Below are 54,939 nucleotides of genomic sequence, written 5' to 3'. Positions count from 1 at the left end.
AATCGCTCAGGGCTCCCTGCCGCCGCCGACGTGCTCGCGCGTCGACTCCCGACGCCACGAAACGTCACACCGACACTCCCGGCGGGGACGGCGCGCGTCGCAAGCCGCGGGCTTGCCGTCGTCGTCTGTCTCCTCCTCGTCGCGATGTGCGCCTGGAACGCCGCGTCGCTCGGCTACGTCGATGTCGGCGGGAATGAGGGAAGCGTCGATCCGCAGGCCTACGGCTGGAACATGTTCGCACCCAACCCCGTCACGACCGAAGTCTGGTACGTCGCGCCCGCTCGAACGACGGCGGGCGAGCGCATCGACGCGATCACGGGCGAGGCGGTAACGTGGGCCCCACCGCCGTCGTTCGAGCGCCAGTATCCGACGGCACGCTGGCGCAAACTCCTCCGGAACGCGCACAAACGCGATCTCGTGGGGATCCAGCGGGCATACGCCGGCTCCCTCTGTACGCGCTGGAACGCCACGCACGCGGACGGGCTCGAACGGATCTCGATCGCCCTCGCCATCCAAGAGGCGCGACTCGACGGTCCCGAACCCGTGCGACACGATGTCCGGTGGAACGGCACATGCGCGAGCATGACGTGATACCTATGACATCCCCCAGCTCACGCCGAGGTTTCCTCGCGTGGAGGATATCGCTTACCGGCCCACGGAGGCACTCGCGGGTTCGTACGCTCCTCGTTGGCACAAGACGTGGTGACTCTGAACGAGAATGGTCGTTGTATCCCGCGCTGTCGGCGGCCTCGTCGACGATGGCGGCACAGCGGTTCCCACCCATGCCGGTGTGCGGGCGGCGCGTCACGCGTCGAGGACGTGGACGTTCCCCATCATGCCCGCCGGGAGGTGGGGGATGCAGTAGTAGTGGTACCAGCCGGCCGTCTCGAAGGCGTGCTCGTAGCGCTCGCCCGGTGGGATGACGCCACCGCCGTTGCGTTCGTCGATGAATGATCGAGTGGCGGCGACCTCGCCGTCGAACGACCCCGAGGAGAAGAAGCCCGCGCCGGCCGGGAGGCGGGGGTCGTGGGAGTGCGCGGCGTCGCCGGACACGCCGAGGAGCGCCTCGACGCGCTCGTGGTCGTACGTCGCGGCCGTCACAGTGTGGTTGCGCGCGCCCGTGTTCTCCCAGACGAGGGTGTCGCCGGCGACGACCTCAACCGTCGGGACGTCGCGGGGCACCCAGTTCGGGGCGTCGTCGGGGACGGTCGCGGTCGAGCGCGGGACGTAGGCGTCGGAAGTCATCGCCACGTCGTAGTCGGCCCCGGTACCGCCGAGACAGCCGGCCGTCGTCGCGCCGAGCGCGACCGCCGCGCCGCTTGCGAGAAACGCGCGCCGATCCATAGTCGACCGTTGGGCCCACGACGGACTAATACTCCCCGGTCCACCGGCCCGTAGCGTCCGTGGTCCGGCCGACTGCGATCCCGACAAGACGTGCGCGACGACGACGGAGAACTCACGGGCAGCGTGTGTCAGCGTGCTGCTGGCAGCGTACGACGGCGGGCCCCGACAGCGTGCGACGGCGAATCCTGCAGGCATATATACGCGCGTGTCCCTACGGCCGAGCATGGAAACGTCGACGTCGGGACGCTCGCTCGCCACGCTCCCGCGGCGCGTCGGCGGTTTTTTCGTCCGCCACGTCCGCGGGTTCACCGCGCTCACGCTCGTCGTCACGGCCTTCCTCGTCCTCCTCGGCGAGTACACCGCCGCGGCCGGTGCCGGCGCGACCTGCAACAACACCTATCCAGGATGCGCCGGGCAATTCTCGCCGGTCGGCCTCTCGATTCCGCAGTTCATCGAGTGGTTCCACCGGCTCGTCGCGATGAGCGTCGGCTACGTCATCGTCGGGAACGCGGTCCTCCTCTGGTGGGCGCACCGCGGGACGCGCGCCTCCCGAAGCGCGTGGCTCGCCGCGTTCCTCCTCCCGATCCAGGTGGCTTTCGGCGCGCTCACCGTCACCGTCGCCGGCCTCGTCCCCGGCGGCTACGCGCCTCCGACTCAGCTCGTCCACCTGACGACCGCACTTGCCATCTTCGTCGCACTCGTCGCGTCGCTCGTCTGGGTCGACGCCGAGCGCGGCCGTGGCGCGACCGCGACGCGCTTCCAGTACGCCGCGTTCGGCGGCCTCGCACTCCCGGTGTTACAGGCCGTCTTCGCGCGCGGCTTCCTCCTCACCTTCTGGCCGAGCGTCCAGACCGCCTACCACCTCTTCGGCCTGCTCGGGCTCGCCGTCCTCATCGCTCTCATCCTCTGGGCGTTCGACGCCGGCGAGACGGGGATCGCCGTCTACGGGACGATCGGCGCGGTCGCGACGCTCGCGAACACGTATCTCGTCGCCGGCCTCTTCCTCGTCACCGCACGCGTCGAGGCCGTCACGCACGTCCTCCTCGCCGTGCAGTTCGGCTGTTTCGCGCTGCTCGCGCTCGCCGCGAGAAACGTCGAGGTGCGTCCGCGTCGTCGACGCGCTTAGGCCGACTCGTCCGTCTCGACCGGTTCGGCGAACGCCACCGTCTCCTTGACGTCCGTGATCTCGACGTTGAGCTGATCGCCCGGCTTCGTCCCCGGCACGATGACGATGAAGCCGCGTTCGACCTTCGCGATCCCGTCGCCCTGATCGCCGAGCGTGTCGATCGTCACCGTCCGGATGTCCCCCTCGCTGACCGGGGGCTCCTGTGTCTGGCGCTCGCTCGCCCGGTTCCCGGTTCGCGAGCGCGACGACGATGACGGCATCTCGCTCGTGGCGTCAGTCGACGGCGTCTTGTCGGTCGATGGCGCTGCGTTCCCGGCCGTCTCGTCGGACGCAGCGAGCAGCGCGACGCGATACGGGTCGTCGAGCGACAGCGAGCCGTTCTCGACGAGCGACTTCGGAATCGAAACCACGTAGCGGTCGTCGTCGGCCTCGATCTCCGTCTCGAACAGCAGTCGAATCGAATCAGATATCTCTGCCATTACCTCGCGTACGAGGTCAAGAAGTAAAATCCCGCGGATCGACGCGGCTGTGCTGGGGCGTCGCACACGGCGGTCGGTCGGAGGCATCGTCCGACGGGGGATAGCCGGGGTATTCAAGCGTCCGGCCCCTCAATTCCCGTCATGGATGTGTCGCCGGGTTCGTCCCCCCGTGGGCTGGCGTGGGTGCCGATCTCGCTACTCGGTCTCCTCCTCCTGTCGGTCCCGCTCTACGATATGTGGGAGGACACCACGGCGCTCTCGTGGGCTGTCGCGACGACGGCGATCGAGAACGCCCCGTTGATCCTCCTCTCGATCGCGCTCGTCTACGGCGGTATCTGGCTCGGCCGAACGGGCTGGGAGCCCGAATACGTGTGGACGGTCACGAAGTGGAACGTCGGTATCGCGGCCGGGATCGCGGCGCTCTACGTGCTCGTCATCGCCCTCCAGCTGTGGGCGATGCACGACCTCAAACCGGTGATACTCGCGCTCGACGGCGTCCTTTTCGGCTCCGTCGCCGCGTTCGGTGTCGGCGTCTACAACGCCCGACAGCGGCGGACCGAGGCCGACCTCGAACGGAGCCGCGAGGAGTATCGGACGCTCACGAACGACGCCCTCGACACCTCCGAAGTCGCGACCCTCGTCCTCGACGACGACCGTCGCGTCGTCTGGATCAACGAGGCGACGGCGGAGTACTTCGGTCTCGAACGTTCGGCCGTCGTCGGCCGCGAGATGCACGACCTCATCACGGAGCGGATCGCGGACGCGTTCGAGGACCCCGAACGCGTCCGCGATCGGCTCTTCGAGGCGTACGAGCACGACGACGAGACCGTCGAGTTCGAGTGTCACGTCACCGCCGGCCCCGAGCGCGAGGAGCGCTGGCTGAAACACTGGAGTAAGCCCATCGAGAGCGGGCGCTACGAGGGTGGGCGCATCGAGCACTACACGGACATCACGGCGACCAAACGCCGCGAGCAGGAGCTCGACGCCCGCGAGCGGACGCTCCGCGAGATGTACGAGATCATCTCAGACCCCGAGCGCGACTTCGACGCGAAGGTCGAGGCGCTCATCGACATCGGCCGCGACCTCTTCGACGCAGAGTACGGGTCGTTCGCACGGATCGACCCCGACGAGGGCGAGTACCACATCGAGGCCGTCCGGTGCGAGGACGCCGATCGCACAGCGGGCGACATCATCCCGCTCACCCAGACGCACTGCCAGCGCCTCGTGGAAGAAGAGCGCACCGTGCAGTTCGAGGCCCGGCCGTTCGACGTCCCCAAGCAGGCCTACGGAACGGACGCGGGCTTCGAGACGTACGTCGGGACGCCGGTCTACGTGGACGGCACGCTCTACGGGTCGCTGTGCTTCCTCGATCGCGACGAGGCCGACCCGTTCGACGACTGGCAGCTGACGATGGTCGAGTTGATGGGCAACTGGATCGGCTACGAGCTCGACCGGAAACGCCTCATGGAGGAGCGCCGCCGTCGCCTCCGCGAGGAGGAGTCGAAGTTCGAGGAGGTCGTCGAGGGCGTCGACAACTACGCGATCTTCGCCCTCGACACGGAGGGGCACGTCACCTCGTGGAACCAGGGGGCGGCGCGGATCAAGGGGTACGAAGAGGACGAGATCGTCGGCGAACACTTCTCCGTCTTCTACCCCGCGGAGGACGTCGAGAACGGCCTCCCCGAGACGCTCCTCGAGGAGGCACGCGAGAACGACCGTACCCACCACGAGGGGTGGCGCGTCCGAAAGGACGGCACGCGTTTCTGGGCGGACGTGACGATCGCCGCCCGCCGCGACGCCGACGGCGACCTCCGCGGATACACGAAGGTCGTCGAGGACATGACCGAGCAGCGCGAGCGCGAACGCGCTCTCGAGCACGAGCGCGAGCGCCTGGAGTTCATGAACCGGATCATCCGGCACAACATCCTGAACGGGCTGAACCTCGTCGACGCGCGGGCCGACCTGCTCGCGGACGAGTACGTCGAGGACGACGCGGCGCGTGCGCACCTCGAAACGATCCGCGAGCGCGTCGACGATCTCGCGTCGGTCATCGACACGATGCGGACGTTCATGGACGCCGTCGTCCGCGAGAGCGAGCACGAGACCTATCCGGTGTCGCTCCGCGACGCCCTGGACGAGAAGGTCGCACTCGCTCGCGACTCCTACCCCGAGGCCACGTTCACGACGCACGACCTCCCCGATCCCGAGACGACCGTCGTTGGCGACGACCTCGTCGGCGAGGTCTTCGAGAACGTCCTCTCGAACGCCGTCGTTCACAACGACAAGGAGACGCCCGAAGTCGAGGTGTGGACGACCCGGACGACCCGCTCGGTGGCGATCGACACCGAGACCGGCGAGATCCTCCCCGACTTCGACGCCGGCCGGCCGGACGTCGAGGCAGTCGAGCGAGAGCGCCCCGCGATCGTCGTCCACGTCGCCGACAACGGGCCGGGCATCCCCGACGACGAGAAGGACGACGTCGTCCGCAAGGGCGTCTCGGAGCTCAACGAGCCCGGCAACGGCTTCGGACTCTACCTCGTGAAGGAGATGATGGACGCGTACGGCGGGTCGATCAGCGTCCGCGACAACGACGCTATCGACGACGCGCGCGGCACCGTCTTCGATCTCGTGTTCCCGATCGCCGACGAGGAGTGACGCGACCGCCTCGCGTGGCGTGCCCGGCGCTCGTGCATTCGCGGGCGCTCACTCCGTCCGCGGCGACTCGCCGTCGTCCGTCGCCGCGCGTACGTCGGTGGCGCGCTCCCGGATCGCCGCGAGGTCGCCCGCGTCGCGTTTGTCGTCGAGGTGGCCGTAGACGAGCCCCATCCGGTGGTTCGAGCGGAGCGCGTCCTCGTTCGCGGCGGGGAAGTCCCAGTAGAGCGCGTTGAACGGGCAGGCGTCCGCGCCGACCGTCGCGTCCGGGTCGTACGGACACCCGTCGCAGTAGTCGCCCATCCGGTCGAGGTAGTTCGCCGACGCCGCGTAGGGTTTCGTCGCGAACAGATCGGCCGCGTATTGTCCCATCTCGACCGTGTTCGGCGTCGACACCCAGTGGTAGCCATCGACGAACGCGACGTGGAACCAGCGGTTGAGTTCGTGAGGGTCGACGCCGTAGAGCAACGCGAAGTTCGAGAGCACCATCAGGCGCTGGATGTGGTGGGCGTAACCACGTTGTCGGACGCCAGCCACGGCGGCGTCGAGACACGCCATGTCGGTGTCGCCGCTCCAGTACAGATCGGGCAGGTCGCGCGTCGCGTCGAGGCGGTTCGCGTCCGCGAGGTCGGGCATCCCCACGCGGTAGGCGTGACGGACGAACTCGCGCCACCCCAACACCTGCCGGACGAACCCCTCGACGCTCTCGATCGGGACGTCGTCGCGTTCGTCGTAGGCCTCAACGGCGGCGTCGACGACCTCGCGCGGCCCGAGGAGCCCGAGGTTCAGCGGCGCTGAGAGGAGCGCGTGATCGAGCATCGGCTCGCCTTCGACCATCGCGTCCTCGTACGGGCCGAAGTCGGGGAGGCGGTGCGTCACGAAGTCGTCTAGCGCCGCGAGCGCGTCGGCACGCGTGACCGGCCACCCGAAGGGCTCCGGGTCCGCCCACGTCCCCGCGTTCACGTCCGCGTAGTCGTCCTGTACCGACCGTGTCGTCGCGTCCGGATCGAACGTCGGCACGTCGGGTGCCTCGTAGTCGTCCGGCGGCGTCTCTCGGTTCGCCTCGTCGTAGTTCCACTCGCCGCCGACGGGTTCATCGCCCTCCATCAGCACGCCGGTCTCGCGGCGCATATACCTGTAAAAGTCCTCGTGGCGGAGCGCGCCGCCGTCGTACCAGTCGTCGAAATCGGCGGGCGAACAACAGAACAGTTCGTTCTCGACGACGCGCAACGTGCCGCCACGCGTCTCAACGAGGTCGCGCAAGCGATCCGCCGCGCCGTAACTCGCCGGGCGCATGACGACGAGGTCGTCGCCCGGATGAGCGTCGAAGTGCGCATCGAGACCGTCGCCGAACGTCGCCGTCTCGTGGTAGTCGACGGGCCGGCCGTCCTCGCGGAGCGCGTCGCGAAAGTGGCGCATCGCGCTCGCGACGAGCGTGCGTTTGTGCGGGTGGTAGGCGTGGCGGGCCGCGAACGCGCGCGCCTCGATCATGAGGACGCGCTCGTCGGGGCGGGCGGCGAGTGGGCCGGCGCGGCGGGTGAGTTGATCGCCGAGAACGAGGACAGTCATGAATGCTCCGTCGGGAACTACCGGGATGGCCGGTACGGCCCGGCCGGACTATGCCTCGAGCGGGGCTTCGAGACGAGCGACGTCGAGTTCGATCGTCGTCCTATCGTCCGAGACGGACGTGATCTGCCCGGCGACGACGAGCCCCGTGTGTGGCGTCGGGCCGATCGCGATCGGATCGCCGACCTCGACGTCGACGGGGTCGGTGAAGGTGATCTCCGCGTTGCACTCGTCCGGGTGGTTCACTTCGAGGAAATCGATCACTTCGACCGTGACGTCGACGCGGTCGTAGTCGCGGGCGACCGTAAGGTCCTCCGCGTCCGCCTCGTCGAGGTCCTGCTGGTCGAGCGCCTCGTACGCGTTCGTCGTCGGCTTATACCCCCCGCGCGGGCCGGGGATTCCCTCGACGAGGTCGAGGGCCTTCAGCGTCTGCATCTGGTTGCGTATCGTTCCGGGGTGGCGATCGACCGCCTCCGCGATCTCCTCTCCCGTCATCGGGGATTCCGTAGACTGATAGCCGTCGATAAGCGCGTTGAGAATCGCTTGCTGCGAGTCAGTCAGATCCATCGATTCTTACCCGACGTAGGGCATATACGGGCATATACGTTTGGATCCACCCCCATCTATCGCTGTGACGGTCAGCCCATGAGGACAATTTTTCGACAGCCTAGCTCGACGTCCTTCACATCTAAATTATATATACATTCTAAATCAGAGTGTTTCGGCGCTTATTGATGATGTACTCGGTGAGTCGAGAGCGGAAGCGATCACCGAGAACCTGATCAGGGACCGAAAGATCCGCGGGCTCGTCCTCGCTCGTGTTCTCGAATGTGTCCCGGTCGATGGACATTGTGGAAAGGAGGTACGTCATCCGCTGTAAAGAGTGTTAGATATGAAAGCTACGAAATTTCTGAAGGTGAATCACTGTCCATCGCGAAGGCGTTCAAGAACCGTATGCATTGAGACAGCCAGTCTCAACTACTGGGCAACTCATTTGTATATAGCGATATAGAATATATATGGTGCTGGCGCGACGCGGCCCGCTATGAAAATGCTTATCCAATATTGAATTAATATTCATCTATGTCTGATCTCGCAGCGTTCCTCGATTCGTTCGACGAACGGGACTGGCAGGAAGCCGACGCCGCGGACGGCCCCGTGCGGTTCGCGATGGTCGGCGTCGGCTGGTGGGTGACCGATCAGGCCGCCCCCGCCGTCGCGGCGAGCGAGCTCTGTGAGACGACCGTTCTCGTCTCCCGCGGCAAGGAGAAGGCCGCACAGGCTGCCGCGGATCTCGGCGTCGCACACGGGCTCTCCTCGGCGGAGTTCGCCGACGGCGTCGCCGCCGACGATTACGATGCCGTCTACGTCTGCACGCCGAACGCCGCCCACCTCGAAACCGTCGAGACGGCCGCGGCACTCGGCAAACCGGTTCTCTGCGAGAAGCCGATGGAGGCTTCAGCGGAGCGCGCTGAGGCGATGATCGAGGCCTGCGAGGCCGCTGACGTCCCGCTGATGATCGCCTATCGGATGCAGACCGATCCCGTCGTCCGCCGGGCGCGCGAACTCGTCGCCGCGGGCACGATCGGCGATATCGCGCACGTCCACGGTCACATGAGCCAATCGCTGTTGCGCGACATGTTCTCCGATCCCGACCAGTGGCGCTTGAACCCGGAGCTCGCCGGGCCGGGCGCGTCCGTCACCGACCTCGGCGTGTACCCGCTCAACACGACGCGCTTCGTCCTCGACGCCGACCCGCTCGCCGTCCAGTCCATGCTCTACAGCGAGCACGAAGGATTCGAGGACGTCCCGGACGAGCGCGCGGCGTTCACCGTCCGCTTCCCCGACGGCGTCTTCGCGTCCTTCTCCGCGAGTCAGCAGGCCCACGAGACCGGCTTCCTCCGGATCGTCGGCACCGAGGGTGAGATCGCCCTCGATCCCGCCTTCTTCAACCGGAACGACGCCGGCCTTACCGTCGCGCGCGGCGAGCAGGCGGCCGAGATCGACTTCGATCCCGTCGATCAGATGGAAGAGGAGTTCGACTACTTCGCCGATCGCCTCCTCACCGGCCGCGAGATCTACCCGGACGGCGAGCACGGCCTCACCGACATTCGTGCCGTCGAGGCGATCCTCGCCGGCGAGACCGAGATGCGCACGCTCTGAGCTAGCCGAGCGAATACACGTTTTCGAGGTAGACGTCCCGCACTCGATCCCCCCAGTTGTGCGTGTAGGTGTCGATGACGTCCGCAGCGACGTCGCCACGGAGGTATTTCACGATGCCGCGATCGCCCGTCCGGTCACGGAGATGCGTCGTGAAGAAGTGTCGGAAGTAGTGGGGCGTGACGTTCTCGCTCGCACCGCCACCGGTCCGGTACCAGCCGGCGTCGCGGGCGTATTTCGTCACTGTCTCGCGAACCATCTCCGGGGTGAGGCGTGCGCCCCACGCGTCCCGTGTCGAGCAAAAGAGCGGCTCCGCGTCCGAACGCGCGTCCGGGCGGACGGCCAGCCATGCCGCGAGCGCGGCGCGGAGTTCCCGATCGACCGGGAGGAGCGTCACGCGTTTGCGCTTATTCGACGCGCTCCGTACCTCTCCGTTCGTTGCCTCACCCGTCGAAATATCGGGATCGACGAAGAGTGTGTCCGGCCGGCCGTCGAGTCGCCCGCGCGTCCCGAGGTCGGGATAGGCATCACGAACACCGCCATGTGAGAGACGGAGATCCCGTAGATCGAGGTTGCAGAGTTCGCCGACACGGAGGCCGGTTTTGAGGAGCGTGAGGAGCACCGCGCGATCGCCCGGGTGCGTGATCCCCGCGACGAACTCGCGCATGCGCGAGACCGTGATCTCCCGGCGCGTCGGGTCGGCGTCGATGGACTCGTCCATCTCCTCGACGACGAGCGTCATCGGGTTCGCGTCGAACGCACCGACCTGCGTCATGTACGAGTAAAACCGGTTGCAGTACGAGGCGTAGGTCGCGACGGTCGATTCGGCGTACTCCCCGCGCAGCGAGGCGACCCACGCGAGGCAGGCGCGCCGGTCCGCGTTCGCAGGGCCCGTAATACCGCGGTCGGCGAGAAACGCCTCGAACCCCCGGAGAACGCGCTCATAGGCCGCACGCGTCCGCTCGTGCTTCCCGTGGTAGCCCATGTCTTCGAGGAAGTATGTGATAGGGTCCTCGACGTCGGCCGGCTCTGCATCGCTCACGCGATCGACCCCCGTCGAACGCACCGACCAGTCGAACCGAGCGGGTCAACACTACTCATGTGCACTGCCCCGCTCGTCGTCCTCTCGGAGGACGTAGCCGCCGTCCCGTGGGCTGTACTTTACGACGCCGCGCTCCGTGAGGTCGTCCAGCGTCTCCTCCAGACGCTCTTCGAAGTCGCCGGCGAGCGCGTCGACGAGCGTCTCCCAGCCCGCGACGTCGCGCTCGCGGAGCTCGTCCAGGACACGCCGGTCGAGCGACGACGTCGAGTCCTCGAGCTCCTCGCTCCCCCCGGGATCGCTCGTGCTCTCGTCGGCGAGGCCGAGGTCGCGAACGCCCGCCTGCACCATCATCCGGACGAACTCGCTCTGTGAAACCCCCATCTCGTCCGCGCGCTCCACCCACGTTTCCTTCTGGTAGCGCGGGACGTACGTCTTCACCGAGACGCGGTCGTCGTCGCTCACGCGTTCCACCCCGGAACCGTTAGTAGCTTCGTGGACAGTTCGCGTTGAAGTGGTCTTAGAGGGCTCTTGAGCACCGAGAACCGGCTATTCCTTCGTGTCGAACCTCGGTGGATGCCGTCGATGGGTGTTTCGGGGCCGTTTACCCTACCCTCGGAGTTCCGGGTTGGGTGTTGTCGTGTACAGGGAATCATCGTCGGTCGTACGTAGCGCGTCGTGCGCCACCGCCAAGAAGGTACCCTACTACTATGGATAAAAGTACTTATCCATACTCTCAGGGCTAAATACACTCCTCTGTTTGGAACCATATTGGCAGATAAGTCTATGCTTGAACCTACATAGACGGATATCTCTCTGTCTACATGGTCCCACAACCACGCATCTATCTGTCCTCGTTCGATGCCCCAGTGGAGTCGTTCTCTCGCTTCGGCAGCAGCCGCTATCGTCGCCCACGGTTCTCCAGCGATCGCTGGGCGACCTGCCCGGCCTCGCGAACGGCGCGACGGCGACCGGAGGAGCCGAAGGATCGGTAGAGGAGGCCGAGCGTTCCGAGGGTCGCGACGCCGACCGCGAGCGTCGCGTCTGTCAGCGCGGCGGTGTAGCACAGCGTCGTGACGACGATGCCGGCGCTCGCGGCGACGCCGAGGACGAGCCGGCGCGCGAGGCGATGCAGGACGTCGTTCTCGTCCGCGACGTCCGTACGGACGGTGAGGTCGTCCCGGTCAGCACGATCGAGCGCCCGATCGAGTTTCTGCGGGACGCCGAGCGCGGCGCGTGCGGACGCGCCGACATCGTCGCCGACGTCCCGGAGTGCCGCCTCGATATGCTCGCGCGTGTCGTCGGGTTCGGGCTCGACTGCGTCCTCGACGACCGCCGCGAAGTCAAAGTCTGGGTCGAGCGTGAGACAAACACCTTCAAGGACGGTGGCGACGCGGACGACAAGCGCGAGGTCGCGCGGCATCCGGAACGGGAGGTCGTGGAGTGTCCCCTCGAAGCCCTCGACGAGATCGCGGACCTGCGCGCGCTCGACGCGCTCGCCGTGAAGGTGCTCGATAGCGAGTTCCAGAACGTCCGTGACGAACGCGCGATCCGCGGCGGGATCGAGCGCACCCATCGCGACGAACGCGTCGACGACGGCCTCGACGTCGTCGGTCGCGACCCCGAGATAGCATTCGCGGAGGTGCTCGCGACGCTCAGCGTCGAGCGTGCCGCTCATCCCGAAGTCGTAGAAGACGACGGTGCCGTCTTCCTGCACCGCGAGGTTCCCCGGGTGCGGGTCGGCGTGGAAGACACCGTCCTCGACCAACATCCCGATGTAGCAACGTTCGAGTCGTTCGGCGAGCGCCGACCGGTCGATCCCCATCGCGTCGAGTTCGTCCACGCGGTCGACCTTTGTCCCCTCGACGTACTGCATCGTCAACACGCGCTCGGTCGAGTGTGACTCGATGGACGCCGGTACGACGACGTCCGGGTCGTCGGCGAGGTTCGTGCGGACGGTTTCGAGGACTTCGCGCTCGTGGGTGTAATCCATTTCCTCGCGGACGGTGGCGGCGAACTCCTCGGTAACGTTCGATAGGGTGAAGCGCTGGGCGGGAGGTGCGCTCCACAGGAGCACGGGAAAGAGCGCCTCAACGACACGGAGGTCGGCCTCGACGAGCGCCGCGACGCCGGGGCGACGGACCTTGACGGCGACGCGCTCGCCGTCGAGCATCGCGATGTAGGCCTGTCCGAGGCTCGCGCCGCTGATCGCTTCGGTGTCGAACGCGTCGAACGCCTGCTCGACGGGGCCAATCTCGTCCTCCAGCACCTTGCGGGCGTCGGCCCAGTCGGCCGGCGGGACGCGATCCTGGAGCTGCGTGAGTTCGTCGACGTAGGCGGGTGGGAGGACATCCGGACGCGTCGAGAGCAGCTGTCCAAGCTTGATGAACGCTGGACCCAACTCGACGAAGGTCTTGCGGAGCGCGCCGGCGCGTCGTTCGTGGTCTGTTTCGGTCACGTCGCGTGTCCCCCCGAAGAAGAGGAAGCGCTGCCGGTCGCGCCAGTAGGCGAGAGCGAGCGGCGCGAACGCGACGGCGACGGCGACGAAACGTCGAGCGGCGAGGAGCGCCCGCCGAACCGGCCCGAGTTCGGGTGGCATCGTCTCACGTTCGCTTGCGCTGAATAAAGTAGTGGCGGAGAGGGCCGTGACGCCCGCCGAGCGGTCGATGGGTGGGTTCCGGGCGTGTCCGGCCCGTTGCCGGGGATATATGTGCCGTCGCACAGCGACCGTATAAACTGTAGCACGCTATATCAATAAATGCGGTCTAGTTCTGCATCTCTTCGATTGGTGTCCTTCCATTGAGAGGGTAGTTCGGGCGCTGACGGTTGACGTAATGTATGAGCTGTTCAACCGTGTGGCGTAAACGCACGGTTCGACCACTACCAAACGCCCTCACAGATATTGTCGAGCAGGCGTCTCGGCAGGCGGTCGAGTACACCCGGCAGCTCGAGAATCCAGTTATCGTCCTCGAAGACCTATCGTACATCCACGAACGGTTGGACTACGGCACGTTCGTGACACTCCCCGTGGTAAACGGCGGGGTTTTTGCGCCTGTTCTGCAGATGAACCGGCAGCTTCATGCATGGGCGTTCCCGGATACAGGGTCGAAGTGACACGACTGAGGCGGGTATCCGCGCGTATGTCAACTTGTGGATAGCTGTCAGTCATACCGAGCGTGTACGGAGTGGCCGTCTCACACGACTCGCATCGTCACGTTCGTCCGCGAGACGACGACTGACTCGTCCTTGAGCGTACACCGTGCCGTTGCCGTTTCGTTCGTCGGCGGTGAGGCGTTCGCACACGCCTCCACGTCCGCGAACGCTTGGGACCACGCCTCGGCGCGCGGCGTCGTGACCGTGACGTTGACGGGCCCGTCGAGCATCGTGACGTCGCGCATGCTGGGATCACGGGACGCGAACGACACGCGTGCGCGTGTCCGCCCACCGACCGTGCCACCCCTGGCGATCGTGTTGATCACGGGAACGAGCGTGCGATTCGCGCCAGGCGCGATGCGGATGCCGGGGTCGTCAAGCAATACCGCGTTCTCCCCGTCCGAGCGGATCACTACGCCGCCGACGTAGACGAACCGGCTATCGTCGTATCGGTAGATGAGGGGCGTGACGGTCGTGTTCACGCGCCCGTTGGACCCGTTGACCGTAATTCGGACGTCGTCGCCGGGGCCGAGCGTCGCGCCGGCGAGTCCGATGCCGATGGTCCGTGAGGGCGCGCCGCGATACACGACGTCGTTTGCCGTCGTGTCGATGGCGTCGAACGCCGTTTCGGCGTTCGAGAGCCGCTGGGCATCACGGGCGTCCTGCAGGCTGGTGAGCCCAGCAGTGTAGACGAGACCGACGGACGTGATGATGAGCGCGAAGATGAGAACGAAGCCGACGACGTCGCTCACGCCGCGCTCAGTCATCGCTGACCACCCGTAGTGCATCGCTGGCGGCCCCTTCGGTCGTAATCACGATGTCGCCGCCGGTGATGGTCGTGTTTTTGACGTCGCGATCGGTGTGTACAGTCCGCGTCACGACGACGTTCGTGCGTTCCGCGACGAGTCGAACGTGCGTCACGCCGCTCACGGTCGAGACGTGGATCGTGTACGGCCGCCCGATGACGCGTGCCGGCGCATCGCTACGGACGACGACGGTACCGTTGTCGGCGACACCGGCGAGCCGGTCGGCGGTCGCGAGGTCCGCGACGAGTCGGTCGCCGACGACGACGAGTTCTCCGCGAACGGCGTCCTGTCGCTGTCCGCCGACGTAGTCCGTGACGGCGATGAGCAACCCGGTGACGAGTAGCAGCGCGACGGCGATGTTGAGAGTGTAGCCGAGTGCCGTCGATACACCGCGATCCGTCCCCATCAGACGCGCCATACGACCACCTCGACGGTGACGACGGCGTAGATTGCGCTGTTCGGGGCGGTGTCCGACACGAAGTACGATGAATCGGCTTTGTTGAGCTGTCGACCGGTGCCGTTCGGCGTGACGACCCGATCGTGGTCGTAGAGCGTTATCGGCCGGCGGACGGAGACGGCGGCCTCGCCCGGTTCGCCGTTATGGATGAACCGAACCGTGTTGCGCTTGCCGTCCTCGTAGTAGACGAACCGGACGTTGTACGTCGCATGGTGGCCCGCGAACGTCTCGTTCAAGCGCTTCAGAAAGCCAAGTTCGCCGGTCGGTCCTGCACCGCTGTACGACCGATGCAACGCTTCGTCGGACACGTTCTGATAACGCACCGCCTTGCGGAGTTCGCCGTCGTCGCTGGCCGCGAACACGCCCTGGACGGCGGCGCGCTCCTGATTGCTGGTGTGCTGACTCGCCGTCGACGAGAGGAGCGGCGGCGTTGCGGTCATCTGGACGGCGATGATGACTGCGGAGACGACGAGAAGCGCCGCCATGACGCTCTCCAGGGTGTGCGCCTGCCCACGCTGTCGACCCTGTGTGTCGTCGGTTCCAGCGCTCACCAGACGATCACCCGAAGTTCGTAGCTGGTGCCGTTGGGCGCGGTAACGACGCGCCACGCGACGGCCGTCGCGGTGTTCTCGCCGGGTGTCGACCCGTTGCTGGGGACGGGCGGACCGGTGTCCATGTCCGCGTTCCGGAGCGTGAGGTTCACGAACGTCCCCGGTGGCACCGAGATGTTCCCGCGCGCGTTTTCGAGACGCTGGTCCTGGTCATCTATCGGTCCATCGAGGGTGTACGGGTGTCCCTCGACGGCGAGTTCCTCCTGCGCAAGATCGGTCGCGATTCGGTCCGCAACGACCGTATTGCTGGGCTGGCCGCTCGAGACGGGCGCGAGCAGCGAGGGAACAAACGCGAAAACGAATATCACGGTGACGAGGAAGACGCTCACACCGGCCGCGAAGTCGAGCGTCGTCTGCCCACGGTCGCGCGTGTTTCCCACCATCGTCAGATGAACGCGAAGACGAGCAATGCCACGGTCGGCAGGATGATCGCGAACTTCACGCCCGAGAGGAGGTCGGCGTCGCGGATGTAGCCGGCGATGAACCCGGAGAGGACACCCTGGATGGTGACCGCGTGGAAGAACAGCATGTTCATCAGCTGGATGTCGATGTTCGCCCCGAAGCTCATCTGTCCGCCGCCCGCGCTGCTCGCCGCGCCGCCACCGCTGCTGGCCTGCGTGGCGAGTCCGGCCATCACGTCGAGGAACTTCAGCTTCAGGATGGCCATGACGGCGAGGAGCGTGAAGTAGGTCATCATGATGATGACGATCTGCATCCGCGTGCGTGACTTGCGCTCGCGTTCGAGGTCGTCCTGGGTCTCGGATGACTGTGCGGCCGTCGTGAGAACCGCCGAAATCTGACTGGACGCCTCCTGGGCCTTGCTGACGAGTTTGATGGTGCGCGCGAGGCGCGGGATGTGGTACTTGTTGTTGAACTCGACGAGCGCGTCGCGCAGGCTCGTCCCGTAGTTCACCTTCGCGTGAATGACCCGGAACTCCTCGGCGAGCTTCCCCGAGGAGGTATCCGAGACGGTCTTGATGGACTCGAGGAGGGTGAGTCCGGTGTCGTTCGCCGAGGAGAGCTTTCGGAGGTCGTCCGAGAGGTTGTTGACGATGCGACGGCGCGACCGGAGGTTCCACACCCGGAAGGCCGCCAGCGGGACGAAGATGATGTACAGGGGGAGGTAGACCCACACGAACGTCCCGGCGATCGGGTTCGCCTGCATGGCGCTCAGGCTCGTCGGCGCGGTCCCCTGCGTGACGGCGACCGCGAGGATGACGAGCGAGACTGGGATCGTGATCCCGAGCGTGTAGAGTGGGTGTCGCTTGAAGAACAGATGCGGGTGGGTGAACAGCCAGAGTGCCTCGTGTGTCCCCTCGCGGCTGTAGATGCGATCGAAGAGCGCGCCCTCGCCGCGGAAGCGCTCGATGAGGCCGAGGTTGAACAAGCCGGGTTCGCGGCTCGTCGAGGAGGTGTTGCCCTCGTCGAGGCGAAGGTAGCCGTCACCGGGTTCGTCCTCCTTCACCGTCGAGACGAGGACGAGGAAGCCGACGCCGACGAGCGGGATGAGCGCATACACCGTCCCGTAGAGCAGCGTCGTCTTCGAATTCCCCATCATGCTCATGATGACGAGGATGATGATGAGGAGGAGGGGGAACAGCGAGAGCGTCATGTACATCTCGCCGAAGAGCTCGAGCGTGTCGAGGGTGAGCTCCTGCTCCTGTTTCGCCGTTCGCATGTGCTTGTCCTTCTTATCGGAGAGGAAATCCGTCATGTCGCCGCCGCTGTTGACGATGGAGAGCATGTCCGTGAGGAACTGCCCGAGCTCGTCCGAGGGTGTCTCCATCGAGCGATTACGCACCGCCGTCCGGGTAGTCCGTGTCGAAGTATTCGGTCTCCTGGACGATACTGCGGAACTCGAGGGCGACCTCGCCGTACGTGTCGTCGGCCTTCGCCATCGCGGAGAGGATTTCGAGCTGGTTCATCCCGCCCATCGAGAGGGCGTACATGAACGCGATGGCGTCCGGCAGCAGCATGTTGATCTCGCGTTTGCGCTCGCCGGCCTGCATGTAGGGGGCACCGACGAGCCCGCCGAACCCCGCAGCGAACCCGATCGACCCGAAGAAGAGGCCGGTAAGGAGGACCAACGCCGGGACCTTGATCGCGTTGATGAACGCGAGCAGCGTGTCGTTGGCGATGTAGAGGCCGATGATCGACTCGGTGTTGATCACCGTCACGAACAGCACCCAGCCGACGAGCGTCCCGACGATCCAGAGGAGGATGCCGACGATCGCGCCGACGCCGAGCGCGCGCGAGAGGAACAACTCGACGGTCTCCTCGCGGCGCGCCTCCGCGAGTTTCGTCTCGACGCTCGCGACGAAGTCGCTCGAATCGTCGAACAGCCACTCGTAGAGGGGGAAGAAGGCGTCCCCGAGTGCGTCCGACGAGGTGTACCCCGCGTCGCCGAGGCTCATTCGTCCGACGCCCCTGTGTTGTCCGATTCGCCGGTCCGTTCGGGCTCGTCCGTCTCGGGTTCGCTCGCGTCAGCGTCGCGTGCCGCGGCGCTCGCGTCCCCCGTCGGCTCGCCGCCGTCGGCTTCCGCGTCGCGCGACGCGTCCGACTCGTCGCTGACGGACTCGATCGTCGGGGTGTCGCCGCTGTCGTCGACGACGACGTCCTCGTCCGCGGCGCTCGCGGCGGCCTCGGAGAGCGCGAAGCTGATGTCGGGAGCCTCCTCGCCGCGGTACTCCTCGAAGAGGGTGTCCTCGGCACGCTCCAGGAGCTCGCCGGCCTCCTCGTAGACGTCCTCGGTTGGGTCGGGGCGCGGGACCATCTCCTCCTTCTCGGGGTCGACGTCGATGAGGACGGACTCCATCCCGCGCAGGTCGGCGAGGCTCTCGGTGAGCGCGTCGTTCGCCAGCAGGGTCAGAATAGTGTCCGGGTCCGCGATGTACGCCTGGAGGGTCGCCGCGACCTCCGTGTAGTCGCTGAGGCCGTTCCGGACGAGGTAGGCGAGGACGACCTGGCGCTCGAAGATCTCGCGTTCGAGGCGCTCGCGCGACCACCCGCGATCGAACTGGATCTCGTCGAGGGTGTTCGACTCGGTAAGCTGGCGGAACTCGTCGCCCTCCGGCTCCCACTGGAAGACGTCGCTGACGTTGATCTCGTCGTTTTCGGCGTCGTAGCGGTTGATCTCCGTGATGTTTCGGTTACGACGCACTTTCCGGCCGTTGACGCGCGTCTGGGCCTGGATCGAGACGAGGTCGAGGGCGGTGAACAGCGTCTTCGAGACGTTGATCGGCTCGGTCGTGAAGCGCTTGAGCACCTCCCCGACGTTGTCCGCGTGGAACGTCGTGTACGTCGTGTGGCCGGTGCTCATCACCTGGAAGAGCGTTCGGCCCTCCTCCCCACGCACCTCGCCCATGACGATGTAGTCGGGGCGCTGACGGAGCGCGGCCTCCAGGAGGTCGAACTCGTCGATGTCACCCTTCTCGTCCTCGCCGAACGAGGGGCGCGTGACGGACGCCACCCAGTTGCGCTGGGGCAGTTCGACCTCGCGGGTGTCCTCGATGGAGACGATCTTCGCGTTCGAGGGGATGAACAGCGAGACGGCGTTCAGGCTCGTCGTCTTCCCCGAGGCCGTCCCGCCGGCGAAGATGAGGCTCTTGTTGTTCTCGATGCAGAGCCAGAGGAACGCCATCTCCTCCAAGGAGAACGTCTTCCAGTTGATGAGGTCGACCGGCGTGAACGGGACGTCCTTGAACTGCCGGATGGTGTAGTTCGTCCCGTGGTCGGAGACCTCCTGGCCGAGGGTCAACTGGGCGCGCGAGCCGTCCGGGAGCGTCGCGTCCACCTGCGGCTGTCGTTTACTGATCCCCTTCCCGGAGCGCTGGGCGAGCTTCACCACGAAGTCGTCGAGGCTCTCCGTGCCGTGATAGACGTTCGTGATTAGCTGCTCGTAGTCGGAGTGGTATGCGAACACCGGGGAGTTGTAGCCGTCACAGGAGATGTCCTCGACGTTCACGTCGTGTTTGATGCCGTCGATACGCTCGTAGCCGATGAAGTCACGCTTGAGGTAGTAGAGGAGCTTCTCCACTTGGTACTGCGTGAGCGTGTCGGTGTCCTCCTCGAGGACGGCCGGCTCTGGGCGGGCCGCGATGCCGTCGAGGGCCGTCGGGATGTCGGACTCCGTGAGTTCCCCCGCCTCTTCTTCCTCGTCCTCGTCCGCACCGCCGAGGAGCCCTTTCACGCGCTCCATGGCCGAGCTGTCGTCGTCGCTTCCCAGGGCGTCGCGGAGTCGGTCGGCCGCCGATCGTTCTTCATCGGTGTCGTCCGCGTCGGCAGTGTCGTCGTCACCGTCGTTTGTCGCATCCGCACTGTCGTCCGTCGTGTCCCCGCTTTCGTCGCGGTCCGTGTCGCCCGCGTCCTCGCCCGTGTCCGATGCGTCGTCGCTGTCACGGTTCGTAAGTGAGCGCACGCGCTCGGTGACGGGGACGTCGTCGGCCGCGTCGTCCCGTCCCGTGATCGTCTCGACGAGCGCGCGGAGGCGTTCGACCGCCGAGGGACCCCCGCGGGCCTCGGCGTAGATGTCGTAGCGATCGAGCAGATCGCGCGTCTCGCGTTCGATGACCGCGCGGCGCTCGTCCATCGACCCCTCGGCCGCCACGTCGTCGCTCGAATACTTGATCGCGGTGCGCAGCTTCCCGGTCAGGAACTCCTGGAGGTCGTCCTCGATCGCGTTCCGATACGGCTCGATGAGATAGTACTTCATCTCGTTCTCCTTATCGGAGTGGAAGAGGACGACGAACGCGTATGGTTTGTTCACCCAGTAGCGCTCGACCTCCGAGAAGTGCGTCTTCTTCTCCGTCGCGACGGCCTTCTCGAGGTCGTAGTGGTTGGCCATCGTCGTGTTCCCGTGGACGTCCGAGAAGAAGGCGTCCTCCTCGACCTCTGCGTCGACGTCGAGCGAGCGCTCGTCGACGACCGATTCGATTGCCGTAGCGGCGTTGTCGCCGGCTGCGAGGACGCCGTCGAGGTCCGCAGGCTCGAACCCGAGGTAGTCCGCAGGGTCGAGTGCTTCCTCGTCCTCGTCGCCGTACTCGGCTTCGAAGTCCGCCCACGTGTATTCGTCCTTGGCGACACGCGGAACGTCGTCTCCGTCCGCCGCGGTTGACTCGTCGGCGGTCGCACCGTCGACGTCGTCGGTCGGGTCCCCCGTACTCCCGACCGGCGTGTCGTCGGCGTCGTCCGTGGACATCATTCAATCTTCGGCAATCTACTTGAAAAACGTTTGTGGCCGACGCGCTTGAATCGTTGATCCGCTTCGGTAGCACTTAACCCGCGGGCGTGTGATACAGGGGACATGGAAGACGTCTTTATCGCGCGCGTGATGACGGCCGGCGCGACGACCGTCACGCCGGATACCACCGTCGAGGAGGCGGCACAGGTGATGCTCGAACAGGGGATCGGCTCGGTCGTCGTCGTCGACGAGGAGGGACGACTGGCGGGAATCCTGACCACGACCGACTTCGTCCGCATCGTCGCGGAACGCCAACCGAAGGACGAATCGACGGTCGGGGACTTCATGACCACGGACGTCGTGACGGCGGGCGCACAGGACGTCGTGACCGACGTCGCGAAACTCCTTCTCGAACACGAGATCCATCACATCCCGGTCGTCACCGACGACGACCACATCATCGGCATCGCGACGACGACGGACCTCACGGCGTACGTCACGACCCTCGAAGAGTACGAATAACGAGCCAGCGGCGGCGCAACGCGTGCGACGGCGCGTTCGACGACCGCGATAGCCGTCGACGCGAGCGGAAGACGGGGGTAATGTTTAGGTCCTGGGCGCGCGTCGGGCTTCGAATATATGGCCGACCTCGAAACCACGACCATCTCCAACGAGGGCCACGTCGCGTCCTCCCGACTCGGTGACTTCCGACTCACCACCGACGCCGACGACGACGCCGGCCCGAACCCAAGCGCTGTGTTGCTCGCGGATTATGCGGCCTGCTACGCCTCCGCGCTCCGCGTCACCGCCGCCGACACGGACTACGACGACCTCGGGGAGGTCCGCATCGAGGCCGAGGCCGACCGCGAGGACGGAGAGCTCACGGCGATCCGGTTCGATGTCGCCATCGCGGCCGCCCTCGATGCGGCCGACGCGACCGACCTCGTCGAGGCGGCCCTCGCCGAGAGCCACATCGGCGCGGCGCTACGCGAGGAGCTCCGAGCCGACGTTTCCGTCGAGACGGACGCCCGCTGAGGGCTGATCGCGTGACGGCCGACGGGTCGCCACGCAGGGCAAGAGACAAACCATCCACGGTCGTATCGGGAGGTATGCCAGATTGGAAGGACCGCGTCGTCGGCGAGCGGATGAGCGTCGACGACGAGTTCGGCGAGCAGGTCGAGGCGTCTTCGTTCTCGCGCCAACAGTGGGGGCTCATCATGACGGCGGTCGATTTCCGTATCGAGAACCCCGAGGACCCCGAAAACGCACGTATCGCCGTCGACACCGGGAGGCTCCCCCAGGTGATGCCGGAGATCGACAACGTGGAGAACCAGATGGCCTCCATGGGTGCCGGCGGACGCGGAAGCACGTCCTCCGGAGAGGGATTCCTCGGCGGCGTCAAGCGCGCGCTCGGCTTCGGCGGCGAGGACGAGCGTTACGAGGAAGCAGAAGAGCTCGTCCGGGAGTACGCGTCGCTCCTCCAGGAGCGTCTCGAGGAGAACGGCCGGTGGTCGGAAGCCTGTCGGGCGGCCGCCGACGACAGCTAGTTATTCGATGTCGCCGCCGTGGAACATCGTCAGTTCCTCGGCCTCGTAGATGTCGATGAGTTCGTTGATGATCTCGTCGTACGATTCGTCCTCGGTGCGGAGCCCATCGAGTCGCTCGATGGTCTCCTCGTCGAGATGCGCTTTCGGCATACTCTCCCGGACGTGGTGGAGTGGGATAAATAACCGGGCCACGCCGCGAAGCTTTGACGTGGGTGGCCGCGCCAGTGGTCGTATGAGTGACGGCTTCGGCCTCGATTTGCGGAACGCGGAGGACCAGATCGACGAGTGGGACGTCGAGGGTGGAGCGGACGACGTGGTCCTCGGCGTGCTCGACGGCGAGACGACCGATGCGGAGTGGCTGGCGGAGCTCGAAGCCGGCCGCGTGCTCGTCTTGGCCGTCGACGGCGACCTGAACGACCTCGCCGCGGGGTTCGCGGGCCCCGCGAAGGACGCGGGCGCGACGCTGATGCACTTCCGCGGGTTCCTCGTCGCCACCCCGCCGGGGGTCTCGCTCGACACGTCGCGGCTCTAGGCCGTTCCGTAGTCGCTTTCACGCTCGCATTCCTCGGTCACGGTATGAGTGACGACACGATCTCGCGACGGCGCGCGTGGCTGATGGCGGCGCGGCCACACACGTTTCCGGCGGGGATTTCGCCGGTCGTCGTCGGCGTCGGCGTCGCGTACGCGCTCGGCGTCTTCGCGGCGCTACCGGCGCTCGCGGCGCTTGTCGGCGCGCTGCTCATCCAGATCGGCGCGAACTTCGCGAACGACTATTACGACGCGATCAACGGCGCGGATACCGAGGAGCGCGAGGGGTTCACGCGCGTCACGCAGGCCGGGCTCATCGCGGCCGCGGAGGTCAAACGCGCGATGTACCTCGCCTTCCTCGCCGCGACGGTCGTCGGCTGCTACCTCGTCTACGTGGGGGGGCTCCCCATCGTCGTCATCGGCCTCGCGAGCATCGCCGCCGGCATCGCCTACACCGGCGGCCCGTTTCCCTTCGGCTACCACGGCCTCGGCGACGTGTTCGTCTTCCTCTTCTTCGGCGTGATCGCCGTCGTCGGCACCGTCTACGTCCAGGCCGCGGCGTACGCCCCCGCGTTCCCGCTGACGCCCCCAACGGGGACGCTCCCGACCGCGGCGTTCGTCGCGAGCGTCGGCGTCGCCTGCGTCTCTACCGCTATTCTCGTCGTGAACAACGTCCGGGACATGGAGACCGACCGAAAGGCGGGCAAGTACACCCTTGCCGTCCGCATCGGCTACACATGGAGTCGCGTCGAGTACGTCGCGCTGCTCGTCGTCGCCTACCTCGTCCCGTGCTGGTTCGTCACGCATGGCTTCGGCTACGCCGCCCTCCTCCCGTTGCTCTCGCTCCCGCTCGCCGCCTCCGTCGCCCGCACGGTCTGCCGGTACGACGACGCGGCCCACCTCGATCCGGCGCTCACCCGCACGGGCCGGACGCTCGCGTGCTACTCGATCCTGTTCGCCGTTGGCCTCGCACTGTGAACGTCGAGCCCTTCTCGCTCCCGCTCGCGTGCTACTCGATCCTGTTCGCCGTTGGCCTCGCACTGTGAACGTCGAGCCCTTCTCGCTCCCGCTCGCGGAGCCATTCGACACCGCACGCGGGACGATGACCGAACGCCGCGGCTTCCTCGTGCGCGTCGAACACGCCGGCGAAATCGGCGTCGGGGAGGCGACGCCGCTCCCCGGCTGGACGGAAGCATACGACGACTGTCGGGCGGCGCTCGATCGTGCCGGCGAAACCGAACGCGAAGCCGACGCGCTGGCGACCTGCGAGGGGATGCCCGCAGCCCGCCACGCGGTGTCACTCGCGTACGCGGACGCGACAGCGTGCGCCCGTGATGTTCCGCTCTATCGGTCTCTCGGCACGGACGAGCACGTCGATCGCGTTCCGGTCAACACCACCGTCGGCGACGCGGATCCGGAGACGACCGCCGAGCGGGTGCGCAAGGCGGTCGGGGATGGCTTCGATACCGTGAAACTGAAAGTCGGTGCACGATCGCTCGACACCGACGTCAAGCGCCTCGATGCAGCACGCGCAGCCGCCCCGGATGCGACGCTGCGCGTCGACGCGAACGGCGCGTGGAACGTTGCGGAAGCGACCCGGGCGCTCGACGCGTTCGACAGCGTCGAGTACGTCGAGCAACCCCTCGCGGCCCCCTCGCTCGACCAGCACGCCGCGCTCCGCGAGCACGGGCCGGCGCGTATCGCGCTCGACGAGAGCGTCGCCGCGGCGGGCCTCAACGCGGTCCTTGAGTCGGGTGCTGCCGACGTCGTCGTGTTGAAACCGATGGCGCTCGGCGGCGTCGGGAGAATCGTCGAGGCGGGCCGTCGGGCGCGCGCGGCGGGCGTCGAGCCGATCGTGACGACGACGTTCGACGCCGTCTACGCCCGGACGGCGGCTGTTCACGCCGCGGCGGCGCTCGCCCCGGTTTCGGCGTGCGGGCTGGCGACGGGCGACGCGCTCGACGCCGATCTCGCGGCCGATCCCGCACCGATCGAGTCGGGAGCCGTCACCGTCCCACAGGGAAAGGGCAATAGCGTCCCAGCCCCGATCGGGGAGTGAATGCGCGACCTCCTCGCCACGCGGGCGCGGGCGTCCCCGGACGCGACCGCGCTCGTCGACGACGCCAGCGGGCGCGAGTGGACGTACGCCGACCTCAACGCCACCGTCGAGACGACGGCGGGTCGCCTCGCCGCGCTTGGCGTGACGCGCGGCGACCACGTCGGCGTCCTGATGGAGACCCGTCCGGCATTCGTTCGGCTCGTCTTCGCCCTCCAACGCCTCGGTGCGACGCTCGTCCCGCTGAACGCGCGCCTCGCCCCCCAAGAGCTGCACACCCAGCGCGAGCGCGCCAATCTCGCGTTGCTCGTCTGCGATGCCGACACGGAGGCGGATGCGCTCGCCGCGGCCGATGCCGTCCCGGTCGCAACCGTCGACGACCCCGACGATCCGAACGTCCTCGCCCTCGACGAACGCGACCTCGACGACGTCGAACCTGCCGAATGGGCCCATGAGGACACCCTCGCACTCCTCTACACGTCGGGGACGACCGGCGACCCGAAGCCGGTGACACTGACGCTCGGGAACGTCGTCGCCGCGGCGGGCGCGAGCGCGTTCACGCTCGGCGTCCTCCCCGACGACCGCTGGCTACTCTGTCTCTCGATGTACCACATGGGCGGGCTCTCGATCCCGCTGCGCTGTGCGCTCTACGGGACGACGTGCGTCCTCCAGCGCGGCTTCGACGCCGAGGCCACCGTCCGCGCGCTCGACGAGCACGACTGTACGGGCGTCTCTGTCGTGCCGACGATGCTCGACCGACTGCTCCGCGCGGACGCCGATCTTCCCGACTCCCTGCGCTTCGTCCTCACCGGAGGCGCGCCGACGCCGCGGGACCTCGTCGCGGCCTGCGAGGACGCCGGCATCCCGATCCACCCCTCCTACGGGATGACGGAGGCGACCTCACAGATCGCGACCGCGCGGCCTGCGGAGGCGTTCGCGAACCCGGAGACGGTCGGCCGGCCCCTGTTCGGAACGACAGTGACGGTTGTGGACGACGAGGGCGATCCCGTCCCGCCCGGTGAAACCGGTGAACTCTGCGTCTCGGGGCCGACCGTCACGCCCGGCTACTACGACGCGCCCGACGCGAACGCCGCGGCGTTCGGACCGCACGGCCTCCACACGGGCGATGTCGGATACCGCGACACGGACGGGCGACTGTGCGTGCTCAATCGCCGCTCGGACCGGATCATCACCGGCGGCGAGAACGTCGATCCCGGCCGGGTCGCCGAAGTGATCCGGTCGCATCCGGCCGTTCGAGATGTCGCCGTCGTCGGCGTCGACGACCCCGACTGGGGTGAGCGCGTCGCCGCGCTCGTCGTCCCGGAAGAGGGACACGAGATCGACCGATCCACCCTGGAAGCGCACTGGGAGGATCGGCTCGCGGGCTTCGCCCAGCCGCGAACGGTCGCCGTCGTCGACTCACTCCCGCGAACCGCGTCCGGGACGGTCGATCGAGACGCGGCGCGCGAACGCGTCGTCGCCACGGCCGATCTTTAAGCTGGTCGGGGATGTATTCGCTCCCGTGTGTACGCTCGCCGTCGCGTGGCGCGTCTATGACGACGCTCCCGTCGTCGTCGCTGCGAACCGCGACGAGTCCACCGATCGCCCTGCCTCGCCGCCGCGCGTGGGGCACGAGACAGCTGATGGCCACGTTTTCGCCCCGCGCGACGAGGAGGCGGGCGGAACGTGGATCGGCGTTACCGAGACTGGCTTCTTCGTCGGCATCACGAACCGCTGGAGCGATCTCGCCTCCGGGCGCTCGCGGGGATTACTCGTCGTCGACGCGCTCCGGGAGGGCGACCCAACGAGTGCGCGCGACCTCGTCGAGCGCGAGGTCGACGAACACGACTACGCCGGGTTCAACCTCGTCCTCGCGGACGCCGATCGGGCGTTCGTTCTCCGATGGGACGGCGACCTCCGCGTCGAGGCACTCGATCCGGGCGTCGCAGTCGTCACGACGAGCGGCGCGCCCGACGCGGACGCACGGCGCAAGCGAGTTCGGCACGCCCTCGTCGCGCGCCGCCCGCGCAGCGCGGCGGGGTTCCGCGGCCGGACAAAACGCGTGCTCAGCGCCCACGACGACGGCGCGTGCCTCCACGGCCACGGCTATGGGACGCGCTCGTCCTCGGTGATCACCGTCGGTGAACGGGTTCGCTACGAGTTCGCCGACGGGCCGCCCTGTCGCACGCCGTACCGGACCGTCAATGCGTTCTAACGAATCGGCCCGTCATCACGGCGGTCGGTGAAGTCGGGTGCCGACGGTCACCTTTAAACCGTTCGCGGCCGGCGTATCAGAGTATGAGCGCCGAGGCAGAGGACCTCTCCGAGGACGAGGCGACCGCCCTCGAACTGGTCCGCGAGCAGGGGCAGATCTACCAGAGCGAGTTCTGGAAGGCACTCGACGTCTCCTCGCGAAAGGGGAGTCGAATCGCGAAGAAACTGGCCGACAAGGGTCTCGTCGAGCGCGAGGACGCCGTTCACGACGGGAACACGACCTACCTCATCAAGCCCGTCATCAAGGACGAGAATCTCGACTTCTCGTTGCTGATGGCCGGCGACATGCTCTCGCCGTTCGTCGGCGAGGAGGAGGTCGACGCGCGCGGCGACGCCTTCTCGCAGTGGATCATGAACCTCGTCTACGAGGACCCCGTGATCCCCGAAGACGAGGCGGCCGATACGCCGCCCGAAGAGGAAGGGACCGGCGCACCGCCCGAGACGTAAACGCACTCGTTTTTCGCCGCCGACGCCGCCGAGCGTCGACACGCATCTACGACCCGACTGTCAGGGCGAGAGCCCCCAGAAGAACGCGATGCCGATGACGGTGACGACGGAGAGGAGTAACTGGAGCGGCCCGCCGACGCGGGCGTAGTCCGAGAACTTGTAGCCGCCGGGCCCGTAGACGAAGAGGTTCGTCTGGTAGCCGACGGGCGTCATGAACGCCGTCGAGGCCGCGAACGTGACCGCGAGGATGAACGCGAAGGGGTTCCCCCCGACCTCGTGTGCCGTCTCGACCGCGACGGGGATCATCAACACGACGCTGGCGTTGTTCGAGATGATGTTCGTGACGAGCCCCGTCACGATGTAGAACACCCAGAGGACGCCGATGACCGGGAGGTAGTTGCCGGTGAGCCCGACGAGGGCACCGAGGAACGTCGCGGCACCCGTCTGCTCTAGGGCGATGCCGAGCGGGATGACGCCGGCGAGCAGCAGGATGACGCTCCAGTCAACGCCGTCGTACATCTCACCGGGCTTGATGACGCCGGTGACGGCCATGGCGACGACGCCCGCGAGCGCGGTCTGGACGATGCTGAAGTCGAGCCCCGCGAAGGCCTCGACCCCGGTAACGGCGGCGAGCGTCCCCCATGGCATCCCGACGAGGCCGACGACACCGAGAACGATCGCGATGGCCCACGGGATTTTCTCCGTCCGGTAGTTCGGCGACTCGGACTCGTGTGCGACGATGAAGTCGGAGTTCGTCGAGAGGCGATCGATGCTGTCCGCGGGGGCCTGCACGAGGAGCGTGTCGCCGACGCGGAGTTCGACGTCGTCGAGGCGCGAGCGGATCGTTTCGCCGCCCGAGCGGAACGCGAGGACGCTCGCGTCGTAGCGCTGGCGGAACGAGGAGGTAGTGAGCGTCTCGCCGAGGAGACTCGAGCCGGACTGGATGACGATCTCGACGAGCGTCTGGGTGTCCTCGTCGGCTTCGAGTTCCTCGTCCGTTGGTGGCGTCCCGACGAGGTCGAGACCGTCGAGTTCGCGCAGCGACGAGAGCGTCTCACGGTCCGTGCGGATCGCGAGGATGTCGCCCGAGCGGATGCGCTTGCTCGCGATCCCCTCGAAGTACGTTTCGCCGTCGCGGACGATCTGGAGGATGTCGGCGTCGAAGCGCGACTCGTCGATGGCGTCCTGAACGGTCTTCCCGGCGATCGCCGCGTCCTCGCGGACGACGACCTCCGTGACGTAGTCTTGTAGTTCGTACTCGTTTAGGTAGTCCTCGCGTGCGGGGACGCGCTCGGGGATGAGCCGGTGGCCGACCGTCATCAGGTAGGCTGTCCCGGTGAGCAACACGATGACGCCGAGGCCGGTGAAGGTGAACATCGAGAACGATCGGCCGATGAGGCGCTCGGCGACGCTTGAGGCCAGCAGGTTCGTCGACGTGCCGATGAGCGTGAGCATCCCGCCGAACATCGAGGCGTAGGAGAGCGGGAGGAGGAGTTTCGAAGGCGAGGTCTTCCCCTTGTGCGCGAGGTCGGAGATGACGGGGACGAGGATGGCGACGACCGGCGTGTTATTGATGAACCCCGAGACGGGGCCGGCGATCCCGATCGTCGCCGCGAGCTGCTTCGGCTGGCTGTCGCCCGCGAACGCCGCCATCTTCCGCCCGATGATCTGGACGACACCTGTCCGGTTGACACCCGTCGAGAGGATGAGCATGGCGAGCACCGCGATCGTCGCGGTGCTGGAGAACCCCGAGATCCCCTCGGCGACGGACACCTCCGTCCACGGGAGCACGGTCAACAGCACCATCACGAGGATCGCTGTGACGTCGATCGGGAGAAGTTCGGTGACGAAGAGGAAGAGCGCAAGGAGGACGACACCGAACACGACGAGCATCTCCGTCGTGACCGGTGGCACCGACCCGGCTTGCGCTAAGAGAGGTGTAATCGGCATACTGTATCGGTGGGTCCGCTCCCACAAAGCGGTTCCGGGTAGCCTCCGTGTACGTTATCCGAAGGTTATGAAGCGGCGTGTTTTCGCATCTCGGTCGTGGATGGCGACCGCTCGATGCAAAAACACGCCTGAAAAACCCCCGCTCGGCGTCGCCGAGCGGTGCGAAACTACCCTAGCAGCGCCGCCGCGTTGATGATGGTTTCTTCGCCAAACTGCGGGCCGACAAGTTGGAGACCGACGGGGAGGCCATCCTCGGATTCGCCGGCGGGGACGCTGATCGCGGGGAGATTCGCGAGGTTCACGGGGACGGTGTTGGCGTCCATGAGGTACATCTGGAGGGGGTCGTCGATGCTCTCGCCGAGCTCCGGCGGGAGGACGGGCATCGTCGGCGTCGCGAGGACGTCCACGTCGTCGAACGCCCCCTCGAAGTCCTGGCGGACCCACGCGCGGGCCTCCTGGGCCTGCTTGTAGTATTTGTCGTGGTAGCCCGCGGAGAGGGCGTACGTTCCGAGGAGGATGCGGCGTTTGACCTCGTCGCCGAGGTTCTCGGCGCGCGTCTCCGCGAACGTCTCGTTCCAGTTGCCCTCGAAGCCGCCGGACTCGCCGTAGCGGACGCCGTCGAAGCGGGCGAGGTTTGAGGAGGCCTCGGACATCGCGATGACGTAGTAGGCGGCGACGCCGTACTCGACCGAGGGGAGGCTGACCTCCTCGATTTCGGCTCCGGCGTCGCGGTAGGCGTCGAGCGCGTCCTCGAAGACGCGCCGTACCTCGTCGTCCGCACCTGCCCGCGGCTCGTCGCCGCTCGCGGATTCGGTCGCGTCCGGCGCGACCCCTTCAACGAGTTCTGCCGGGACACCGATCGTGAGCCCCTCAACGTCGCCGTTCGCGGCGGCCGCGTAGTCGCTCGCCGCGCCCGCGTCGTGCGTCGTCGCGTCGTGGTCGTCCGGGCCCGCGATGACGTCGAGGAGTTCGGCTGCGCCCTCGACCGTCGAAGCGAGGGGGCCGATCTGTTCGAGGCTGTTCGCGTACGCGACGAGCCCGTAGCGGGAGACGAGGCCGTACGTGGGCTTGATGCCGACGACGCCGCAGAACGCGGCGGGACAGCGGACGGACCCACCGGTGTCGCTGCCGAGCGCGTAGTCGGCGTCGCCCGCGGCGACGGCCGCGGCGCTCCCGCCCGAGGAGCCCCCTGGGACGCGCTCCTCGTCCGCGGGGTTCGTCGTCGCACCGAACGCCGACGTCTCCGTGGTGGTCCCCATCCCGAACTCGTCCATGTTCGTCTTACCGACGATCGTCGCGCCGGCGTCTTTGAGCCGCGAGACGACCGTCGCGTCGTACGGCGGGGCGTACTCTGCGAGCATCTCGGAGCCACAGGTGGTTCGCACGCCCTCGGTGGAGATGTTGTCCTTGACGGCGACCGTCGAGCCGGCGAGCGGCCCCTCGTCGGCCCCCTCGATCGTCTCCTCGGTGATGAAGGCGTTGTGTGCGTCCGCCATCTACGACACCTTCGGCCCCTTGAAGAAGCCGTCCTCCGTCTCGGGGGCGTTCTCCAGCGCTTCGCCCTGATCGAGGCTCTCTTCGACCTCGTCGGGGCGCATGACGTTCACGAGTTCGGGCTCAGCCTCCACGTCCGGGACCTCCTCCAGGGTCTCGAAGTGGTCGAGGATGTCCGCGAACTGGTCGGCGTACCGTCCGACGTCCTCCTCGTCGAGGTCGACGCGGGCGAGGTCCGCGACGTGCCGGACCTCGTCGGCGTCGACGGTCGAGTCGCTCATGGTCGCCCTGGGTCCCGCGCTCGTCTAAGCGTTTCGGAAGACGCGACGCGGATCGGATGCGGCAGTACGGGCCGAAAACGGTCATTAGGCTTATGCCGTCGCCGCCCCACACACTAGTGAATCACGCTCCGTTCGGCGGCGGAGGCTACCCGCGACACCCCCGACCCGATACTACCATGAGTAACTCACGCACACGACGTCGAGAGCGACGGCCGACGCAATCGGAGGAGGAACAGGAGCAGGAACGCTCGAACGACGAGGAGCTCGTCTGCCCGGAGTGCGGCGGCAACCTCGTCGTCGACGAGTCGCACGGTGAGACGGTCTGTGCGGACTGTGGGCTCGTCGTCGACGAGGACGAGATCGACCGTGGGCCCGAATGGCGCGCGTTCAACAGCCAGGAGAAGGACCAGAAGAGCCGGGTGGGAGCGCCGACGACGAACATGATGCACGACAAGGGGCTCTCGACCAACATCGGCTGGCAGGACAAGGACGCCTACGGCAACAGCCTCTCCAGCCGCCAGCGCCAGAAGATGCAGCGGCTGCGCACCTGGAACGAGCGCTTCCGCACGCGGGACTCGAAGGAGCGGAACCTCAAGCAGGCGCTCGGCGAGATCGAGCGCATGAGCAGTGCCCTCGGCCTTCCGAAGAACGTCCGGGAGACGGCATCCGTCATCTATCGTCGCGCGCTCGACGAGGATCTCCTCCCCGGCCGCTCCATCGAGGGCGTCGCCACCGCTGCCCTCTACGCCGCCGCCCGGCAGGTGAGCACGCCGCGCTCGCTCGACGAGGTGACGAACGTCTCGCGCGTCGATAAAGACGAGATCGCACGGACGTACCGCTACGTCGTCCGCGAGCTCAGCCTCAAGGTCGCTCCTGCCGACCCGACGAGCTACGTCCCGCGCTTCGTCAGCGATCTTGACCTCGGCGACGAGGTCGAACGCCAGGCCCGCGACCTCCTCGAGTCCGCGAAGCAGAAGGGCATCTACTCCGGGAAGAGCCCGGTCGGCCTCGCCGCCGCCGCCGTCTACGCGGCCGGCCTCCTCACGAACGAGCGCGTCACGCAGAACCAGGTGAGCGAGGTGGCGAACATCTCCGAGGTCACCATCCGCAATCGCTACCACGAACTTCTCGAAGCGCAGGACGACGTACCGGTGGAGGCTTAGGGCCGCCGCACGGGGGCTTCGATATGGAGACCACCCGTCACTACACCGCGACCGTCTACGTCGTCCACGAGGGCGCGACGGCGCTCCACGAGCACGACCGCCTCGGCCTCTGGTTACCGCCGGGCGGCCACGTCGATCGCGACGAACTCCCCCACCACGCCGCCGAACGCGAGGTCCGCGAAGAGACCGGCCTCGACCCTACGCTCTTGCTCGCCGATCCCGCTATCGAGACGGGCGTCGTTCGTTCGCTTCCCCAACCCGAACACCTGCTGCTCGAAGACATTCACGTCTACGAGGGCGGCGAGATCGGCCACCAGCACGTCGACTTCGTCTACTTCGCCGCGGTGGACTCCCGCGACATCGACCCGGACGGCGACGAACGCGACCCCGAGCACTGGGAGTGGTTCGAGCCGGACGAATTGGAGAACGCCGATATCGGCGACGAAGTCGTCGAGATCGGCACAGAAGCGATCGAGACCGTCGACGGTCGGTGAACCGCGTCAGTCGCGATTGAGCAGTTCGCGCAGACGGTTTTTCACGCGACGTTTCGCCCCGCCGGCGGCCTGCTGGAAGCTGACGTGCCACGGCGTCCGGCGGCCCTCGACGCTCGTGCGGCCGTCGCGGATCGCATCGAGGATACTGTCGAGGTCGGCAGTTCGGGCGTCGACGCGCGTTACGGCTTGGCCGACCATCTCGGCGATGTGGGCGTCGGAGCCGGCGGTCATCGGGAGACCGCGTTCGCGGGCGAACGACTCTGCCTGCCGGTTCGCGCGGCCGGTGAGGAGCCGCGAGTTGTAAACTTCGATGGCGTCGGCCGATGCGAGTTCGGCCTCGCTGACGTGGGGTGCGACGCCGCTACGGGACCCCTGGAACGGGTGGGGAATGACCGCGATTCCGCCCGCATCGTGGATCTGCTCAAGCGTCTCCGTGAAGGGGCGACCGATCGGGACGGGTTCGCGGATGCCGAGCGCGAGGACGTGGCCGGCCGCGCTCGTCACCTCCATACCGGGGATACCGATGAGTCCGTAGTCAGGGGCGAGCTCCGCCGCGCGGGCGCTCGCCTCGTACTCGTCGTGGTCGGTGACGGCGATAGCGTCGAGGCCGACGGCCGCCGCCTGCTCTAAGAGCATCTCGACGGGGTCGCGGCCGTCGTAGGAGTGCGACGAGTGGGTGTGAAGCTCGACCGACAGCACACGCGGCGCTTTGCGGCCGGCGGGCAAAAGCGCGCCGGTCGAACGGGGAGGGGGTGTCGAGAGGCCACGTCGCCGGCGACGACCAGACGCGACGCCGACCACAATACCCATAGACGTGCATATAGAAACGCATAAATCCGGCCCGACAAACCATGGAGATGAATGACTCTCGCCGAGTCGGACCGCGAGCGCGTCGTCGGGGAGCTGGGTCGCGACCCGACGCGTGCCGAGGCCGCGCTGTTCGAGAACCTGTGGAGTGAACACTGCGCCTACCGCTCTTCGCTGCCGCTGCTCTCCGCGTTCGACTCGGAGAGCGACGACGTCGTCATCGGTCCCGGCGACGACGCCGCGGTGGTCGAGGTGGGCGACGGGCTCTACGCCACCTTCGGCGTCGAGTCACACAATCATCCCTCGTACGTCGACCCGTTCGACGGCGCGGCGACCGGCGTCGGCGGCATCGTCCGCGACACCCTCTCGATGGGCGCGTACCCGGTCGCGCTCGCCGACTGCCTCTACTTCGGCGGCTTCGAGCGCGAGCACTCGCGCTACCTCTTGGAGGGCGTCGTCGAGGGCATCAGCCACTACGGCAACGCGATCGGCGTCCCGACCGTCTCGGGGAGCACGGCCTTCCACGAGGGCTACGAGGGCAACCCGCTCGTGAACGTCGCCTGCGTCGGGCTCCTCACCCCCGACCGGCTCGTTACCGCCGAAGCACAGCGGCCCGGCAACCGCCTCGTGCTCGTCGGCAACGGCACCGGCCGCGACGGCCTCGGCGGGGCTTCGTTCGCTTCCGAGGACCTCGCCGAGGACGCCGAAACGGAGGACCGCCCCGCGGTGCAGGTCGGAGACCCCTACGCCGAAAAGCGCCTCGTCGAGGCTAACGAGGAACTCATCGACGCCGGCCTCGTCCAGTCCGCACGCGACCTCGGCGCGGCCGGATTAGGGGGGGCGTCCTCCGAACTCGTCGCGAAGGGCCACCTCGGCTGCGTGCTCGACCTGGACGCCGTCCACCAGCGCGAGCCCGGGATGAACGCGATGGAGATCCTCCTCGCCGAATCCCAGGAGCGCATGGTGTACGAGGTCGCCCCCGAGAACGTCGACGCCGTCCGTGAGATCGCGGGGAAGTACGACCTCGGCTGTTCGGACATCGGCGAAGTGACCGGCGACGGCCAGTACGTCTGTGAGTTCGACGGCGACATCGTCGTCGACGCCCCCGCGGAGTTCCTCGCGGACGGCGCGCCGCTCAACGACCTCCCGATGGAGACGCCCGAGACGCCCGCGACGGACTACGACCTTCCCGCGATTGAGGCGGCGTTCGAGGCCGTCGTTGCCAGCCCGAACACCGCCTCGAAGCGGTGGATCTATCGCCAGTACGACCACGAGGTCGGCGCGCGCACCGCAGTCCGCCCCGGCGAGGATGGCGCGGTGCTCGCCCTCCACGAACTCGCGGACGCCGACACGGATGTCGACGTCACCGACGCGCCCGGCATGGCGCTCACGGCCGGTGCGAACCCGAACTGGACGGCCTGTGAACCGTACGCGGGCGCGTACGCCACCGCCGTCGAGAACGCGACGAACCTCGCGGCCGTCGGCGCGACTCCCGTTGCCGCCGTCGACTGCCTCAATGGCGGCAACCCGGAGAAATCCGACGTCTACGGCGGCTTCGGCGCAATCGTCGACGGCCTCGCCGACGGCTGTCGCGACCTTTCGATACCCGTTGTCGGCGGCAACGTCTCGCTCTACAACGACAGCGAAGCTGGCCCGATCCCGCCGACGCCGACGCTCGCGATGCTCGGCACGACCGACAGCGTCGACGCGCCCGGGAGCGCGCTCGCGGGCGACGGTACGCTCCTCCTTGTCGGCGGCCACGACGGGACGCTCGGCGGCTCCGAACTCCTCGCCGAGTTCGGCGGGAGCGACGCCTTCCCCGAGGTCGTCGAGAACGCGGGCGATGTCGTCGCGACACTCGCCAAGGTTGCGGGCGACGATGCGACGACTGCGGTCCACGACATTAGCGACGGTGGGCTCGCCGTCGCGCTCGCGGAAGGCCTCACTGCCGCCGCCGGCGCGGACGTCTCGGTGCCGTCGATCGAGGCGCTCTTCTCCGAAGCACCGGGGCGCGCCGTGATCGAGACGAATGAGCCCGAATCGGTCATAGCTGCCTTCGACGGCGTCGCGGACGTCGTTGAGCTCGGCGAGAGCGACTGGTCGGGGACGCTCACACTCGACGTTCACGAGTCACTCGGCGATTCGGGAGCCAGCCAGAACGGTAGCCGTTCTGACGATGTCGATGGGGCCCCCATTGTCTACGATTACGAGGATGTCGCGGCGTTCCGCGAGACGATCGTGGTCGCGATGGAGTGAATTGCGTCGCGCGGTGCGAAGCAGTGCGGCGCGGAAATCCGCCTTCGCACCGCGAGTGCCGACGGCGCTCGCGGGATTTTTGGTGAAGCTTTTTGGCGCGAGCGGTCGCCGTAGGCGACCCGAGCGCGAAAAAGGTTCTTTACCAGAAGGCCTTGGTCCGTGCGTACTCGCGTTCGCGTTCGAGGATGTCGCGGTAGAAGTCCGCGTCTTTTTCGCGATGCTTGTTGATGACGCGGGCGGCGTTCTGGGGGCCGATGCCGCGCGCGGCGAGCGCGATTACGGCCTTCTTGCCGTGGCTCTGGACGATACTGGCGTTTCGGTAGGCCCGCTGGACGCGCTTTTCCTGTTCGTCGTTGCGGTCGTCGGGTGCGGCGGTGAGTGCCGTGACGACCTCGTCCGCCCACGGGGAGAGCGCGGCGATCCGCGTGGAGCCACAGCGCGGACACTCTGGTTGCTCGCGGACGCGTCGGACCTTCGTCTCCTGGTGCCAGTCGCCACAGTGCAGACAGACGAGGTTCACCCGGTCGTCCATGAGCCGCTCTTTGACCGCCTTCACGACGCTCGCGTCGGCGTTCTCGGGCGTGAGGAGCTCCTGGCCAGAGGAGCGCCCGCCGACGCCGATCGGAGTGCGCTCGCCGTGGCGAACGACGGTGAGGTCGCCCGATTGGATGCGTTCGAGGACGTCGCTCGCGCCCTCGACGTCGAGGTCGGTGTGGAACACTTCGCGGAGTGCCTCGTCGTAGACCGGCGTGTCTTCGAGCGCGCTCAGGATGCGCGAGAAGCCGACGCCGTCGCGGCCCTTCGAGCGATCGAGCGCCCCGAACTTCGCGGCGACCTGTGCGAGCGTGAACTTCAGCGTCTCGGAGCGCTTCAGGGAGAGTTCGAGGACGGCCGCGACGTGTGCGGGGTCGGTTTCGCGGAGCACGGCCTCGACCTCGCTCGCGCGGACGCCCTGCGGGACTTCGAGCTCGATTCTGTACGGCCCGGCGTCGAGGCCGACCGACGACCCGGTACGCTGGCCGACGAGCGCGGAGAGCAACCGCCCCAAGGTCTCGTTGACCTCGTGGCCGAACGCGGCGTTCAGCGTGATCGCGCGTCCCTGCGCCTCGATGAGGATGCGGTTGTCAGTCGGGACGGGTGCGTCAGCCTCGACCTGTCGCGCGAGCGGATCGAGGGCTGAGGAGACGGTATCGGCGTCTGCGGGGTAGCGACGCGCGACGTCGCGCGCGACTGCCTTATGGGTCGCGCCGTGAGCGAACTGCGTGGCCGCGGCAGCCCGGAGCTCGCCGACCTCCTGGGCGACGTCGGCGGGGACCGGAATCTCTGAGCCCGTCCACGAGGGCACCTCGCCGCTCGGATCCGCGATCGGCGAGACGTTCACCCGCGACTCCTCCTCGTCGATCTCGGCGATGCGCCACATCTCGCCACGCTGGATGAACGTCTCGCCGGGTTCGGCGAAGTTGACGACGAAGCGCTCGTCGAGCGTCCCAACCTGTCGGCCCGCTGCCATGTCGTACACCTCGTACGTCTCCTCGTCGGGGATCATCGAGAGGTTCGCGTAGACGTACTGCCACGTCCCCGACGAGGAGAGCTCGTCCGCCTCCTCGTCGAGGTAGAGCACCCGGTTCTTGTGGAGTTCGCGGACGACCTCGCGGAAGGTCCCCTCGTCCAGATCACGGAACGGATAGGCGCGCGTGACGATCCGATACGCCCGCCGCGCGGCGACATCGCCGAAGTCCATCGCGATCCCCGCGATCTGGTTCGCGACCGTGTCGAGGCTGCCGTGGTGGATGGCGACCGTCTCGACGTGCCCCGCGCTCGCCCGGCGCGCGATGACGAGCGCCTCCGCCACCTCGTCGGGGTGCGTGGCGACGATCGTCCCCGTGGAGACGGCGTCGCGGCGGTGGCCGGCGCGTCCGACACGCTGGAGGAGCCGGGCGACCTCCCGCGGGCTGTTGTACTGGACGACGTGGTCGATGTGCCCGACGTCGATGCCCAGCTCCATCGAGGACGTACAGAGCATCGCGTCGAGATCGCCCCCCTTGAACGCGTCCTCGACCTCGATGCGGGCCTCCTTCGCGAGGCTCCCGTGGTGGACGCCGATGTTCGCGTCGAGCTCCTTGAACCGCGAGCCGAGCGCCTCCGCCGTCTGTCTGGTGTTCACGAAGACGAGCGTCGAGTCGTGGCGCTCGACGATCTCGCGGATCGCGCGGACGTGACTTGCCATCTCCGCGCTCGTCACGAGCTCGTTTCCGAGCCGTTCGTCGGCCTCCGTCACCTCGGGTGCGACGACGTCGAACTCAACCTTCGAGGTGACGTCCACCTCGACGACGTCGAAGTCCCGCCCGCCCGTGAGGAAGTGCCCGACCTCCGCGGGGTCGCCCACGGTGGCGGAGAGGCCGACGCGCTGGAACGGCCCCGAGAGCTCGTGGAGTCGCTCCAAGCCGATCGCCAGCTGCGCGCCCCGCTTCGCGCCCGCGAGCTCGTGCACCTCGTCGATCACGACGTGTTCCACGTCGATCAGCGCGGTGCGCAGCTTCTCGCCCGTCAGCATCGCCTGAAGGGTCTCGGGCGTCGTCACGAGCACGTCCGGCGGGTCGTTCGCCTGCTTCGTGCGCTGGTACTGCGTCGTGTCGCCGTGCCGGACGTCCACCTCGATATCGAGGGCGTCGCCCCACCAGTCGAGACGCTCGCGCATGTCGCGGTTCAGCGCGCGCAGCGGCGTGACGTAGAGCGCGCTAATTCCGTGGACGTGTTCCTCGGCTTTGCGCTCGGCGATGGCGTCGAGCACGGGCAACATCGCCGTCTCCGTCTTCCCGGTGCCGGTCGGCGCGACGACCACGGCGTTGTGGCCGGCGACGAGCGGTGGGATCGCACGTCGCTGTGGCTCCGTCGGCGTGGTGAAGCCGCGTTCGGAGAGCGCGTCGCGGACCGCGGGCCCGAGACGTGTGAACGCGTCCACGACGCCAGTCTCACTCATCACCGAACGAAGGGTCGCGGGCGAGTTAAGCCCCTCGCCGGCCGTGATCACCACCCAAACCTTTCTCGCGGTGCGGTCCGTGCGCATACGCGTGTACCTCGCCGACGAGGCGTGGCCGGATCTCGAAGCGTACTTCGAGTCCGAGTCGCTCGCCATCGTCCCGCTGGGAAGTACCGAACAGCACGGCCCGCACCTCCCGCTGGCCACCGATCACGCCATCGCCGAGGCGTTCGCCACCGAGGTCTCAGAGCGCACCGGCTACCTCCGAACGCCCACCGTCACCGTGGGCGTCAGCCCCCACCACCGCCAGTTCCCCGGCACCGCCTGGGTCGACGCCGACGTCTTCCGCGACTACGTCGAGAGCTACGTCCGCAACCTTACCTATCACGGCATTGACCGCGTCGTCTTCGTCAACGCCCACGGCGGGAACGTCCAACATCTCCGCGAAGTGGGGAGACGACTCCGTGACGACGATGTCGCCTACGCCATCGAGTGGATGTGGGACGAGTCCATCCCCAACCTCGTCGACGAGGCCTTCGAACACAACGGCCCGCACGCCGGTCCGAAGGAGACTGCGCTCATCCAACACCTCCACCCCGACCTCGTACACGACGACCGGCTCGCCGAGGCCCGCGACGGCGGCGCTCCGGATCCCGAGGCGTCGATCCGGACGCAGAACGGCGCGGCGACCTTCTACGACACTGTTGAGAACTCCGCGAATGGGTCGTTCGGCGATCCAACGGACGCCACTGCCGAGAGGGGCGCGGAACTGTTCGACGCTGCGAGTGAACAACTCGAAGCGCTCTGCGAGTGGCTTGCCGCGCGCGACTGGGCCGAGCTCCGCGCGCCCGAGCGCGTCTCGCGCGAGTAAGCCATCAGTACCGGCGGTCGCGCCGCCAGAGTAGGATGCCGCCCGCGAGCGCGAGCGCGAGCCCCCACCAGAGCTCGTCGCCGGGCAACGCGAGCAACAGGAGCGTGACGATGCCGGACGACAGGAGCGACCAGCCGAGCGTCGAGTTGGCCATGCGCCCGAAACGGGTTGCGAACGGATAGGCCGTCCCCTCAGAGCCCGCGGTACGGCCCGAGTCGCGTGCCGTCGAGCAGGTAGGCCTGCGCGTCCGGGCAGGCGTCGGGGAGGAACGGCGCGAGGAACTCTTGCCCCTCGACGTTGACCCATGTGCCGCCGCTGTACTCGTTGAACGCCGGGCAGACGACGAGTTCGCCGCTGATGTCGAGCGTTGCGCCGTGGTAGGTCTCGAACGGCTTGGCGACGAGCGGCCCGCGGAGCCAGATGCGTTCGATGCGACTGCCGCCCACTTCGTCCTCCAACCGGACCGCTGGGTGTTCGTGACCGACACACACTACGTCGGCGGCCAGCACGTCGTGTCTCGGCCACGTATGGCCGTGGCAGAACCCCACGTCGCCGATGCGTGCCCCCGTCGCGGGCGTGACGTCGATGTCGAGGACATCCTCGAGACCGCCGTCGTGGTTCCCGCGGACGAGCGTGGCCGGCACCGGAAGCTCGGCGACGAGCGTTTCGAGTTCGTCCAGCTCCGCGCCTTTCGGCGCGCCGATCCGGTGACCGAGGTCGCCGAGGAAGACAACGCGATCGACACCCGTCTCGGCGACGAGCGACAGCACGCGATCGCGGCGCTCGTCCGCCCGTGACGGCGCTTCGAGCCCTTCGCGGCGCAGCGACGCCTCGATCCCGGCGTGGTAGTCCGCGACCACGAGGACCGACTTATCGCCGCAGTCCGCGACCGCCGCCGGTCGCTCCGGGACGGGCTCGACCCGCGCCATCTAGATGGCCTTCAGGTTGTCCTCGCCGGACTCGTAACACCGCCCGCTCATCAGCGCCGACTGGATCGCGTCCGCGATCTCGTCCTCGTCGGCGTCCGTCTCCTCCATGACGGTGCGCACGAGCTCGTCGCGGTCCGCGCCGTCGCCGTCGTTGAGGACGTCCATGTAGTCGACGACGAGGTCCTCGAGGTCGACGTCCGCCGGCGCGGACTCCGCGTCCTCGGCAGCGCTCTCGGGTTCGTCGTACGCCGCCTCGGTGAAGTCATCGAGGTCGTCCGCTTCGTCGTCGTCCCCCTCGAAGCTCTCCGACGTCTCGAAGTCGCCGAGGTCGCCGTCACCCTCGTCCGCGGGTTCGTCGTCCGGCGACGGGCGCGTGGACGCGGGTTCGTCCGCGCCAGCCTCCAGATCGTCGGGTGAGCGGTCCTCTTCGCCGCCCTCGGGGATCTCGCCGCCAGTCGAGAAGCCGACGTCGAACTCCTCCTCGACCTCGGCTCGGGTCTCCTCGTCCATCTCCCACTGTTCGTCCTCGTCGCTCGCCTCGCCCTCATCCACGGGTTCTGCGTCGTCGCTCGCGGGTTCCGCCTCGGACGAGGCCTCCTCGGACTCGAAGTCGTCCGGCGACGGCTCGGTGGACGTCGTGGCCGTCTCGCCCTCCGGCGTCGCCTCCGTGCGAGTCGTCGCGGGCTCCTCGGTCTCACCTATCTCGGACTCGCTGACCGATTCGGTCTCCTCGCCGGAATCGGCCTCGGACTCGCTGACCGAATCCGCCTGTGCCTCGGCTTCGGACTCGGCTGCTTCCGACTCGGTCGACTCGGCTTCGGCTGGCTCCGTCGCCGACTCACTCTCCTCGAAATCGTCCGGCGACGGTTCGGTGTCGGTCGTGACCGTTTCGCCGTCCGCTGTCGCCTCGACGTGTTCGTCCGGCATCGCGGCGTTCCCGCTCGTGTCGGCGGGCTCGGCGTCCGCGAGCGTCGCATCCGGGTAGGAGAGGTCGGCGTCCGTCCCATCGCCCTCGTCGGGCGCGAGCGCGAGGTCCTCGACCTCGTCGAGATCGCCGGCGACGACGCGCGTCGCGTCGAGTGCGAGTCCGCGGACGGCCGCGAGGTACGCCGGCGTCGTCCCGTAGTGGTCGATGGCGTGCGAAATCCCGGAGGCGAGCCCGTACGGCGCGCCGCGCTCGACGAGCGCGTCCGTCAGGTCGTCGCCGCGCTCCGGCATGTCGAGGGCGTCCGCGAACGTCGCGATCCGCGAGAGCGTCCGCTCGGCCGTCGAGACGACCCAGCGATCCCGCGTCTCGGGCGTGACGGCGTTTACGCTCTCCGGACGGATCGAGGTGTACACCTGCTCTGAGTCGTCCGGCGAGAACGTCCGGGCCTTGCCCGTCACTGCGACGAACGACGGCACATCGGCGTTCTCCAGCGATGCGAGCGCGTCCGGCTGATACTGGCCGGCGTAGACGACGAACGCGCCCGTCGGGTCGACGACGCGCGCCCGCACGACGTCCTCGTTCACCTGCTCGACGGAGGTGAGGACGCCGACCGCGAACAGCCGATTGACGCGCGCGCCAGTCGGCGTCACGACATAGTTCGGCGCGCGCTCCTCGTCGCTCTCCGCGTACTGGTAGTCCGCGTCGTCGAACTCCGCGGCGAACAGCCGCCACGCGACCTCTCGGCTTGGGCGCTCCTCGTCGGCGTCGTCGGACTGGCTCATGCGCCCACCTCTGCGAGCAGCTCGTGCGCCCGCTCGGCCGGATCGTCGGCGCTCTCGTGGAATCGGATCGTCTCGAGGTTCGCGCCGTACTCATCAACCGAGAGGTGCCCGCGCACCGCATACTCCTTGCCGACGATCGACTCGCGGATGTCGTCGGCGACGACCTCGCGGTTCATCGCGTCCCGCGCGGCCTCGAGGGCGTCCTCTAAGGTACCACCGTAGATATCCTCGGTCAAGTCGCGATCGAGGATCGCGGTCGTCGTCCCCGTTCCGTCGTCGAGGATCGCCTTCACGCGGAGGTCGTCCTCGCCCTCGACGTCTCCGTGGGTGCGACACTGCCCCTTCTGGATGACGCGCCCGCACTCCGGGCAGCGCTCGATGAGCCCGGAGCCGTCCCGGACCTCGATGACGTTCCCGACGAGTTCGACGTCGTACGCACCGCCGCCGGAGACGGCTTCGCGGATCGACAGTCGCGTCGGCCCGCCGACCTCGACGGGTTCCGCACGCTCCGCGACGACGGAGAACTCGGAGACGTTGACCGAGGGGACGCCGCGGAACTCTCGGATGTAGGCGTCCTCGATGTGGACGCTCGCGCCCTCCGTTTCGAGCGCGGGCACGACCTCCCACGCCGTGAAGGGGAGGCGCGCCGTCTCGTCGCCGAGCACGCCGGAGAGGATCTCCGTCTCGCCGTCGCGCCCGTCGATCGTCTTGCGTTCGACCTCGACGACGCGGACGTCGAGCGTCACGCCGCGATCGCCCGCCTCAAGGTCGGCGAGGTCGGCCTCGCCGCCCGCCTCGTAGGGGACGTCGAGGGCCTCGTCGACAACGCTCACTGTCGACGACTCCCCGAAGTTCACCTCGGGACGGCCCTCGTACTCGCGGACGCTCGCGTTGCCAATCTGGACGACGTCGCCGGCTTCCAGGCCGAAGTCCTCCCACGCCGTGTAGGAGAGCTTGCCCGTCTCGTCGGCGAGCTCGCCCTCGAAGATGACGTGGTCGTCGCCGTTGTAGCGGATCGAGCGTTTGCCCACGGTCAGGATCTTCGCGGTGACCGTGATGTTGCCCGACTCCGGCGTCACGTCGGCGAGATCCGCGGACGTCGGGGTGGACGAGCTCCCGGTGTCGCCGCCGTACTTCCGGCGGAGGCTCTGTTTGGCCTCCTCCATCGGCACGCTGTACTCCACCAGATTGCGGAGTCCCTCTGCGACCTCCTCTTTGTCAACACCGAGGTCGGAGGCGAGCTCCTCGGCGTGATCGTCTACATCCATCACCGGCCTTTGGTGCGGGGGACGTAAAAGGGTTCGTCGCGCGGGCGCGCGTGACGCCGGGCGCGGCGTGATGAACTGTAACTGCTCGTCCGCCGTCGGAGCTAACGTGACAGTCACCGCCCTCCCGCTCGCCGCCGTCGGCGCGGGCTCGATCCTCCCGCTCCTCTTGCTGCTCGTTCAGCTCGCCGTCGCGTATCTCGTCCACCGCGACGCCACGCGCCGCGACAGCCGCCACGCGCTCGCGTGGGCGCTCGGCGCGTTCTTCGGGAGCGTCATCGTCTGGATCCTCTACTACGTCGTCCGCGACGAGGTCGGGCGCTGAGCACGAATCCCGCTAGCCCGAACGTCCTTGTCGCCCCCGCCACACGCCCCTATATGCGACTCTACCAGACGTGGCGGAACTACGTCACGCAGCTCGCGCTCGACGTCCCGGTCATCGAGCGATTCGTCCGCGACTGGCTCGTTGATCTCCACACGGACTTCTTCGTCGCGGCCTGCGAGCGCGACGCCGACGCCCGCGAGGCCCGCCTCCGCGCGCTCTTCGAGACGACGATCGACGTCTACGAGTGCGCGCTCGCCGAGGGCTACCCGGAGAGCCACGCCCGCGAGATTACGCACATCCAGGGCGCGTTCGACTTCTACAACCACGGCTGGGGCGAGCTCCTGGAGTTTCCCCCCGAGGAGCGCGAGGCCTACTACGAGAAATACCGCGACTTCTTCGAGCGTCACGGCTGTACGCTCGACGAGCCGTTCGGGGAGTTCGAACCGGCGGGCGGGCTGCCGTCGGCACCTGAGACGCCCGAGCGGCTGAACGGCGACTACCCGATCGCGGAACCGGGCCACGTCGAGGGCATCTACTTGCACACCGACCGCGAGTGGATACGCGAGCCGACGACGGACGCCGACGCGTAGGTCGCGGTCGACGCTCGCGGCGCTGCGCGGGTGAAAACGAGACGAGAATGGGCGCACGGCCGGAAGCGGAGAAAACGATGTCCGCATCGCTACCGAACGGGAAAACGACGGACGGGAGCGCCGTCCGAGAAAGCGAAGCGCGGTTTACAGGCGGCCGGTTTCCTGCACCTGAACGGACTCGACGCCCTCGACGCTCGTGAAGGCGTCCTCGACGGCTTCCGTGCCACCGGCGTCGTCGGGGACGACGACGGTCGAGAGGAGCGCGACGAGACCGAAGGCGACCTCCTCCTGCTCGAAGCCGCGAAGCTTCGCGCCCTCGGGGAGCGAGTCCTCGAGGTCCTCCTTCAGGTCGTCGAGGTCGACGTCCGGGCTCTGCGGCATGACCTTGAGGACGGCGGCGACCTTCCCCATCGTTACGGCCCCCGGAACCCGCAGTCGGGACACTCGTAGAGGTTGCTCTGCTTGCGGCACTTCGCGCAGCGGTAGATCTGCTGGCCACAGTCCGGGCACTTGAACGATGCGGCGTTCGTGCCGGAGATGTTGATCCCACAGGAGACGCACTTGCGCGCCTGTCGTGCTTCGCTCATACGAACAGGGTAGCCGCGCGAGCGGTTTTAACTCTTCCTTCTCGCCCTGCCGCGCCGCATCCGCGGCTTCGGCAGGCTTTTGCGTCGGACGTGCGAACCGCGAGTTCATGACTGACGAAGTTGAGACCGTGACGTTCAGCGTCGACGGTCCGGACGGTAGCGACGACGTCGAAATCCCCGCGGGACTCGTTGACATCCTCGGCGAAGAGGACGACGAGTCGATGGCGCAGGTCGTCGCCGACATCGCCCTGATGGGTTTCGCCAACCGCGCGCACACGCTCGCCCACCACGGCGAGGGCGACGCCAGCGACGAACTCGAAGCCATCGAGGAGTCGACGCTCGACCTCTTCGAGGAGCGCTTCGGTGTCACGTACGGCGAGGCGACCGGCCACTCGCACTAACGGCGCTCTTCTCCGCGATTGCATGCCGACGACCACGCCACCGGTCGTTGACGATGCGCTCGCCGCGCTCGAACGTGAGCGCGATGTCCGGATCTGCGTCGCCGCCGAGGCCGGGAGCCGCGCGTGGGGGTACGCTGGCCCGACCAGTGATCACGATATCGCCGTCGTCTACGCTCAGCGGCCGGCCGACTACGTCGTCCTCGATGGCTACGTGGCGTCGATCCACGAGGAGTTCAACGAGAGCGCGGACCGCGAGGTGGATGTCCGCGCGTGGAACCTCACGCGCGTTGCCGAACTCCTCACCGAGTCGAACCCGACCGTCCTCGAAGCCCTCGCCTCACCGACCGTCTACCGATCGTGTGCGGGCCTCGACGCGCTCCGCGAGCACGCCCTCACCGCCTTCTCGCCGATCGACTGCTACCACCACTACCGCTCGCTCGCGACCGGTCAGTCAGCGGCGACCGACAACTCACCAACGGTCTCACGTGCGCTCGTCGTCGTTCGCGCGGCACTCTACGCTCGGTACGTCCGCGACACGCACACGTTCCCGACGCCCGTCTTCCCGGCGTTCCTCGACGACGCTGGCGAGCGCTTTCCCGACGCGTGGATCGCAACGGCCCGCCGGCTCGTGGCGCGGAAACGCGCCGGGAGGGGTGACGAGCCGATCGCCGATCCGATCGACCCAGGGATCGTCGCGCTCCCGCGCGAGATCGATCCGGACACACACGCCGTCCGCGGTATCGAGCGCGGGCGGGTGAACGACTTCGTGCGCACGGCGTTCGAGCGCGCTCAGCAGTCGTAGCGCAACAGCACGCCGTCGTCGATTCGCTCGACGTCGACGAGGTCGAGCGTCGGGTACTCGTCGACGAACCCCTCGCCGTCGGCGAGCGTCGGCGCGGTTCGCCCGCCGACGATCGTGCTCCCGACGTAGACGGTGAGTTCGTCGACGAGGCCAGCGTCGAACAGCGAGAAGATGAGCTCGCCGCCGCCCTCGACCATCACGTCGACGAGGCCACGCGCCGCTATCCCCTCGAACGCCATCGGCAGATCGACACGCTCGTCGCCGGCGGCGAGCACCGTCGCACCCGTGTTTTCGATGGCGGCGACACGCTCGTCCGGCGCGCCCGCCGCGACGAGAACGACGGTCGGGGCCGCGTCGTCGAGCACGCGGGCGTCCGGCGGGGTGCGCGCGTTCGAGTCCGCGACGACCCGCGTCGGCTGCGGGGGTGCTCCGCGTTCCTCACGGGTCGCGACGAGCTCGGGATCGTCGAGCGTGAGCGACGGGTCGTCGGCGAGCACGGTGCCGACGCCGACCATCACGGCGTCGTTCGCCGCACGCACGCGATCGACGCGCGCGAAATCCGCGGGGCCACTGATAGCGAGCTGCTCGCGCCGCCGAGAGGCGAGTTTACCGTCGACGCTCGTCGCGGCGTTGACGTGGATGGTCACGCTACTCGACCAGCGCCGCGACGTCCTCGGGACCGGCCTCGACGTGCCCGCCGTGGAAGCAGAGGACGTCGGTGAACGCGAGGTCCGCGAGCGTGTCGAGGGAGTCGTAGGCGCGTTCGACGTCGGGCGTGAAGTGCTCGTTCGGCCCGGCGAGCTCGCCGTCCTCCGCAACCGAGGCGTCCGCGGCGAGGAGGACGCCGGCGTCGGGGACGTAACACGAGATATGCCCGGGCGTGTGGCCCGGCGTCGCGACGATTTGGAGCGGGCCGACGGCCGTCCGGATCTCCACGCCGTCCACGACCTGCACGTCGACGGGGACGGGGTCGTAGCGATCGCTCGGATCACCCTTGATCGGGTCTTTCGCCCCCTCGATCGCGGGCGTGTCGTCGCGGTGCGCGAACACCGGCGCGTCCGCGCGCTCGGCGATCTCCGCCGCACCGCCCGCGTGATCGCCGTCCTGGTGCGTGAGCACGAGGTATTCGACGTCGTCGTAGTCGAACCCCTCCTCGGCGAGCGCGTCCTCGAGGAGGTCGACGGTATCGGGGAAGCCCGCGTCGAGCAGGACGAGACCGCCGTCGGGCGTCTCGACGCCCGCGGGGGTGATCGTGAGCGTGCGGTCCGGATACGAGACGGTAACGGGGAAGCCGTAGACGCCGGATGCGAGCTCCATGCATGCCGGTGGCCGCGGCTCGGGGAAAACAGTTGAGGTGGCGGCGGCCGCTGTCGGGACGGGAACGTGCGTTTTATAACTGCGACGCCAGTATCAGTCGGCATACGACTATGCCGAGCTCCAACGGACCTCTCAACAGCACGCGGAACAAGCTCGCCAACAAGCCCCGAGATCGCGGTACCTCCCCGCCCCAGCGCGCCGTCGCCGAGTTCGACGAGGGCCAGAAGGTCCACCTGAAGATCGACCCCTCGGTCAACGAAGGTCGCTTCCACCCGCGCTTCTCCGGACACACCGGCACCGTCGTCGGCAAACAGGGCCGCGCGTTCAAGGTCCAGATCACTGACGGCGGCAAGGAGAAGACGATCATCGCGAAGCCCGCGCACCTCCGCGCACAGGAGTAAGCGTGACCATCTTCAAGGAGACCGTCGACGAGGAGTTCCTCACCGTCTCGGAGGCGCGTGAGCTTCTCGACGACGTCGAGGCCGAACGCGCTGCCGACGAGGAGCGCGAACTGCGCTACGAGCTCGCGCGCGCCGTCGAGCACGTCAATCGCTTCGCCGTCCTCGAAGGCGAGGAGTCGCGTGAGCTCGTCGAGAACCTCCTCGATTTGGAGCATATCGACGACCCTGCGACCGCCGTGAAGATCGCGGACCTCCTCCCGCGCAACCGCGACGAGCTCCGTGCCGTCTTCGCGCAGGAGCGCTACGCGCTCTCCGGCGACGAACTCGACGACGTGCTGGACGTCGTCGTAAAATACGCCTGACGGCGGCAGGGTTCACGTCCCGTCGGCCGACCTTTTAAGACCGCCCTCGACGTATCGATGCGCATGAGCGACGATTCAGCCGACGGAACGGAGGCCGTCGTCCTCGACGTGCTTCGGCACGGCCGTTCGGGCGACGATCGCGCGGCGTTCCGGCGCGGACAGGTCGGATTCGCCGTCGGAACCGAGGAGTTCGAGCTCTACGAGTTCCTGATGGCCGACGACTCGGATGTCTCCATCGGCGATCGGGTGCGCGTCGCGCCCGACGCCGACGCGGACCTCGATCGGGTCAGTACCGTCACGTACGACGACCTCTCCGGGGGTGCCCAGTCCGAGCTGGAGTACGTCGTCGAGGAGCTGGTCGAGGCGAATCCGGAGCCGTTTCTCGACTTCTACAACGAGGCCGGCGCGGTCTCGCTGCGCCTCCACCAGCTCAACCTCCTCCCCGGGATTGGCGACACTCTCCGCGATAAGATCCTCGACGAACGCAAGCGCGGGCCGTTCGAGAGCTTCGCGGACCTCGCCGATCGCGTCGACGGGCTCCACGATCCGAAGGAGATCATCGTCGAGCGCGTCCTCAAGGAGCTCAAAGGCGAGGACGTGAAGTACCACGCCTTCACGCCGAGCGACCGCGGAGAGTAGGGTTTACACGACACGGGGGCCTACGACCGGTAATGACCGAGCGACGGGACCCCGACGCGCTCGTCCGGCGCGCGGGCCGCGGCAACCCGGATTTCGACCAGCACTTCCTCGTCGACGATCGCGTTCTGGACCGTATTCCGACGTACGCGGAGGGGTACGACCGTTCGCACGTCCTGGAGATCGGCCCCGGGCCGGGGGCGCTCACCGAGCGCCTCCTCGACGTCGCTGATCGCGTGACGGCCGTCGAGCGCGACCCCGACCTCGCCGCCCACCTCCGCGAGGAGTTCGCGGACGCCCGCGCGGACGGGACGCTCACCGTCGTCGAGGGCGACGCGCTCGACGTCGAACTTCCCGACTACACCTGCTGTATCTCGAACCTCCCGTATTCGGCGTCGAGCGAACTCGCCTTCCGCCTCCTCCCGCGGGCGAAGCCCACCGTCCTGATGTTCCAACAGGAGTTCGCCGAGCGGATGGCCGCGTCTGTCGACGACGACGCGTACGGGCGACTGAGCGTGAGTGCCCAGCACTACGCGGACGTCGAGGTGGTCGAGGAGATCCCGAAAGAGGCGTTCGACCCCCAGCCCCGCGTCCGCTCGGCGGTCGTGCGGACGACGCCGCGTGACCCCGACTACGAGGTCGACGACGAAGCGTTCTTCCTCGACTTCGTGAAGGCGCTGTTCACGCAGCGGCGCAAGACGGTGCGGAACGCGATCCGGAACACCGCGCACATCTCGGGGCTCGACGATCCGGAGGCGGTCGTCGCGGCAGCCGACGAGGACCTCCTCCGGAAACGGCCGGGGAACCTCGCGCCGGCGACGTTCGCCGAACTGGCCGCGCTCGCCGCGGAACACGGTGACCCCGTCTGATGGCGATCCCGCTCGCGTTCGGGGTGTCGCTCGCCGCGCACGCGGACCAGCTCGCGCTCTCCGTCGGCTCGCTCGTCGCGTTCGTCGCGCTCTGGTGGACGATCAGTCGGGTCGGCGAGCGCCTCCGCGACGAGCTCGACCTCCGGCTCATCGACCTCCTGCTCGGGCTGTTGGTGCTCTGTCTGGCCGTCACGGAGCTCGGGGCGCTCGTCTACATCTGGGGGCTCCAGTCGCTGCTCGTCAGCGTCATCGAGCGCTTTGGCAACCCCCTGACGCTCGGGGCGAAGGCGTTCGTCTCGCTCGCAATCGTCGTGCTCGCGTACGTCGGGACCGGCGTCGTAAAGCGCGCCATCGAAAACGCGGCGAAGCGTCGCGACGGCGTCAGCGACCACGAGGCCGAGATCACCTTCCGCATCGCCCAGTTGGTGATCTACATCGGGGGGCTGCTCGCGCTGCTCGGCCTCTGGGAGATCGACCTCTCCGGGCTGCTCATCGGTGCGGGATTCCTCGGGATCGTCCTCGGGATGGCGGCACGACAGACGCTCGGTGCCGTCCTCGCGGGCTTCGTCCTGATGTTCGCGCGCCCCTTCGAGATCGGCGACTGGGTGCAGGTCGGCGACAACGAGGGGATCGTCACCGAGATCAGCATCGTCAACACGCGCATCCAGACGTTCGACGGCGAATACGTGATGCTCCCGAACGACTACGTCGGCTCCGAGGAGGTCGTCAACCGCTCGCGGAAGGGGCGGCTCCGCCTGCACGTCGAGGTCGGTGTCGACTACGAGACGGACGTCGATGCGGCCGTCGACATCGCCGAGGAGACGATGGGCGACCTCGACGACGTGCTCTCGGTCCCGCGCCCGCAGGCCGTCCTCACCGAGTTCGGCGACTCGGCGGTCACGATCGACCTCCGCTTCTGGATCGACAAGCCGAGCGCGCGCCGGAAGTGGCGGGCACACACCGCGGTCATCTCCGCCGTCCATGAGGCGTTCGCCGAACAGGACATCAAGATCCCCTTCCCGCAGCGCGAACTGTCGGCGCGCCCCGAAACGGACGGCTTCCGGGTGCACGACGACGCCATCGACGCGTCGGATGCGGATGCGACCTCCGACGGTGAGCGAACTGACGACGATATCGAGACCAACGATACCGACACCGGCACTGACGAGACGGGTGACACCGACGACGGTACCGACAGCGACGGCACTGACGCTGACAGTGACGACACTACGGAGGAGAAGCGATGACCGGCGACGATCTCGCCGCTCGCCGCGGCGTCGAGACGGACGTCTACGACCCCGCGGAGGACTCGCGGCTGCTCGCCGACACCGCGTGTGAGGAAGTCGCAGCGGACGATCTGGTGCTCGACGTCGGGACGGGATCGGGGTACGTCGCGGCGACCGTCGGCGAGGAGACGGGGGCGCGCGTCCTCGGAGCGGACCTGAACCCGCACGCGTGTCGGCGCGCCTGCGACGCCGGCGTTGAGGCGGTGCGCGCGGACCTCGTCGCACCCTTCCGAACCGACACGTTCGACGTCGTGACGTTCAATCCGCCGTATCTGCCGGCGGACGCGGCCGCGGCGCGCGACGACTGGATGGAGGTGGCGCTCACCGGCGGCGAGACCGGGCGCGAGGTGGTCGAGGCGTTCCTCGACGACGTCGAGCGCGTGCTCGCGCCCGGGGGATACGTCCTCTTGCTTGTGAGTACGCTCACCGGCGTCGACGACGTCGTCGACTACGCGGGCGAGCGTGGCTTCTCGGCCGTCGCGCTCGCCGACCACTCCTTCCCGTTCGAGACGCTCACCGTGTTGAAACTCGTCCGGTAGGTGTTTGTCCACATCGCCCCCTAGTTCGCGATATGAGCGATGGGTCGGTCGACTCGAACTGGTGGTTGCTCGTCCTCGCGATGCCGCTCGTGACGCTCGCCGAGGTCTGTCTCGGCTTCCTCCTCGTCGGCTTCGTCCACACGTCGACCGGCGCGAGCGGCCTGGTGACGTTGCTCATCCCCGCCGCGCCCTTCCTCGCCATCGCCCTCCTCGTGCGCCTCCTCCTCCCGCTCGCGCTCTACAAGGACGCGCGAGCGATCCGCGACGCCGACGTCGAGTGGGAACCTGACCCGGTGAACTGGGGGTTCCTCGGGCTCGGCCTGATCGTCGTTCCGATTCTCGACTCCCTCCTCGCCGTCGTCTACCTGACGCTGCGCTCGCGCGCGCTCGCCGCGTAATTACCGGCGATCATGCGAACGTAAAGAAAATATTAACCGCGGCGATACCGTGGATCGGACATATGCAACACGTCGCGACGACGGCCGGCCTCTTCCCGCTGCCGGACGCCCAGCGCGAGCGCCTCGCCGACCTCAAAGGGCGCGGCAAGGGCGACCTCATCGACGGGGACGAGTCCGCCGACGTGACCGCGGCCTACGACGCCGCCCGCGAGCGACTCGTCGCCGTCCAGCGCGAGGCCGGCCTCGATCGCGTCGTCGAGGGCCAAGCGCGCTGGGACGACATGCTCGCCCACCCGCTCTGCGTCCACGAGCACGTCCGCCCGGGCCGCGTCGTGCGCTACTACGAAAACAACAACTTCTACCGCCAACCCGTCGTCGAGGGCCCGCTCACCGAAGACGGTGACCTCGCCGCCGACCTCGACGTCGCCGCCCGCCTCACCGACGATCTACAAGCCGTCGTCCCCGGCCCCTACTCGCTCACTGACCTCGCCCGCGACGAGCACTACGGGTCGTTTGCGGCGTTCCTGGACGGCGTCGCCGACTTCCTCGCGGGCGAGGTCGCCGCGTTCCCCGACGCCGTCGAGACCGTCTTCGTCCTCGAACCGAGCCTCATCACCACGCCGCCGGACGACGACGCCCACGAGCGCGTCCGAGACGCCATCGACGCCGTGAACGACGCTATCGACGCCGACGTCGTCGTTCACACCTACTGGGGTGCGCTCGGTGAGAAACTCCACGCGTACCTTCTCGACACGGGCGTCGCGGCGCTCGGCTACGACCTCGTGACCGCCCACGATGAGTGCGCCTACCTCGTGCAGGAGTACGGCACCGCCGACTCGGTCGCCCTCGGCGTCATCGATGGACAGAACACGCGCGTCGAGACCCCCGAGACCGTCGGCGACCGGTTGACGTGGTTCCGCGACAGCGTTCCGGTCAGCGACTTCGAGACGGTGTACGCTACCCCGAACACCGGCCTCTTCTATCTCCCCACGGGCCCCTTCGAGGCCAAACTCGACGCGCTCGCCGCCGGCGTCGAGACCGTGGAGGTGGCAGAATGAGCGACGGCCGAGACGACCGCGTCGGCCGCGAGCGCTTTCGCCCGCCGGAACACCCGAACGACCACTTCCTCCTCACGACCGTCGTCGGCTCCTACCCGAAGCCCGCGTGGCTGACGGACGTCCGCGAGCGCCACGAGGCCGACGGTACCGCGGTCAACGACGACGAATGGAGCGAGGCTCTCGACGACGCGAGTCGCCTCATCATCGGCGAGCACGAACGCGCCGGCCTCGACGTTGTCTGCGACGGTGAGATGCGCCGCGAGGAGATGGTAGAGTTCTTCGCTGAACGCATCACGGGATACGAGTTCAAGGGCCCGGTGAAGGTCTGGGGGCACAGCTACTTCGACAAACCGAGCGTCGTCTCCGAGGTCGCCTACGACGACCCGTGGCTCCTCGAGGAGTTCGAGTTCAGCGCCGACGTCGCACAGCGCCCGGTCAAGGTGCCGATCACCGGCCCGTACACCCTCGCTACGTGGAGTTTCAACGAAGTCTACGACGACGCCGCTGCCCTCGCGTACGCCCTCGCCGACCTCATCAACGAGGAGATTAGGCACCTCGTCGAGGCCGGTGCGCGTTACATCCAGATCGACGAGCCCGCACTCGCGACGACGCCCGACGACTACGACGTCGTCGGCGAGTGCCTGGAACGGATCGTCGCTGGCCTCCCCGACGATGTCCGGCTCTGCCTCCACGTCTGCTACGGCGACTACGGCGAGATCTATCCCGAGATCAACGACTACCCGATCGACGAGTTCGACGTCGAACTCGCCAACGGGGACTACGAGCAGATCGACGTCTTCGCCGACGGCGACTTCGAGCCCGATCTCGCGCTTGGCGTCGTCGACGCCCATACGCCCGACGTCGAACCCGTCGCCGAGATCGAGGCGAACATCCGCGAGGGACTGCACGTCGTCCCACCGGAGAAGCTCACCGTCAGCCCCGACTGCGGACTCAAGATCCTCCCGCGCGAGGCCGCGTACGCCAAGCTAGAGAACATGGCTCGCGCCGCCCGAAACGTCGAGACCGACCTCGACAGCGGCGCGATCGACGCCGCGGCGCTCAGGGCGGGACGGGAGTAACGACCCGTCTGGCACGTCGGCGAGCAGCAGCCCGATGAGGCGGTGTTCGCGCCCTCGCACGCCTTGAACGATATGCCCCACAGCTCGTGATTCGTCGGTCTCGAACTCCGACAGACACGGACGTCTGTGAATGTGACACAGGTGACCTGTGTGGCGACGGGCAGTAACAGTTATTTGTGCCGGTCGACTAGTGCTTCTCGTCTCCGACAGACGGTGGCCCCTTCGGGGGGAGGGGTCGCCATCGGAACCTCGTCGGAGACGCTTTCCGAACGATCGGGAGCGACGGCGTCGAGCACTCGCGCCATCGGAACCACACTCACAGACGCGCCGCTCCCCGAATTGACTTTTTCGCGTCGTCCAGTTCGTCGCGGACGACGTACTCCGTGTCGTGGGTTCGTCGTAAAAGCGGGCCGGGAGGGAATTGAACCACGGTCGCAACGCGTTGCGTTGCTCACTGATTCACTTCCTCCAGGCGTTTTCACTACTCACGTTGTTCGTCAGAAAACGGGCCGGGAGGGAATTGAACCCCCGACCGTCTGATTAAGAGTCAGACGCTCTGCCTAACTGAGCTACCGGCCCAACGCATTCACAACTTACCGCGGGATAGTCAAATAAGTTTCTTTCCGGGGGCGACGTGGGTGGCGGTGACACGTCGTTGTGTCGTC

The 54,939-nt window shown here is 67.6% G+C and carries 55 protein-coding genes, 1 tRNA gene and 4 pseudogenes (1 of these 60 cut by a window edge); 31 read left to right on the top strand and 29 right to left on the bottom strand.

All coding sequences use genetic code 11. From position 1 onward, the window contains the following. Positions 1-591 carry the 3' end of an HTTM domain-containing protein gene (locus tag ABDZ36_RS11690; protein ID WP_211312128.1) on the top strand. Its footprint begins 897 nt before the window's first position, so 591 of the gene's 1,488 nt are visible here — the last part of the coding sequence; the start codon falls outside the window, past its left edge; the stop codon is at positions 589-591. A gap of 213 nt (positions 592-804) precedes the next feature. Here ABDZ36_RS11690 and ABDZ36_RS11685 read toward each other — a convergent pair whose 3' ends face one another. Then, on the bottom strand, positions 805-1,344 hold the full coding sequence (locus ABDZ36_RS11685) for a cupredoxin domain-containing protein (RefSeq protein WP_211312127.1): 540 nt from the start codon (positions 1,342-1,344) through the stop codon (positions 805-807). A 223-nt stretch (positions 1,345-1,567) separates the two neighbouring features. Between ABDZ36_RS11685 and ABDZ36_RS11680 the strand changes: the two genes are divergently transcribed. Further along, on the top strand, positions 1,568-2,470 hold the full coding sequence (locus ABDZ36_RS11680; protein ID WP_211312126.1) for a COX15/CtaA family protein: 903 nt from the start codon (positions 1,568-1,570) through the stop codon (positions 2,468-2,470). On the opposite strand, the gene ABDZ36_RS11675 is transcribed toward ABDZ36_RS11680, so the two are convergent. Then, positions 2,467-2,949, bottom strand: a complete 483-nt coding sequence (locus ABDZ36_RS11675) for a TRAM domain-containing protein (RefSeq protein ID WP_211312125.1) — start codon at positions 2,947-2,949, stop codon at positions 2,467-2,469. The genes ABDZ36_RS11680 and ABDZ36_RS11675 overlap by 4 nt on opposite strands. A gap of 141 nt (positions 2,950-3,090) precedes the next feature. Between ABDZ36_RS11675 and ABDZ36_RS11670 the strand changes: the two genes are divergently transcribed. Continuing rightward, positions 3,091-5,604 carry a PAS domain S-box protein gene (locus tag ABDZ36_RS11670; protein ID WP_343749321.1) on the top strand — a complete coding sequence of 838 codons (2,514 nt, stop codon included), beginning with the start codon at positions 3,091-3,093 and terminating at the stop codon, positions 5,602-5,604. A gap of 48 nt (positions 5,605-5,652) precedes the next feature. Here ABDZ36_RS11670 and ABDZ36_RS11665 read toward each other — a convergent pair whose 3' ends face one another. The 3 genes and pseudogenes from ABDZ36_RS11665 to ABDZ36_RS11655 all read right to left on the bottom strand — a co-directional run. After that, positions 5,653-7,170 (bottom strand): cryptochrome/photolyase family protein, encoded by a 1,518-nt coding sequence (locus tag ABDZ36_RS11665; RefSeq protein WP_211312123.1) that lies wholly within the window; start codon positions 7,168-7,170, stop codon positions 5,653-5,655. A 48-nt stretch (positions 7,171-7,218) separates the two neighbouring features. Continuing rightward, positions 7,219-7,734, bottom strand: coding sequence for an HTH domain-containing protein (locus ABDZ36_RS11660; RefSeq protein ID WP_211312122.1), 516 nt, complete (start codon positions 7,732-7,734; stop codon positions 7,219-7,221). Between the two features lie 202 nt (positions 7,735-7,936). Beyond that, positions 7,937-8,017: pseudogene (locus tag ABDZ36_RS11655) on the bottom strand (MarR family transcriptional regulator); the annotation flags it as partial. A 233-nt stretch (positions 8,018-8,250) separates the two neighbouring features. Here ABDZ36_RS11655 and gfo6 point away from each other — a divergent pair. Beyond that, a complete protein-coding gene (gene gfo6, locus ABDZ36_RS11650) occupies positions 8,251-9,330 on the top strand; it encodes a D-xylose 1-dehydrogenase Gfo6 (RefSeq protein ID WP_211312121.1) in 1,080 nt (359 codons plus the stop codon). A gap of 1 nt (position 9,331) precedes the next feature. Here the strand turns inward: gfo6 and ABDZ36_RS11645 are convergent, their stop codons facing one another. The 3 genes from ABDZ36_RS11645 to ABDZ36_RS11635 form a co-directional block, all read right to left on the bottom strand. Continuing rightward, the gene (locus ABDZ36_RS11645; protein WP_211312136.1) at positions 9,332-10,312 is read right to left on the bottom strand and encodes a tyrosine-type recombinase/integrase; all 981 of its coding nucleotides are present in this window, start codon (positions 10,310-10,312) and stop codon (positions 9,332-9,334) included. Between the two features lie 108 nt (positions 10,313-10,420). After that, on the bottom strand, positions 10,421-10,831 hold the full coding sequence (locus tag ABDZ36_RS11640; RefSeq protein WP_211312120.1) for a DUF5805 domain-containing protein: 411 nt from the start codon (positions 10,829-10,831) through the stop codon (positions 10,421-10,423). Positions 10,832-11,267: 436 nt separating this feature from the next. After that, the gene (locus ABDZ36_RS11635) at positions 11,268-12,965 is read right to left on the bottom strand and encodes an ABC1 kinase family protein (RefSeq protein WP_211312119.1); all 1,698 of its coding nucleotides are present in this window, start codon (positions 12,963-12,965) and stop codon (positions 11,268-11,270) included. 261 nt (positions 12,966-13,226) lie between these two features. Here ABDZ36_RS11635 and ABDZ36_RS11630 point away from each other — a divergent pair. Then, a pseudogene (locus ABDZ36_RS11630) lies at positions 13,227-13,514 on the top strand (hypothetical protein); the annotation flags it as partial. Between the two features lie 46 nt (positions 13,515-13,560). On the opposite strand, the gene ABDZ36_RS11625 reads toward ABDZ36_RS11630, so the two are convergent. The 6 genes and pseudogenes from ABDZ36_RS11625 to ABDZ36_RS11600 all read right to left on the bottom strand — a co-directional run bounded on the left by ABDZ36_RS11625 (position 13,561) and on the right by ABDZ36_RS11600 (position 20,590). Continuing rightward, the gene (locus tag ABDZ36_RS11625) at positions 13,561-14,286 is read right to left on the bottom strand and encodes a DUF7289 family protein (RefSeq protein WP_211312118.1); all 726 of its coding nucleotides are present in this window, start codon (positions 14,284-14,286) and stop codon (positions 13,561-13,563) included. Continuing rightward, positions 14,279-14,743 carry a DUF7266 family protein gene (locus tag ABDZ36_RS11620; protein ID WP_211312117.1) on the bottom strand — a complete coding sequence of 155 codons (465 nt, stop codon included), beginning with the start codon at positions 14,741-14,743 and terminating at the stop codon, positions 14,279-14,281. Before ABDZ36_RS11620 ends, ABDZ36_RS11625 begins: the two co-directional genes overlap by 8 nt. Continuing rightward, on the bottom strand, positions 14,731-15,333 hold the full coding sequence (locus tag ABDZ36_RS11615; protein ID WP_211312116.1) for a DUF7288 family protein: 603 nt from the start codon (positions 15,331-15,333) through the stop codon (positions 14,731-14,733). The genes ABDZ36_RS11620 and ABDZ36_RS11615 overlap by 13 nt, the downstream gene beginning before the upstream one ends. Continuing rightward, positions 15,330-15,776 (bottom strand): DUF7287 family protein, encoded by a 447-nt coding sequence (locus ABDZ36_RS11610; RefSeq protein WP_211312115.1) that lies wholly within the window; start codon positions 15,774-15,776, stop codon positions 15,330-15,332. The genes ABDZ36_RS11615 and ABDZ36_RS11610 overlap by 4 nt, the downstream gene beginning before the upstream one ends. Positions 15,777-15,778: 2 nt before the next feature. Next, a pseudogene (locus ABDZ36_RS11605) lies at positions 15,779-17,807 on the bottom strand (type II secretion system F family protein). Beyond that, on the bottom strand, positions 17,804-20,590 hold the full coding sequence (locus tag ABDZ36_RS11600; RefSeq protein ID WP_343749320.1) for a type II/IV secretion system ATPase subunit: 2,787 nt from the start codon (positions 20,588-20,590) through the stop codon (positions 17,804-17,806). The pseudogene ABDZ36_RS11605 and the gene ABDZ36_RS11600 overlap by 4 nt, the downstream one beginning before the upstream one ends. 105 nt (positions 20,591-20,695) lie before the next feature. On the opposite strand from ABDZ36_RS11600, the gene ABDZ36_RS11595 reads away from it, so the two are divergent. The 3 genes from ABDZ36_RS11595 (at position 20,696) to ABDZ36_RS11585 (ending at position 22,119) form a co-directional block, all read left to right on the top strand. Continuing rightward, the gene (locus tag ABDZ36_RS11595) at positions 20,696-21,094 is read left to right on the top strand and encodes a CBS domain-containing protein (protein WP_211312114.1); all 399 of its coding nucleotides are present in this window, start codon (positions 20,696-20,698) and stop codon (positions 21,092-21,094) included. A 117-nt stretch (positions 21,095-21,211) separates the two neighbouring features. After that, positions 21,212-21,607, top strand: a complete 396-nt coding sequence (locus tag ABDZ36_RS11590) for an OsmC family protein (protein WP_211312113.1) — start codon at positions 21,212-21,214, stop codon at positions 21,605-21,607. Between the two features lie 74 nt (positions 21,608-21,681). Further along, on the top strand, positions 21,682-22,119 hold the full coding sequence (locus tag ABDZ36_RS11585) for a DUF5799 family protein (RefSeq protein WP_211312112.1): 438 nt from the start codon (positions 21,682-21,684) through the stop codon (positions 22,117-22,119). Here ABDZ36_RS11585 and ABDZ36_RS11580 read toward each other — a convergent pair whose 3' ends face one another. Next, positions 22,120-22,269, bottom strand: coding sequence for a DUF7557 family protein (locus ABDZ36_RS11580; protein WP_211312111.1), 150 nt, complete (start codon positions 22,267-22,269; stop codon positions 22,120-22,122). A gap of 82 nt (positions 22,270-22,351) precedes the next feature. On the opposite strand from ABDZ36_RS11580, the gene ABDZ36_RS11575 reads away from it, so the two are divergent. The 6 genes and pseudogenes from ABDZ36_RS11575 to ABDZ36_RS11550 all read left to right on the top strand — a co-directional run. After that, entirely contained in the window at positions 22,352-22,651 is a 300-nt protein-coding gene (locus ABDZ36_RS11575; RefSeq protein ID WP_211312110.1) for a DUF5779 family protein, read from the top strand. Positions 22,652-22,695: 44 nt separating this feature from the next. Beyond that, on the top strand, positions 22,696-23,625 hold the full coding sequence (locus ABDZ36_RS11570) for a 1,4-dihydroxy-2-naphthoate polyprenyltransferase (protein ID WP_211312109.1): 930 nt from the start codon (positions 22,696-22,698) through the stop codon (positions 23,623-23,625). 64 nt (positions 23,626-23,689) lie between these two features. After that, complete coding sequence (locus ABDZ36_RS11565) at positions 23,690-24,706, top strand: mandelate racemase/muconate lactonizing enzyme family protein (RefSeq protein WP_211312108.1); 1,017 nt, start codon at positions 23,690-23,692, stop codon at positions 24,704-24,706. Beyond that, positions 24,707-26,200 carry an o-succinylbenzoate--CoA ligase gene (gene menE / locus ABDZ36_RS11560; protein ID WP_211312107.1) on the top strand — a complete coding sequence of 498 codons (1,494 nt, stop codon included), beginning with the start codon at positions 24,707-24,709 and terminating at the stop codon, positions 26,198-26,200. It abuts the gene before it with no gap. Positions 26,201-26,225: 25 nt separating this feature from the next. Then, a complete protein-coding gene (locus ABDZ36_RS11555) occupies positions 26,226-26,918 on the top strand; it encodes an NRDE family protein (protein ID WP_211312106.1) in 693 nt (230 codons plus the stop codon). Between the two features lie 83 nt (positions 26,919-27,001). Beyond that, positions 27,002-27,349, top strand: a pseudogene (locus tag ABDZ36_RS11550) (helix-turn-helix transcriptional regulator); the annotation flags it as partial. 135 nt (positions 27,350-27,484) lie between these two features. On the opposite strand, the gene ABDZ36_RS11545 reads toward ABDZ36_RS11550, so the two are convergent. From ABDZ36_RS11545 to gatC, 3 genes are all read right to left on the bottom strand, one after another. Beyond that, entirely contained in the window at positions 27,485-29,374 is a 1,890-nt protein-coding gene (locus ABDZ36_RS11545; RefSeq protein WP_343749319.1) for an SLC13 family permease, read from the bottom strand. A 167-nt stretch (positions 29,375-29,541) separates the two neighbouring features. Beyond that, the gene (gene gatA, locus ABDZ36_RS11540) at positions 29,542-30,870 is read right to left on the bottom strand and encodes an Asp-tRNA(Asn)/Glu-tRNA(Gln) amidotransferase subunit GatA (RefSeq protein WP_211312104.1); all 1,329 of its coding nucleotides are present in this window, start codon (positions 30,868-30,870) and stop codon (positions 29,542-29,544) included. Further along, the gene (gene gatC / locus ABDZ36_RS11535) at positions 30,871-31,149 is read right to left on the bottom strand and encodes an Asp-tRNA(Asn)/Glu-tRNA(Gln) amidotransferase subunit GatC (RefSeq protein WP_211312103.1); all 279 of its coding nucleotides are present in this window, start codon (positions 31,147-31,149) and stop codon (positions 30,871-30,873) included. Positions 31,150-31,325: 176 nt separating this feature from the next. On the opposite strand from gatC, the gene ABDZ36_RS11530 reads away from it, so the two are divergent. Then, positions 31,326-32,312: a transcription initiation factor IIB gene (locus ABDZ36_RS11530; protein WP_211312102.1), complete on the top strand. Its 987-nt coding sequence runs from the start codon at positions 31,326-31,328 to the stop codon at positions 32,310-32,312. 23 nt (positions 32,313-32,335) lie between these two features. After that, positions 32,336-32,806, top strand: a complete 471-nt coding sequence (locus ABDZ36_RS11525; RefSeq protein WP_211312101.1) for an NUDIX hydrolase — start codon at positions 32,336-32,338, stop codon at positions 32,804-32,806. A 6-nt stretch (positions 32,807-32,812) separates the two neighbouring features. Here the strand turns inward: ABDZ36_RS11525 and ABDZ36_RS11520 are convergent, their stop codons facing one another. Continuing rightward, the gene (locus ABDZ36_RS11520; protein ID WP_211312100.1) at positions 32,813-33,505 is read right to left on the bottom strand and encodes a PHP domain-containing protein; all 693 of its coding nucleotides are present in this window, start codon (positions 33,503-33,505) and stop codon (positions 32,813-32,815) included. Between the two features lie 162 nt (positions 33,506-33,667). Between ABDZ36_RS11520 and purL the strand changes: the two genes are divergently transcribed. Beyond that, positions 33,668-35,869 carry a phosphoribosylformylglycinamidine synthase subunit PurL gene (gene purL / locus ABDZ36_RS11515; protein ID WP_211312099.1) on the top strand — a complete coding sequence of 734 codons (2,202 nt, stop codon included), beginning with the start codon at positions 33,668-33,670 and terminating at the stop codon, positions 35,867-35,869. A 139-nt stretch (positions 35,870-36,008) separates the two neighbouring features. On the opposite strand, the gene ABDZ36_RS11510 is transcribed toward purL, so the two are convergent. Further along, entirely contained in the window at positions 36,009-38,849 is a 2,841-nt protein-coding gene (locus tag ABDZ36_RS11510) for a DEAD/DEAH box helicase (protein ID WP_211312098.1), read from the bottom strand. A 91-nt stretch (positions 38,850-38,940) separates the two neighbouring features. On the opposite strand from ABDZ36_RS11510, the gene ABDZ36_RS11505 reads away from it, so the two are divergent. Then, positions 38,941-39,720, top strand: a complete 780-nt coding sequence (locus tag ABDZ36_RS11505) for a creatininase family protein (protein ID WP_211312097.1) — start codon at positions 38,941-38,943, stop codon at positions 39,718-39,720. Positions 39,721-39,724: 4 nt separating this feature from the next. Here the strand turns inward: ABDZ36_RS11505 and ABDZ36_RS11500 are convergent, their stop codons facing one another. From ABDZ36_RS11500 to ABDZ36_RS11485, 4 genes are read right to left on the bottom strand one after another with little or no spacing between them, the layout of a single operon-like run. Continuing rightward, positions 39,725-39,874: a hypothetical protein gene (locus ABDZ36_RS11500; protein ID WP_211312096.1), complete on the bottom strand. Its 150-nt coding sequence runs from the start codon at positions 39,872-39,874 to the stop codon at positions 39,725-39,727. A gap of 37 nt (positions 39,875-39,911) precedes the next feature. Then, a complete protein-coding gene (locus tag ABDZ36_RS11495; RefSeq protein ID WP_211312095.1) occupies positions 39,912-40,649 on the bottom strand; it encodes a metallophosphoesterase in 738 nt (245 codons plus the stop codon). Continuing rightward, positions 40,650-42,359 carry a hypothetical protein gene (locus ABDZ36_RS11490; RefSeq protein WP_211312094.1) on the bottom strand — a complete coding sequence of 570 codons (1,710 nt, stop codon included), beginning with the start codon at positions 42,357-42,359 and terminating at the stop codon, positions 40,650-40,652. Beyond that, positions 42,356-43,627, bottom strand: coding sequence for a Single-stranded DNA binding protein (locus tag ABDZ36_RS11485; protein WP_211312093.1), 1,272 nt, complete (start codon positions 43,625-43,627; stop codon positions 42,356-42,358). The genes ABDZ36_RS11490 and ABDZ36_RS11485 overlap by 4 nt, the downstream gene beginning before the upstream one ends. A 106-nt stretch (positions 43,628-43,733) precedes the next feature. Between ABDZ36_RS11485 and ABDZ36_RS11480 the strand changes: the two genes are divergently transcribed. Together ABDZ36_RS11480 and ABDZ36_RS11475 are read left to right on the top strand one after the other, a co-directional pair. After that, on the top strand, positions 43,734-43,949 hold the full coding sequence (locus ABDZ36_RS11480; protein WP_211312092.1) for a hypothetical protein: 216 nt from the start codon (positions 43,734-43,736) through the stop codon (positions 43,947-43,949). A gap of 53 nt (positions 43,950-44,002) precedes the next feature. Then, the gene (locus ABDZ36_RS11475; RefSeq protein ID WP_211312091.1) at positions 44,003-44,539 is read left to right on the top strand and encodes a DUF6149 family protein; all 537 of its coding nucleotides are present in this window, start codon (positions 44,003-44,005) and stop codon (positions 44,537-44,539) included. Between the two features lie 144 nt (positions 44,540-44,683). Here the strand turns inward: ABDZ36_RS11475 and ABDZ36_RS11470 are convergent, their stop codons facing one another. Further along, complete coding sequence (locus tag ABDZ36_RS11470) at positions 44,684-44,950, bottom strand: elongation factor 1-beta (RefSeq protein ID WP_211312090.1); 267 nt, start codon at positions 44,948-44,950, stop codon at positions 44,684-44,686. A 2-nt stretch (positions 44,951-44,952) separates the two neighbouring features. After that, a complete protein-coding gene (locus ABDZ36_RS11465; protein WP_188871213.1) occupies positions 44,953-45,126 on the bottom strand; it encodes an HVO_2753 family zinc finger protein in 174 nt (57 codons plus the stop codon). Positions 45,127-45,233: 107 nt separating this feature from the next. Between ABDZ36_RS11465 and ABDZ36_RS11460 the strand changes: the two genes are divergently transcribed. Together ABDZ36_RS11460 and ABDZ36_RS11455 are read left to right on the top strand one after the other, a co-directional pair. Beyond that, positions 45,234-45,527 carry a DUF7545 family protein gene (locus ABDZ36_RS11460; protein WP_211312089.1) on the top strand — a complete coding sequence of 98 codons (294 nt, stop codon included), beginning with the start codon at positions 45,234-45,236 and terminating at the stop codon, positions 45,525-45,527. Positions 45,528-45,549: 22 nt separating this feature from the next. Then, a complete protein-coding gene (locus ABDZ36_RS11455) occupies positions 45,550-46,329 on the top strand; it encodes a nucleotidyltransferase domain-containing protein (RefSeq protein WP_211312088.1) in 780 nt (259 codons plus the stop codon). On the opposite strand, the gene ABDZ36_RS11450 is transcribed toward ABDZ36_RS11455, so the two are convergent. Further along, positions 46,317-46,976 carry a 2,5-diamino-6-(ribosylamino)-4(3H)-pyrimidinone 5'-phosphate reductase gene (locus tag ABDZ36_RS11450; RefSeq protein WP_211312087.1) on the bottom strand — a complete coding sequence of 220 codons (660 nt, stop codon included), beginning with the start codon at positions 46,974-46,976 and terminating at the stop codon, positions 46,317-46,319. The genes ABDZ36_RS11455 and ABDZ36_RS11450 overlap by 13 nt on opposite strands. Before the next feature lies 1 nt (position 46,977). Continuing rightward, positions 46,978-47,646 (bottom strand): MBL fold metallo-hydrolase, encoded by a 669-nt coding sequence (locus ABDZ36_RS11445; RefSeq protein ID WP_211312086.1) that lies wholly within the window; start codon positions 47,644-47,646, stop codon positions 46,978-46,980. 110 nt (positions 47,647-47,756) lie between these two features. Between ABDZ36_RS11445 and ABDZ36_RS11440 the strand changes: the two genes are divergently transcribed. From ABDZ36_RS11440 to ABDZ36_RS11400, 9 genes are all read left to right on the top strand, one after another. Further along, on the top strand, positions 47,757-48,047 hold the full coding sequence (locus tag ABDZ36_RS11440) for a 50S ribosomal protein L21e (protein WP_211312085.1): 291 nt from the start codon (positions 47,757-47,759) through the stop codon (positions 48,045-48,047). A gap of 2 nt (positions 48,048-48,049) precedes the next feature. Then, positions 48,050-48,409, top strand: coding sequence for an RNA polymerase Rpb4 family protein (locus ABDZ36_RS11435; RefSeq protein ID WP_211312084.1), 360 nt, complete (start codon positions 48,050-48,052; stop codon positions 48,407-48,409). Positions 48,410-48,472: 63 nt separating this feature from the next. After that, positions 48,473-49,048: a DUF655 domain-containing protein gene (locus ABDZ36_RS11430; RefSeq protein ID WP_211312083.1), complete on the top strand. Its 576-nt coding sequence runs from the start codon at positions 48,473-48,475 to the stop codon at positions 49,046-49,048. A gap of 32 nt (positions 49,049-49,080) precedes the next feature. Beyond that, the gene (locus ABDZ36_RS11425; RefSeq protein WP_211312082.1) at positions 49,081-49,914 is read left to right on the top strand and encodes a 16S ribosomal RNA methyltransferase A; all 834 of its coding nucleotides are present in this window, start codon (positions 49,081-49,083) and stop codon (positions 49,912-49,914) included. Continuing rightward, the gene (locus ABDZ36_RS11420) at positions 49,914-51,161 is read left to right on the top strand and encodes a mechanosensitive ion channel family protein (protein WP_211312081.1); all 1,248 of its coding nucleotides are present in this window, start codon (positions 49,914-49,916) and stop codon (positions 51,159-51,161) included. Before ABDZ36_RS11425 ends, ABDZ36_RS11420 begins: the two co-directional genes overlap by 1 nt. Further along, the gene (locus ABDZ36_RS11415; protein WP_211312080.1) at positions 51,158-51,739 is read left to right on the top strand and encodes a HemK2/MTQ2 family protein methyltransferase; all 582 of its coding nucleotides are present in this window, start codon (positions 51,158-51,160) and stop codon (positions 51,737-51,739) included. The genes ABDZ36_RS11420 and ABDZ36_RS11415 overlap by 4 nt, the downstream gene beginning before the upstream one ends. Positions 51,740-51,771: 32 nt before the next feature. Further along, positions 51,772-52,137 (top strand): hypothetical protein, encoded by a 366-nt coding sequence (locus ABDZ36_RS11410; RefSeq protein WP_211312079.1) that lies wholly within the window; start codon positions 51,772-51,774, stop codon positions 52,135-52,137. A gap of 62 nt (positions 52,138-52,199) precedes the next feature. Then, positions 52,200-53,195, top strand: a complete 996-nt coding sequence (locus ABDZ36_RS11405; protein ID WP_211312078.1) for a 5-methyltetrahydropteroyltriglutamate--homocysteine methyltransferase — start codon at positions 52,200-52,202, stop codon at positions 53,193-53,195. Beyond that, positions 53,192-54,274 carry a methionine synthase gene (locus ABDZ36_RS11400; RefSeq protein WP_211312077.1) on the top strand — a complete coding sequence of 361 codons (1,083 nt, stop codon included), beginning with the start codon at positions 53,192-53,194 and terminating at the stop codon, positions 54,272-54,274. The genes ABDZ36_RS11405 and ABDZ36_RS11400 overlap by 4 nt, the downstream gene beginning before the upstream one ends. A 505-nt stretch (positions 54,275-54,779) precedes the next feature. Here ABDZ36_RS11400 and ABDZ36_RS11395 read toward each other — a convergent pair. After that, positions 54,780-54,853: transfer RNA gene (locus tag ABDZ36_RS11395), tRNA-Lys, on the bottom strand. Positions 54,854-54,939: the final 86 nt, after the last annotated feature.

The sequence above is a fragment of the Halarchaeum salinum genome (assembly GCF_039520965.1).
GTDB classification, from domain to species: Archaea; Halobacteriota; Halobacteria; order Halobacteriales; family Halobacteriaceae; genus Halarchaeum; species Halarchaeum salinum.
This window is presented reverse-complemented; position numbering and strand designations above follow the sequence as displayed.

Bases quoted from the DNA above. Each gene is read 5' to 3' on its own strand.
- purL (WP_211312099.1), top strand. From the start codon at position 33,668: ATGACTCTCGCCGAGTCGGACCGCGAGCGCGTCGTCGGGGAGCTGGGT.
- ABDZ36_RS11635 (WP_211312119.1), bottom strand. From the start codon at position 12,965: ATGCCACCCGAACTCGGGCCGGTTCGGCGGGCGCTCCTCGCCGCTCGA.
- ABDZ36_RS11595 (WP_211312114.1), top strand. From the start codon at position 20,696: ATGGAAGACGTCTTTATCGCGCGCGTGATGACGGCCGGCGCGACGACC.
- ABDZ36_RS11500 (WP_211312096.1), bottom strand. From the start codon at position 39,874: ATGGCCAACTCGACGCTCGGCTGGTCGCTCCTGTCGTCCGGCATCGTC.
- ABDZ36_RS11410 (WP_211312079.1), top strand. From the start codon at position 51,772: ATGAGCGATGGGTCGGTCGACTCGAACTGGTGGTTGCTCGTCCTCGCG.
- ABDZ36_RS11400 (WP_211312077.1), top strand. From the start codon at position 53,192: ATGAGCGACGGCCGAGACGACCGCGTCGGCCGCGAGCGCTTTCGCCCG.
- ABDZ36_RS11440 (WP_211312085.1), top strand. From the start codon at position 47,757: ATGCCGAGCTCCAACGGACCTCTCAACAGCACGCGGAACAAGCTCGCC.
- ABDZ36_RS11570 (WP_211312109.1), top strand. From the start codon at position 22,696: ATGAGTGACGACACGATCTCGCGACGGCGCGCGTGGCTGATGGCGGCG.
- gatA (WP_211312104.1), bottom strand. From the start codon at position 30,870: ATGGCGGACGCACACAACGCCTTCATCACCGAGGAGACGATCGAGGGG.
- ABDZ36_RS11415 (WP_211312080.1), top strand. From the start codon at position 51,158: ATGACCGGCGACGATCTCGCCGCTCGCCGCGGCGTCGAGACGGACGTC.
- ABDZ36_RS11625 (WP_211312118.1), bottom strand. From the start codon at position 14,286: ATGACTGAGCGCGGCGTGAGCGACGTCGTCGGCTTCGTTCTCATCTTC.
- ABDZ36_RS11600 (WP_343749320.1), bottom strand. From the start codon at position 20,590: ATGTCCACGGACGACGCCGACGACACGCCGGTCGGGAGTACGGGGGAC.
- ABDZ36_RS11405 (WP_211312078.1), top strand. From the start codon at position 52,200: ATGCAACACGTCGCGACGACGGCCGGCCTCTTCCCGCTGCCGGACGCC.
- ABDZ36_RS11645 (WP_211312136.1), bottom strand. From the start codon at position 10,312: ATGGGCTACCACGGGAAGCACGAGCGGACGCGTGCGGCCTATGAGCGC.
- ABDZ36_RS11430 (WP_211312083.1), top strand. From the start codon at position 48,473: ATGAGCGACGATTCAGCCGACGGAACGGAGGCCGTCGTCCTCGACGTG.
- gatC (WP_211312103.1), bottom strand. From the start codon at position 31,149: ATGAGCGACTCGACCGTCGACGCCGACGAGGTCCGGCACGTCGCGGAC.
- ABDZ36_RS11665 (WP_211312123.1), bottom strand. From the start codon at position 7,170: ATGACTGTCCTCGTTCTCGGCGATCAACTCACCCGCCGCGCCGGCCCA.
- ABDZ36_RS11675 (WP_211312125.1), bottom strand. From the start codon at position 2,949: ATGGCAGAGATATCTGATTCGATTCGACTGCTGTTCGAGACGGAGATC.
- ABDZ36_RS11445 (WP_211312086.1), bottom strand. From the start codon at position 47,646: ATGGAGCTCGCATCCGGCGTCTACGGCTTCCCCGTTACCGTCTCGTAT.
- ABDZ36_RS11470 (WP_211312090.1), bottom strand. From the start codon at position 44,950: ATGGGGAAGGTCGCCGCCGTCCTCAAGGTCATGCCGCAGAGCCCGGAC.
- ABDZ36_RS11575 (WP_211312110.1), top strand. From the start codon at position 22,352: ATGAGTGACGGCTTCGGCCTCGATTTGCGGAACGCGGAGGACCAGATC.
- ABDZ36_RS11610 (WP_211312115.1), bottom strand. From the start codon at position 15,776: ATGGTGGGAAACACGCGCGACCGTGGGCAGACGACGCTCGACTTCGCG.
- ABDZ36_RS11585 (WP_211312112.1), top strand. From the start codon at position 21,682: ATGCCAGATTGGAAGGACCGCGTCGTCGGCGAGCGGATGAGCGTCGAC.
- ABDZ36_RS11490 (WP_211312094.1), bottom strand. From the start codon at position 42,359: ATGAGCCAGTCCGACGACGCCGACGAGGAGCGCCCAAGCCGAGAGGTC.
- ABDZ36_RS11460 (WP_211312089.1), top strand. From the start codon at position 45,234: ATGACTGACGAAGTTGAGACCGTGACGTTCAGCGTCGACGGTCCGGAC.
- ABDZ36_RS11620 (WP_211312117.1), bottom strand. From the start codon at position 14,743: ATGGCGCGTCTGATGGGGACGGATCGCGGTGTATCGACGGCACTCGGC.
- ABDZ36_RS11425 (WP_211312082.1), top strand. From the start codon at position 49,081: ATGACCGAGCGACGGGACCCCGACGCGCTCGTCCGGCGCGCGGGCCGC.
- ABDZ36_RS11680 (WP_211312126.1), top strand. From the start codon at position 1,568: ATGGAAACGTCGACGTCGGGACGCTCGCTCGCCACGCTCCCGCGGCGC.
- ABDZ36_RS11525 (WP_211312101.1), top strand. From the start codon at position 32,336: ATGGAGACCACCCGTCACTACACCGCGACCGTCTACGTCGTCCACGAG.
- ABDZ36_RS11455 (WP_211312088.1), top strand. From the start codon at position 45,550: ATGCCGACGACCACGCCACCGGTCGTTGACGATGCGCTCGCCGCGCTC.
- ABDZ36_RS11465 (WP_188871213.1), bottom strand. From the start codon at position 45,126: ATGAGCGAAGCACGACAGGCGCGCAAGTGCGTCTCCTGTGGGATCAAC.
- ABDZ36_RS11475 (WP_211312091.1), top strand. From the start codon at position 44,003: ATGCGACTCTACCAGACGTGGCGGAACTACGTCACGCAGCTCGCGCTC.
- ABDZ36_RS11660 (WP_211312122.1), bottom strand. From the start codon at position 7,734: ATGGATCTGACTGACTCGCAGCAAGCGATTCTCAACGCGCTTATCGAC.
- ABDZ36_RS11685 (WP_211312127.1), bottom strand. From the start codon at position 1,344: ATGGATCGGCGCGCGTTTCTCGCAAGCGGCGCGGCGGTCGCGCTCGGC.
- gfo6 (WP_211312121.1), top strand. From the start codon at position 8,251: ATGTCTGATCTCGCAGCGTTCCTCGATTCGTTCGACGAACGGGACTGG.
- menE (WP_211312107.1), top strand. From the start codon at position 24,707: ATGCGCGACCTCCTCGCCACGCGGGCGCGGGCGTCCCCGGACGCGACC.
- ABDZ36_RS11420 (WP_211312081.1), top strand. From the start codon at position 49,914: ATGGCGATCCCGCTCGCGTTCGGGGTGTCGCTCGCCGCGCACGCGGAC.
- ABDZ36_RS11530 (WP_211312102.1), top strand. From the start codon at position 31,326: ATGAGTAACTCACGCACACGACGTCGAGAGCGACGGCCGACGCAATCG.
- ABDZ36_RS11590 (WP_211312113.1), top strand. From the start codon at position 21,212: ATGGCCGACCTCGAAACCACGACCATCTCCAACGAGGGCCACGTCGCG.
- ABDZ36_RS11545 (WP_343749319.1), bottom strand. From the start codon at position 29,374: ATGCCGATTACACCTCTCTTAGCGCAAGCCGGGTCGGTGCCACCGGTC.
- ABDZ36_RS11495 (WP_211312095.1), bottom strand. From the start codon at position 40,649: ATGGCGCGGGTCGAGCCCGTCCCGGAGCGACCGGCGGCGGTCGCGGAC.
- ABDZ36_RS11485 (WP_211312093.1), bottom strand. From the start codon at position 43,627: ATGGATGTAGACGATCACGCCGAGGAGCTCGCCTCCGACCTCGGTGTT.
- ABDZ36_RS11670 (WP_343749321.1), top strand. From the start codon at position 3,091: ATGGATGTGTCGCCGGGTTCGTCCCCCCGTGGGCTGGCGTGGGTGCCG.
- ABDZ36_RS11580 (WP_211312111.1), bottom strand. From the start codon at position 22,269: ATGCCGAAAGCGCATCTCGACGAGGAGACCATCGAGCGACTCGATGGG.
- ABDZ36_RS11510 (WP_211312098.1), bottom strand. From the start codon at position 38,849: ATGAGTGAGACTGGCGTCGTGGACGCGTTCACACGTCTCGGGCCCGCG.